This window comes from Streptomyces sp. NPDC026659 (genome assembly GCF_040638245.1).
Taxonomy (GTDB): domain Bacteria; phylum Actinomycetota; class Actinomycetes; order Streptomycetales; family Streptomycetaceae; genus Streptomyces.
The window spans coordinates 587352-645022 of record NZ_JBEZXY010000003.1; the positions used below are offsets into that span (position 1 = coordinate 587352).

General features: G+C 72.3%; 50 protein-coding genes and 1 tRNA gene (2 of these 51 cut by a window edge). 34 read left to right on the forward strand and 17 right to left on the reverse strand.

What is annotated here, in order from left to right; genetic code table 11:
• The 5 genes from AB0E91_RS11630 to AB0E91_RS11650 all read left to right on the forward strand — a co-directional run.
• A protein-coding gene (locus tag AB0E91_RS11630) for a type II secretion system F family protein (protein WP_361778783.1) crosses the window boundary here: on the forward strand, positions 1-536 show its 3' portion. 340 nt of this gene lie to the left of the window's left edge; only the last 536 of its 876 coding nucleotides appear in the window; its start codon lies off the left edge, out of view; the stop codon is at positions 534-536.
• Positions 533-1417: a type II secretion system F family protein gene (locus AB0E91_RS11635; RefSeq protein ID WP_361778786.1), complete on the forward strand. Its 885-nt coding sequence runs from the start codon at positions 533-535 to the stop codon at positions 1415-1417. The genes AB0E91_RS11630 and AB0E91_RS11635 overlap by 4 nt, the downstream gene beginning before the upstream one ends.
• A gap of 74 nt (positions 1418-1491) precedes the next feature.
• Complete coding sequence (locus AB0E91_RS11640) at positions 1492-1692, forward strand: DUF4244 domain-containing protein (protein WP_161182221.1); 201 nt, start codon at positions 1492-1494, stop codon at positions 1690-1692.
• A 40-nt stretch (positions 1693-1732) separates the two neighbouring features.
• Entirely contained in the window at positions 1733-2071 is a 339-nt protein-coding gene (locus AB0E91_RS11645) for a TadE family type IV pilus minor pilin (RefSeq protein WP_361779078.1), read from the forward strand.
• On the forward strand, positions 2068-2538 hold the full coding sequence (locus tag AB0E91_RS11650; protein ID WP_361778790.1) for an Rv3654c family TadE-like protein: 471 nt from the start codon (positions 2068-2070) through the stop codon (positions 2536-2538). The genes AB0E91_RS11645 and AB0E91_RS11650 overlap by 4 nt, the downstream gene beginning before the upstream one ends.
• On the opposite strand, the gene AB0E91_RS11655 is transcribed toward AB0E91_RS11650, so the two are convergent.
• Positions 2508-5147 (reverse strand): DEAD/DEAH box helicase, encoded by a 2640-nt coding sequence (locus AB0E91_RS11655; protein WP_361778793.1) that lies wholly within the window; start codon positions 5145-5147, stop codon positions 2508-2510. The two genes, AB0E91_RS11650 and AB0E91_RS11655, sit on opposite strands and share 31 nt — an antisense overlap.
• Positions 5148-5229: 82 nt before the next feature.
• Here AB0E91_RS11655 and bldG point away from each other — a divergent pair, with 82 nt between their 5' ends.
• The 12 genes from bldG (at position 5230) to AB0E91_RS11715 (ending at position 22432) form a co-directional block, all read left to right on the forward strand.
• Positions 5230-5571: an anti-sigma factor antagonist BldG gene (bldG, locus tag AB0E91_RS11660; protein ID WP_018547960.1), complete on the forward strand. Its 342-nt coding sequence runs from the start codon at positions 5230-5232 to the stop codon at positions 5569-5571.
• Positions 5572-5725: 154 nt separating this feature from the next.
• Positions 5726-6163 (forward strand): ATP-binding protein, encoded by a 438-nt coding sequence (locus tag AB0E91_RS11665; protein WP_361778796.1) that lies wholly within the window; start codon positions 5726-5728, stop codon positions 6161-6163.
• A gap of 296 nt (positions 6164-6459) precedes the next feature.
• Entirely contained in the window at positions 6460-8868 is a 2409-nt protein-coding gene (locus AB0E91_RS11670) for a sodium-translocating pyrophosphatase (protein WP_361778799.1), read from the forward strand.
• 236 nt (positions 8869-9104) lie between these two features.
• Positions 9105-9698, forward strand: coding sequence for a small secreted protein (locus AB0E91_RS11675; RefSeq protein WP_361778802.1), 594 nt, complete (start codon positions 9105-9107; stop codon positions 9696-9698).
• Between the two features lie 108 nt (positions 9699-9806).
• Complete coding sequence (locus tag AB0E91_RS11680) at positions 9807-11336, forward strand: class I SAM-dependent methyltransferase (RefSeq protein ID WP_361778805.1); 1530 nt, start codon at positions 9807-9809, stop codon at positions 11334-11336.
• Positions 11337-11646: 310 nt separating this feature from the next.
• Entirely contained in the window at positions 11647-11844 is a 198-nt protein-coding gene (locus AB0E91_RS11685; RefSeq protein WP_161182227.1) for a hypothetical protein, read from the forward strand.
• A gap of 237 nt (positions 11845-12081) precedes the next feature.
• On the forward strand, positions 12082-14907 hold the full coding sequence (gene topA / locus AB0E91_RS11690) for a type I DNA topoisomerase (RefSeq protein ID WP_361778808.1): 2826 nt from the start codon (positions 12082-12084) through the stop codon (positions 14905-14907).
• Between the two features lie 172 nt (positions 14908-15079).
• Positions 15080-18268, forward strand: coding sequence for a dTMP kinase (gene tmk, locus AB0E91_RS11695; protein WP_361778811.1), 3189 nt, complete (start codon positions 15080-15082; stop codon positions 18266-18268).
• A gap of 182 nt (positions 18269-18450) precedes the next feature.
• Complete coding sequence (locus tag AB0E91_RS11700; RefSeq protein ID WP_361778814.1) at positions 18451-19656, forward strand: DNA polymerase III subunit delta'; 1206 nt, start codon at positions 18451-18453, stop codon at positions 19654-19656.
• Between the two features lie 113 nt (positions 19657-19769).
• Positions 19770-21407 (forward strand): alpha/beta hydrolase, encoded by a 1638-nt coding sequence (locus tag AB0E91_RS11705; protein ID WP_361778817.1) that lies wholly within the window; start codon positions 19770-19772, stop codon positions 21405-21407.
• 101 nt (positions 21408-21508) lie between these two features.
• Positions 21509-21582, forward strand: a tRNA-Thr gene (locus AB0E91_RS11710).
• 406 nt (positions 21583-21988) lie between these two features.
• Entirely contained in the window at positions 21989-22432 is a 444-nt protein-coding gene (locus AB0E91_RS11715; RefSeq protein WP_361778820.1) for a hypothetical protein, read from the forward strand.
• Positions 22433-22564: 132 nt separating this feature from the next.
• Here AB0E91_RS11715 and AB0E91_RS11720 read toward each other — a convergent pair whose 3' ends face one another.
• A complete protein-coding gene (locus tag AB0E91_RS11720) occupies positions 22565-24229 on the reverse strand; it encodes a bifunctional 3'-5' exonuclease/DNA polymerase (protein WP_361778823.1) in 1665 nt (554 codons plus the stop codon).
• A gap of 71 nt (positions 24230-24300) precedes the next feature.
• Positions 24301-25101 carry a Clp protease N-terminal domain-containing protein gene (locus tag AB0E91_RS11725; RefSeq protein ID WP_361778826.1) on the reverse strand — a complete coding sequence of 267 codons (801 nt, stop codon included), beginning with the start codon at positions 25099-25101 and terminating at the stop codon, positions 24301-24303.
• 147 nt (positions 25102-25248) lie between these two features.
• Between AB0E91_RS11725 and AB0E91_RS11730 the strand changes: the two genes are divergently transcribed.
• Positions 25249-26364: a DUF2786 domain-containing protein gene (locus tag AB0E91_RS11730; protein ID WP_361778829.1), complete on the forward strand. Its 1116-nt coding sequence runs from the start codon at positions 25249-25251 to the stop codon at positions 26362-26364.
• Positions 26365-26449: 85 nt separating this feature from the next.
• On the opposite strand, the gene AB0E91_RS11735 is transcribed toward AB0E91_RS11730, so the two are convergent.
• Both AB0E91_RS11735 and AB0E91_RS11740 read right to left on the reverse strand, forming a co-directional pair.
• Positions 26450-26971 (reverse strand): DUF4232 domain-containing protein, encoded by a 522-nt coding sequence (locus tag AB0E91_RS11735; RefSeq protein ID WP_361778832.1) that lies wholly within the window; start codon positions 26969-26971, stop codon positions 26450-26452.
• Between the two features lie 208 nt (positions 26972-27179).
• Positions 27180-27728: a hypothetical protein gene (locus tag AB0E91_RS11740; protein ID WP_361778835.1), complete on the reverse strand. Its 549-nt coding sequence runs from the start codon at positions 27726-27728 to the stop codon at positions 27180-27182.
• A 382-nt stretch (positions 27729-28110) separates the two neighbouring features.
• Between AB0E91_RS11740 and AB0E91_RS11745 the strand changes: the two genes are divergently transcribed.
• Positions 28111-28380, forward strand: coding sequence for a DUF397 domain-containing protein (locus AB0E91_RS11745; protein ID WP_343245628.1), 270 nt, complete (start codon positions 28111-28113; stop codon positions 28378-28380).
• A 66-nt stretch (positions 28381-28446) separates the two neighbouring features.
• On the opposite strand, the gene AB0E91_RS11750 is transcribed toward AB0E91_RS11745, so the two are convergent.
• Positions 28447-28950 (reverse strand): ATP-binding protein, encoded by a 504-nt coding sequence (locus AB0E91_RS11750; RefSeq protein ID WP_361778838.1) that lies wholly within the window; start codon positions 28948-28950, stop codon positions 28447-28449.
• Between the two features lie 354 nt (positions 28951-29304).
• Between AB0E91_RS11750 and AB0E91_RS11755 the strand changes: the two genes are divergently transcribed.
• The 3 genes from AB0E91_RS11755 (at position 29305) to AB0E91_RS11765 (ending at position 32420) form a co-directional block, all read left to right on the forward strand.
• Positions 29305-30138, forward strand: a complete 834-nt coding sequence (locus tag AB0E91_RS11755) for a helix-turn-helix transcriptional regulator (protein ID WP_161179349.1) — start codon at positions 29305-29307, stop codon at positions 30136-30138.
• 115 nt (positions 30139-30253) lie between these two features.
• Positions 30254-31714 (forward strand): aldehyde dehydrogenase family protein, encoded by a 1461-nt coding sequence (locus AB0E91_RS11760; RefSeq protein ID WP_361778841.1) that lies wholly within the window; start codon positions 30254-30256, stop codon positions 31712-31714.
• 151 nt (positions 31715-31865) lie between these two features.
• Positions 31866-32420, forward strand: coding sequence for a DinB family protein (locus AB0E91_RS11765; protein ID WP_361778844.1), 555 nt, complete (start codon positions 31866-31868; stop codon positions 32418-32420).
• Positions 32421-32475: 55 nt separating this feature from the next.
• Here the strand turns inward: AB0E91_RS11765 and AB0E91_RS11770 are convergent, their stop codons facing one another.
• Complete coding sequence (locus AB0E91_RS11770; protein ID WP_361778847.1) at positions 32476-33882, reverse strand: glutamate decarboxylase; 1407 nt, start codon at positions 33880-33882, stop codon at positions 32476-32478.
• 23 nt (positions 33883-33905) lie between these two features.
• Positions 33906-35189 carry an ion channel protein gene (locus AB0E91_RS11775; RefSeq protein WP_361778850.1) on the reverse strand — a complete coding sequence of 428 codons (1284 nt, stop codon included), beginning with the start codon at positions 35187-35189 and terminating at the stop codon, positions 33906-33908.
• Between the two features lie 121 nt (positions 35190-35310).
• Here AB0E91_RS11775 and AB0E91_RS11780 point away from each other — a divergent pair, with 121 nt between their 5' ends.
• Complete coding sequence (locus AB0E91_RS11780) at positions 35311-36072, forward strand: MerR family transcriptional regulator (protein ID WP_361778853.1); 762 nt, start codon at positions 35311-35313, stop codon at positions 36070-36072.
• Positions 36073-36088: 16 nt separating this feature from the next.
• Here AB0E91_RS11780 and AB0E91_RS11785 read toward each other — a convergent pair whose 3' ends face one another.
• Positions 36089-36454 (reverse strand): YbjQ family protein, encoded by a 366-nt coding sequence (locus tag AB0E91_RS11785; RefSeq protein WP_361778856.1) that lies wholly within the window; start codon positions 36452-36454, stop codon positions 36089-36091.
• A gap of 141 nt (positions 36455-36595) precedes the next feature.
• Here AB0E91_RS11785 and AB0E91_RS11790 point away from each other — a divergent pair, with 141 nt between their 5' ends.
• Positions 36596-37621, forward strand: a complete 1026-nt coding sequence (locus AB0E91_RS11790; RefSeq protein ID WP_361778859.1) for a VTT domain-containing protein — start codon at positions 36596-36598, stop codon at positions 37619-37621.
• 27 nt (positions 37622-37648) lie between these two features.
• Here AB0E91_RS11790 and AB0E91_RS11795 read toward each other — a convergent pair whose 3' ends face one another.
• Positions 37649-39301 carry a threonine/serine exporter family protein gene (locus tag AB0E91_RS11795; protein WP_361778862.1) on the reverse strand — a complete coding sequence of 551 codons (1653 nt, stop codon included), beginning with the start codon at positions 39299-39301 and terminating at the stop codon, positions 37649-37651.
• A 120-nt stretch (positions 39302-39421) separates the two neighbouring features.
• Positions 39422-39913 carry an inorganic diphosphatase gene (locus AB0E91_RS11800; RefSeq protein ID WP_361113208.1) on the reverse strand — a complete coding sequence of 164 codons (492 nt, stop codon included), beginning with the start codon at positions 39911-39913 and terminating at the stop codon, positions 39422-39424.
• 124 nt (positions 39914-40037) lie between these two features.
• On the opposite strand from AB0E91_RS11800, the gene dacB reads away from it, so the two are divergent.
• The 7 genes from dacB (at position 40038) to AB0E91_RS11835 (ending at position 48938) form a co-directional block, all read left to right on the forward strand.
• Entirely contained in the window at positions 40038-41597 is a 1560-nt protein-coding gene (dacB, locus tag AB0E91_RS11805; RefSeq protein ID WP_361778865.1) for a D-alanyl-D-alanine carboxypeptidase/D-alanyl-D-alanine-endopeptidase, read from the forward strand.
• Between the two features lie 853 nt (positions 41598-42450).
• Positions 42451-43551 (forward strand): zinc-dependent metalloprotease, encoded by a 1101-nt coding sequence (locus AB0E91_RS11810; protein WP_361779083.1) that lies wholly within the window; start codon positions 42451-42453, stop codon positions 43549-43551.
• Positions 43552-43754: 203 nt separating this feature from the next.
• Positions 43755-44822, forward strand: coding sequence for a tRNA lysidine(34) synthetase TilS (tilS, locus tag AB0E91_RS11815; protein ID WP_361113028.1), 1068 nt, complete (start codon positions 43755-43757; stop codon positions 44820-44822).
• Between the two features lie 99 nt (positions 44823-44921).
• Positions 44922-45482, forward strand: a complete 561-nt coding sequence (hpt, locus tag AB0E91_RS11820) for a hypoxanthine phosphoribosyltransferase (RefSeq protein WP_161181598.1) — start codon at positions 44922-44924, stop codon at positions 45480-45482.
• Between the two features lie 192 nt (positions 45483-45674).
• Positions 45675-47714 (forward strand): ATP-dependent zinc metalloprotease FtsH, encoded by a 2040-nt coding sequence (gene ftsH / locus AB0E91_RS11825; protein WP_361778870.1) that lies wholly within the window; start codon positions 45675-45677, stop codon positions 47712-47714.
• 110 nt (positions 47715-47824) lie between these two features.
• Positions 47825-48430, forward strand: coding sequence for a GTP cyclohydrolase I FolE (folE, locus tag AB0E91_RS11830; protein ID WP_361778873.1), 606 nt, complete (start codon positions 47825-47827; stop codon positions 48428-48430).
• A 118-nt stretch (positions 48431-48548) separates the two neighbouring features.
• On the forward strand, positions 48549-48938 hold the full coding sequence (locus AB0E91_RS11835) for a hypothetical protein (RefSeq protein ID WP_361778876.1): 390 nt from the start codon (positions 48549-48551) through the stop codon (positions 48936-48938).
• A 3-nt stretch (positions 48939-48941) separates the two neighbouring features.
• On the opposite strand, the gene AB0E91_RS11840 is transcribed toward AB0E91_RS11835, so the two are convergent.
• The 6 genes from AB0E91_RS11840 to AB0E91_RS11865 form a co-directional block, all read right to left on the reverse strand.
• Positions 48942-49430 (reverse strand): DUF3180 domain-containing protein, encoded by a 489-nt coding sequence (locus AB0E91_RS11840; protein WP_361778879.1) that lies wholly within the window; start codon positions 49428-49430, stop codon positions 48942-48944.
• Positions 49431-49490: 60 nt separating this feature from the next.
• The gene (gene folK / locus AB0E91_RS11845) at positions 49491-50102 is read right to left on the reverse strand and encodes a 2-amino-4-hydroxy-6-hydroxymethyldihydropteridine diphosphokinase (RefSeq protein WP_361778882.1); all 612 of its coding nucleotides are present in this window, start codon (positions 50100-50102) and stop codon (positions 49491-49493) included.
• The gene (gene folB, locus AB0E91_RS11850) at positions 50099-50458 is read right to left on the reverse strand and encodes a dihydroneopterin aldolase (protein ID WP_361778885.1); all 360 of its coding nucleotides are present in this window, start codon (positions 50456-50458) and stop codon (positions 50099-50101) included. Before folB ends, folK begins: the two co-directional genes overlap by 4 nt.
• A 231-nt stretch (positions 50459-50689) precedes the next feature.
• On the reverse strand, positions 50690-51220 hold the full coding sequence (locus AB0E91_RS11855; protein WP_361778888.1) for a nuclear transport factor 2 family protein: 531 nt from the start codon (positions 51218-51220) through the stop codon (positions 50690-50692).
• On the reverse strand, positions 51217-52119 hold the full coding sequence (gene folP, locus AB0E91_RS11860) for a dihydropteroate synthase (RefSeq protein ID WP_361778891.1): 903 nt from the start codon (positions 52117-52119) through the stop codon (positions 51217-51219). The genes AB0E91_RS11855 and folP overlap by 4 nt, the downstream gene beginning before the upstream one ends.
• Before the next feature lie 127 nt (positions 52120-52246).
• The gene (locus AB0E91_RS11865; RefSeq protein ID WP_361778894.1) at positions 52247-54085 is read right to left on the reverse strand and encodes a phosphatidylglycerol lysyltransferase domain-containing protein; all 1839 of its coding nucleotides are present in this window, start codon (positions 54083-54085) and stop codon (positions 52247-52249) included.
• Positions 54086-54287: 202 nt separating this feature from the next.
• On the opposite strand from AB0E91_RS11865, the gene AB0E91_RS11870 reads away from it, so the two are divergent.
• The 3 genes from AB0E91_RS11870 to AB0E91_RS11880 form a co-directional block, all read left to right on the forward strand.
• Positions 54288-55421 (forward strand): alpha/beta hydrolase-fold protein, encoded by a 1134-nt coding sequence (locus AB0E91_RS11870; RefSeq protein WP_361778897.1) that lies wholly within the window; start codon positions 54288-54290, stop codon positions 55419-55421.
• 96 nt (positions 55422-55517) lie between these two features.
• Positions 55518-56888 (forward strand): hypothetical protein, encoded by a 1371-nt coding sequence (locus AB0E91_RS11875; RefSeq protein ID WP_361778900.1) that lies wholly within the window; start codon positions 55518-55520, stop codon positions 56886-56888.
• Between the two features lie 97 nt (positions 56889-56985).
• On the forward strand, positions 56986-57671 hold the 5' portion of the coding sequence (locus AB0E91_RS11880) for an NADH-quinone oxidoreductase subunit D (protein WP_361778903.1). The gene runs 463 nt beyond the window's last position; only the first 686 of its 1149 coding nucleotides appear in the window; its start codon is at positions 56986-56988; its stop codon lies off the right edge, out of view.

Below are 57671 nucleotides of genomic sequence, written 5' to 3' on the forward strand. Positions count from 1 at the left end.
GCCGGGCGGAGGCGGTGATCGCCCTGTGCGGGGCGCTGGCCGGGGAGGTGCGCGCGGGACGGCAGCCCGGCGAGGCGCTGCTGCGGGCCGAACGGGACTGCGGCGGCCTGGGCGAGGCACAGGCCGCGGTGGTCGCCGCCGCCCGCTTCGGCGGGGACGTGCCGGGCGCCCTCGCCCTCGCGGCACGACGTCCGGGTGCCGAGGGCCTGCTGGGACTCGCCGCGTGCTGGCGGGTCGCCGTGGACCAGGGCGCGGGGCTCGCCGACGGTCTCGACCGGCTGGACGGCGCCCTGCGCGCCGAACACGGCCAACGGGCAGACCTCCGCGCCCAGTTGTCCGGCGCCCGCGCCACCGCCCTGCTGCTGGCCGCGCTCCCCGTGCTCGGGCTGCTGCTCGGCGCCGCCATGGGCGCCCACCCGCTGCGCGTACTGCTGCACACCGGGGCCGGACTCGGATGCCTGGCGGCCGGGGCGCTGTTCGAGGCGGCCGGGGTCTGGTGGTCCAGCCGGATCGTGCGGGGAGCCGAGACGACATGAACGGGGAATTCGTCCACAGGCTGGGGGTGACGGTGCTCGTGGTGCCGGTCCTGGCGTGGATGGTGCGGCGGGTGGATTCGGCCCGGCGGGGGCGGAGGGAGAGACGTCGGGCGGCGGGCCTGCTGGGGGTGCCCGCGGGTGGCAGGCGAACGACGGCGGCCGGGCTGCCGGCTGTGCCGGTGTTCGGCCGAGGGTGCGCCGCTCCCGGTCCTCCGCCCTCCGGTCCTCCGCCCTCCGGTCCCGGAACCACCGCCGCCGGACTGGCGGGAGCCGTACGGCCGTGGCTGCCCCTCGCCGGAGCGGCCTGCGGGGCGTGGGTCCTGGTCGGCGGGGTCACGGGCCTCCTCGTGGGGCTCGGCGTCGCGGCCGGGCTGTGGCGGTGGCGCCGCGAGAGCGGTGCCCGGCAATCTGCCGAGACGGTCGACACGGCGGCCGCTGCCCGCCAACTCCCCCTCGCGGCAGAGTTGCTGGCGGCCTGCGTCGCGGCCGGAGCGGAGCCCGTGGTCGCCGCGCAGGCGGTCGGGGACGCCCTCGGCGGGCCCGTCGGGGACGCGCTGGCGCGGGGTGCGGCCGAGGTGCGGCTCGGCGGTGAACCGGCGGGCGCCTGGCGGAGGTTGACCGCGCTGCCCGGCGCGGGACCGCTGGCCCGGCTGCTGGAGCGGGCGTCCGAGTCGGGTCTGCCCGCGGCGGCCCCGGCGGCCCGGCTCGCCTCGGACGCACGGGCGGAGTCGGCCCGCGCCGCCACGACCCGGGCCCGCCGGGCGGCCGTGCTGATCTCCGCGCCCGTGGGGCTGTGCTTCCTGCCCGCCTTCATCGCCATCGGCGTGCTGCCCGTGGTGATCGGGCTGGCGGGCGGGGTGCTGGGAGGGGGTGGTCATTGAGAAGCGGTACGCCGGGAGCGGGTGACTCCCACGGCAGACAGAACTGAATCCGATGGAGACGAAAGGGACTTGAGATGCGACAGAAGGCAGGACTTGTGTGGCGGCGGCTGCGGGAGCGGTGCCGCGAGGACGCCGGAATGGTGACCTCCGAGTACGCCATGGGGATCATCGCGGCGGTCGGATTCGCGCTGCTCCTCTACGAGGTCGTCACCAGCGGGGAGGTCAAGGCGGAGCTCCAGGGCATCGTGAAACGGGCGCTCAGTGCGCACACATGAGCCGCGCGGGGACCGGGGGTTCGTGACCGCCGAGGCGGCCATGGCGCTGTCCGTGCTGGTGGCGTTCGTCATGGCACTGGTCTGGGGGCTGCTCGTGGTCGCCGCCCAGATCCGGTGCGTGGACGCCGCCCGCGCGGGCGCCCGGGCCGCCGCCCGGCAGGACCCCGAGGACGCGGTGCTGCGGGTGGCCCGCGAGACGGCGCCGGAGGGCGCCGAGGTGAGCGTCGGCCGCGAGGACGGCCGGGTCAGGGTGACCGTGGTGGCCAGACCACCGGTGCTGAGCGGGTTGCCGTTCGACGTACGGGAGGAGGCGGTGGCCGATGCGGAGGAGGGCGCCGGTGCGGGTGAGGCTCCGGCTCGGGAAGGAGGTGGGCGATGAGGTACCGGGACTCCACGGCCCGTCGGGGCCGGGGAGACCAGGGTTCCGCGACTGTCTGGAGCCTCGGGGCCGTCGCGGTGCTGTGCGTGGTGTTCGGCGCGGTGCTCGCCCTCGGGCACGCCGTCGCCGTCCGGCACCGCGCGGCCGGCGCGGCGGACCTCGCGGCGCTCGCGGCGGCGGACCACTGGGCCGAGGGCGGCGCGGCCGCGTGCGCCCGGGCCGAACGGGTGGCCACGGCACAGGGCGCGCGGCTCGTGCGGTGCGTGATCTCCGGGGAGGTCTCGGACGTGAGCGCGGGCGTGGGACGGGGACCGTTCACGGCGGAGGTCAGGTCCAGGGCGGGTCCGGCGGGTCCGGCGGGGCCGCCGGGGCCGGTGAGTCCGGCGGGTACGGCCGGTCCGGTGTCGGACCCCGAGGCTCCTGCCTCGCCACCCCTTCACTCGCCGACGCGCTCCCCTCCCGGCTGAGGGCCGGACTTCTCGGCACCGCTCGCCTCCGCACCCTCCGCCTCGGCGCCGCTCGCCCCGGTCTCCTCCACCGCGGCTCCGTTTGCCCCGCCCTCCTCCGTCCCGGCGCCTTCCGCCTCGGCCTGCTCCGGCCCGGCCCCTTCCGTCCCGGCGCCCTCCGCCTCCGCCGCCCCCCGCAGCAGAACCCCCAACAACCGCACCGCCCCCCGCTTGTGCAGTGGGTCGTTGCCGTTGCCGCACTTGGGGGACTGGATGCAGGAGGGGCAGCCCGCGTCGCACTCGCAGGAGGCGATGGCCTCGCGGGTGGCGGTGAGCCAGGAGCGGGCGGTGTGGAAGGCGCGTTCGGCGAAGCCGGCCCCGCCGGGGTGGCCGTCGTAGACGAAGACGGTCGGCAGCAGGGTGTCGGGGTGGAGCGGGACGGAGACACCGCCGATGTCCCAGCGGTCGCAGGTGGCGAAGAGGGGCAGCATGCCGATCGAGGCGTGTTCGGCGGCGTGCAGGGCGCCACCGAGGATCTCGGGGCTGATGCGGGCCTCGTCGAGCTGGTCCTCGGTGACCGTCCACCACACCGCGCGGGTGCGCAGCGTACGAGGAGGGAGGTCCAGTTTGGTCTCGCCGAGCACCTCACCGGTGATCAGGCGTCGGCGCAGGAAGGAGACGACTTGGTTGGTGACCTCGACGGAGCCGTAGCACAGGCGCCCGGCACCCCACGGGATCTCGGTGTCCGTCTCCAGGACGGAGATCGAGGTGGTGTCGCGGGCGACGGTGGAGTAGGGCGGGTCGGCCCGCTCCACCAGGGCGACGGAGTGCTTCAGGTCGAGGGAGCGCACCAGATAGGTGCGGCCCTGGTGGAGGTGGACGGCGCCCTCGTGGACGGTGGAGTGCGCGGAGCTCGCGTCCACCGTGCCGAGCAGGTGCCCGGTGCCCTCCTCCACGACCTGCACCGGGGGTCCGCCCTCGCCGCGGATGTCGGTCAGGTCGGCGGCGCGCTCGCGGCGCGTCCAGTGCCAGGCGCGGGTGCGGCGGCGCAGCAGCTTCGCGGCCTCCAGCTGGGGCAGCAGCTCGGCGGTCGCGGGGCCGAACAGGTCGAGGTCGGCCTCGGTGAGCGGGATCTCGGCGGCGGCGGCGCACAGGTGCGGGGCGAGGACGTAGGGGTTGTCGGGGTCCAGGACCGTGGATTCCACCGGACGGTCGAAGAGGGCCTCGGGATGGTGGACGAGGTAGGTGTCCAGCGGGTCGTCGCGGGCGACCAGCACCGCGAGCGCGCCCTGTCCGGCCCGGCCCGCGCGGCCCGCCTGCTGCCACAGGGAGGCCCGGGTGCCCGGGTAGCCCGCGATGACCACCGCGTCCAGCCCTGAGACGTCCACGCCCAGCTCCAGGGCGGTCGTGGCGGCGAGGCCGAGGAGTTCGCCGGAGTGCAGGGCGCGTTCCAGGGCCCGGCGTTCCTCGGGGAGGTAGCCGCCCCGGTAGGCGGCGACGCGCCGGGCCAGCGAGCGGTCGACCTCGGCCAGCCGTTCCTGGGCGATGACCGAGATCAGCTCGGCGCCGCGCCGGGAGCGTACGAAGGCGACCGAGCGCACGCCCTGGACGGCGAGGTCGGTCAGCAGGTCGGCCGTCTCGGCGGTGGCGGTGCGCCGTACGGGGGCGCCCTTCTCGCCGTGCAGTTCGGTGAGCGGGGGCTCCCAGAGGGCGAAGACGAGTTCGCCGCGTGGGGAGGCGTCGTCGGCGACCTCGACCACCGGCAGCCCGGTCAGCCGGCCGGCGGAGACGGCGGGCTCGGCGGCGGTGGCGGAGGCGAGCAGGAAGACGGGGGAGGAGCCGTAGCGGGCGCACAGCCGGCGCAGCCGTCGCAGCACCTGCGCGACGTGCGAGCCGAAGACGCCCCGGTAGGTGTGGCACTCGTCGATGACGACGTACTTGAGCGACTTCAGGAAGGAGGACCAGCGGGGGTGGGCGGGCAGGATGCCCCGGTGGAGCATGTCGGGGTTGGTCAGCACGTAGTTCGCGTGCTGGCGGACCCACTCGCGTTCCTCGAAGGGGGTGTCGCCGTCGTAGACGGCCGCGCGCACCGCCGTGCCGAGCGGACGGGCGAGTTCGCGCACCGCGCGGCACTGGTCGGCGGCCAGCGCCTTGGTGGGGGAGAGGTACAGGGCGGTCGCGCCCCGGCCGTTCGGCGCCTCGGAGCCGTCGAGGAGCGCGGAGAGCACCGGGACGAGATAGGCGAGGGACTTGCCGGAGGCGGTGCCGGTGGCGACGACCACCGAATCGCCGTCCAGCGCGTGCTCGGCGGCGAGTGCCTGGTGGGCCCACGGGTGCTCGATCCCGCACGCCTCGACGGCTGCGACGACCTCGGGGCGAATCCGGTCCGGCCAGACGGCATGGCGGCCCGCGCGCGGGGGCAAGTGCTCCGTATGAGTGATGCGCGCGGATCTGCTCGGGCCGGAGGCGAGTCGGCTGAGGACCGCCCCCGGGGACGGGTGGGACGCCGGGTCCGGCTGGGTTCGGTCGGGTCGGTGATTCTTGGCCATCGGCACCGAGTGTGTCACCGGCTTGACGGACAATGGAGCCAAGGCGTCGTGCACAACTGCCGGTAAGTGATTGAATGCCATCGCGGCTGGCGTTGCGTCCCGGGGGCCGCAGGCCGAGATGTCCCGAGGGACGACCGCTCGATAGCAAGGTGCTGGAGGTTCCGTGGACCTGTCCCTGTCGACCCGTACCGTCGGCGATCGCACGGTCGTCGAGGTCGGTGGCGAAATCGATGTGTATACCGCGCCCAAGCTGCGCGAGCAGCTGGTCGAGCTGGTGAACGACGGGAATTTCCACCTCGTCGTCGACATGGAGGGCGTGGACTTCCTCGACTCCACCGGGCTCGGCGTGCTGGTCGGCGGCCTGAAGCGGGTGCGTGCCCACGAGGGCTCGCTGCGCCTGGTGTGCAACCAGGAGCGCATCCTGAAGATCTTCCGCATCACCGGCCTCACCAAGGTGTTCCCGATTCACACCTCGGTCGAGGAAGCGGTGGAGGCCACCGACTGATTCCGGACCGTTCGCCGAGTCCGGGCCCCGCGCGGCCCGGACCCCGGCCGGTCCTGCTCCGTGCCGTGTGCCGGGGCGCAGAAGTACAGCGTGGGGTGCGGGCTTTCGGCTGCCCCGCCCCCGTATCGCACGCCCGTAGTCGCGAGGGGGATGCATGGCCACCGTCGAACTCCGCTTCAGCGCACTGCCCGAACACGTCCGTACCGCCCGTCTGGTGGCGGCGGCGGTGGCGCGCCGGGCCGGAGTGGACGAGGCCGTGCTGGACGAGGTCCGGCTCGCCGTGGGCGAGGCCTGCTCCCGCGCCGTCGGGCTGCACCAGAGCGGTGGCATCACCGCGCCGGTGAAGGTCGCGCTGATCGAGGAGGAGAAGCTGTTCTCCATCGAGGTCGGCGACGAGGCCCCGCATCCGGTCGCCGTCGAACGGGTGGCGGGCGGACCCGCGTCCGACGCGGACGTGGAGGCCGAGGAGGACGAGATGGGCCTCGCGGTCATCAGCGGACTGGTGGACGACGTCAAGGTCACCACGGGCGCGGACGGCGGTCTGATCCGCATGTCCTGGCCGACGGTGCCCCCGGTCACCCCGCTCCTCTGATCCCCCCCCCGCAGCACACGCATCACCCCTCAGGGCCCTGCCGAGCAGGGCCCTTTGTGCTGCCTCCCGTCGCCCCGGAATTCGTGAAGGACTTCACGAATAATTCCGATCAAGGAAATCATCCACCGGAACACTGGCGGAACGTCCCCGGAAATGCCTCAGCGCTATTACGCCGTTCGGGTTCTCGGTCCTTGTTCCGGTCCGGATCATTTGCTAAAGACCATGTGCCGGGCAATTCTGTTTACCGTGCCCTGTGCTGATCATTACGAGCTCAGCCCAAGCCTCAAGGAGGACGAATGGCGGGGCTTTCCCTCCCTCAGCCGGATCACTCCATACCCCTCGCGGCAGCGGTCCTGACCGACGACAACCGGATCATGGTCGCGGTGATCGCGGCCGTCGCCGTGGCCGCGCTCGTGGTCGCGGGCGTCCTGGTGCGCCAGGTGCTGGCGCACGACGAGGGCACCGACTCGATGAAAGAGATCGCGGAGGCGGTCCAGGAAGGTGCCAAGGCGTATCTCGCGCGGCAGTTGCGCACACTCGGTGTATTCGCCGTGGTCGTCTTCTTCCTGCTTCTGCTGCTGCCCGCCGACGACTGGAATCAGCGGGCCGGACGATCCGTGTTCTTCCTGATCGGCGCGGTGTTCTCGGCGGCCACCGGTTATATCGGCATGTGGCTCGCCGTCCGCAGCAATGTGCGTGTCGCCGCGGCCGCGCGGCGGGCGACTCCCGCGCGGGGCGAACCGGAAGAAGATCTCACCGTCGTGTCGCACACGGCGATGAAGATCGCATTTCGCACGGGCGGTGTCGTCGGCATGTTCACCGTCGGGCTCGGCCTGCTCGGCGCCTCCTGCGTGGTGCTGGTGTACGCGGCCGACGCGCCCAAGGTGCTGGAGGGCTTCGGCCTCGGGGCCGCGCTCATCGCCATGTTCATGCGTGTGGGCGGCGGCATCTTCACCAAGGCCGCCGACGTGGGCGCCGACCTGGTCGGCAAGGTCGAGCAGGGCATCCCGGAGGACGACCCCCGCAACGCCGCGACCATCGCGGACAACGTGGGCGACAACGTCGGCGACTGCGCGGGCATGGCGGCCGACCTGTTCGAGTCCTACGCCGTCACCCTGGTCGCCGCGCTGATCCTCGGCAAGACCGCCTTCGGCGACGCGGGCCTCGCCTTCCCGCTGCTGGTGCCCGCCATCGGCGTGGTCACCGCCATGATCGGCATCTTCGCGGTCGCCCCGCGCCGTGCCGACCGCAGCGGCATGAGCGCGATCAACCGGGGCTTCTTCATCTCGGCGGTGATCTCCCTCGCGCTCGTCGCCGTCGCCGTCTTCACCTATCTCCCCTCCCGCTACGCGGACCTGAAGGGCGTCACGGACGCCGCGATCCTCGCCAAGGACGGCGACCCGCGCGTCCTCGCGGTGGTCGCGGTGGCCATCGGCATCCTGCTCGCCGCCGTCATCCAGCAGCTCACCGGCTACTTCACCGAGACCACCCGCCGCCCGGTCCGCGACATCGGCAAGACCTCGCTCACCGGTCCGGCCACCGTCGTGCTGTCCGGCATCTCCATCGGCCTGGAATCGGCGGTGTACACCGCGTTGCTGATCGCGCTCAGCGTGTACGGCGCGTTCCTGCTCGGCGGTACGTCGATCATGCTCGCGCTGTTCGCGGTGGCGCTGGCGGGCACCGGGCTCCTCACCACGGTCGGCGTGATCGTCGCCATGGACACCTTCGGGCCGGTCTCCGACAACGCGCAGGGCATCGCCGAGATGTCCGGCGACGTCGAGGGCGCCGGCGCGCAGGTGCTCACCGACCTGGACGCGGTCGGCAACACCACCAAGGCGATCACCAAGGGCATCGCGATCGCCACCGCCGTCCTCGCGGCCGCGGCGCTCTTCGGGTCGTACCGGGACGCGATCACCACCAATGTGCGGGACGTGGGAGAGACGCTGACCGGGCCGGGGGCGCCGCTGACCCTGTCCATGGACATCTCCCAGCCCAACAACCTCGTTGGCCTGATCGCGGGCGCGGCGGTCGTCTTCCTTTTCTCCGGACTCGCCATCAGCGCCGTGTCCCGGTCTGCCGGTTCGGTGGTCTACGAGGTGCGGCGGCAGTTCCGCGAGAAGCCCGGGATCATGAACTTCACGCAGAAACCGGAGTACGGCAGGGTCGTCGACATCTGCACCAAGGACGCCCTCCGGGAACTGGCCACGCCGGGTCTCCTTGCCGTCATGGCGCCGATCTTCATCGGCTTCACCCTCGGCGTCGGCGCGCTCGGTGCCTACCTCGCGGGCGCCATCGGCGCGGGCACCCTCATGGCGGTGTTCCTCGCCAACTCCGGCGGCGCGTGGGACAACGCCAAGAAGCTCGTCGAGGACGGCCACCACGGCGGCAAGGGCAGCGAGGCCCACGCGGCCACGGTGATCGGCGACACGGTGGGCGACCCGTTCAAGGACACGGCGGGCCCGGCCATCAACCCGCTGCTGAAGGTCATGAACCTCGTCTCGCTGCTCATCGCGCCCGCGGTGATCAAGTTCTCCTACGGCGCCGACAGGAGCACGGGCGTACGGATCGTGGTCGCGGTGCTCGCGCTGGCGGTGATCGTCGTCGCGGTGTACGTGTCCAAGCGGCGCGGCATCGCGGTGGGCGACGGGGACGACGAGGACGAGGGAGAGATATCCAACTCGACGCCCCCGGCGGTCGTTTCGTAGGCGGCGTAGGGAGGGTCCGGTCAACGGACGGGCGGGCGGTGCGTGCTGACGTACCGCCCGCCCGTCGCGTGTGTGGAGGGCGCGCTCCCCTTTCCTGTGGGCATCCGCACGCCGTGAGCCTTCTCTCCTGCGGTGCGAAACATGACAAAAGACGACGTAGGGGGCGTACGCCGGGGGGAGGGTGTGGTCCGCCGTGTAGATTCCGGGGGCCGAGAGCCAGGGAAGGGACCGATCCTGTGAACAAGAAGCTCGCGGCCGCGCTGTCCGGTGGTGCGGTACTCATAGTGGCGCTGTCCGGATGCGGCGGCAAGAGCGAAGGACCCGACCCCAAGCTGGGGGTCTGGGCCAAGTCGGTGTGCGACGCCGTACCCGCTCAGGACAAGAAGATCAGCTCCGCGAACGCGGCCATCGCCAAGATCGCCTCCGACAGCGACCTCGCGCCGAAGGATGCCAAGGACACGTACTCCCAGGCATTCCAGGACATGTCCGAGGGCTACAAGGCGATCGCCGACGCCATCAGCGGCGCCGGTGCGCCCCCCGGTGTCGAGGACGGCGCCAAGCGCCAGCAGGACGCGGTCAAGAACCTCAACGACCTCTCCGCGTCGTACGCCGACCTGAAGAAGAAGGTCGACGACCTGGACACCAAGGACCAGGGCCAGTTCGCCAAGGGGCTGCACGACGTCGCCGACCGCACCAAGGCGATCGGCAAGCAGAGCGACAGCGGCACCGAGGCGCTCAAGCGTCTGGAGCAGGGCGACGTCCGCGAGGCGATCGCCGAGCAGGCCAGCTGCAAGGCCTCGGCCTCGTCGGCGCCCGCGCAGGCGGGCTGACGGCGCGCACCGCGGGCCGGGCCGGGCGACGAAGCCGCCCCGCCCGCTGCCCGGCCGCCCCGGCCGGGCATCACCGGTCACTTCGGCGCGGCGGGCCACAATGGGGACGTGACTGACACCGGTTCCGCTCCCCTGCCCGCCGCCGACCGCCCCGGCACCACCGCCCGGCTGCGCGAGGCCCTGCTCGCGGCCTCCTTCACCGCCGACGGTCTGCTCGACCTGCTCGGCGCCCCCGCGTACGCGGCGCTGGCCCGCAGCGAGACCGTGCCCGCGCTCCGTGCGACCCGCGGCGACACGCCGCTGGAGGCGCTGGTGCGGCTCTTCCTGCTCCAGCAGCCCGTGCCGTCCGCGCGCCTGGCCGGCGTCCTCCCCGTCGACGACGCGGTCGACGCGGGCTGGCTCAGCCGTGTGGGCGACGAGGTGGCCGCGACGGTGGACGTACGGCCCTACGGCGGTCCCGATGGCGAGGACTGGTTCATCGTGTCCGACCTCGGCTGCGCGGTCGGCGGCGCGGGCGGCATCGGACAGCGCGCCGAGAACGTCGTCCTCGGTGTCGGCGGTGCCTCCACGACGCTGGCCGGGATCACCGTGCGCACGCCCGTCGGCTCCGCGCTGGACCTCGGCACCGGCTCCGGCATCCAGGCGCTGCACGCCGCCCAGCACGCCACGCGCGTGACGGCCACCGACCTCAACCCGCGCGCGCTGGACATCACCGCGCTCACCCTCGCGCTCTCCGGCGCGCCCGCCGCCGAGCTGCGCGAGGGCTCGCTGTTCGAACCGGTGCGGGAGGACGAGACGTTCGACCTGATCGTCTCCAACCCGCCGTTCGTCATCTCGCCCGGCGCCCGGCTCACCTACCGGGACGGCGGGATGAGCGGGGACGATCTGTGCCGCACGCTCGTTCAGCAGGCGGGGGACCGGCTGAACGAGGGCGGGTTCGCGCAGTTCCTCGCCAACTGGCAGCACGTGGAGGGGGAGGACTGGCAGGAGCGGCTCAGGTCGTGGGTGCCGCGCGGCTGCGACGCGTGGATCGTGCAGCGCGAGACGCAGGACGTCACGCAGTACGCCGAGCTGTGGCTGCGGGACGCCGGGGACCACCGCGAGGACCCGGCGGAGTATCAGGCGCGGTACGACGCCTGGCTCGACGAGTTCGAGGCGCGCAAGGTCAAGGGGATCGGCTTCGGCTGGATCACCCTGCGCAAGACGGCGGCGGCCGAGCCGTCCATCGTCGTGGAGGAGTGGCCGCACGCGGTCGAACAGCCCCTCGGCGACGCGATCCGCGCGCACTTCGAACGCGTCGCCCATCTGCGCGAGCACGACGACGCGGCCCTGCTGGAGGGGCACTTCAGGCTGGCCGCCGAGGTGGTCCAGGAGCAGGTCGGGCTCCCCGGCGCCGAGGACCCCGAGCATGTGGTGCTCCGTCAGCACCGGGGCATGTGCCGCGCCACCAAGGTCGACACCATCGGCGCGGGCTTCGCGGGCGTCTGCGACGGCACGCTGAGCGCGGGCCGCATCCTGGACGCCATCGCCCAGCTGGTCGGCGAGGACCCGGTGGCCCTGCGCGACCGCACCCCGGCCCAGATCCGGCTGCTGGTGGAGCAGGGCTTCCTGGAGCCGGTCGGCGAACCGGTCGCCTGACCTGTCGGACGGCCGGGTGCCCTGACCTGTCGGACGGCCGGGCGCGGGGAGGGCGGGTACGGCTGCCGTACCCGCCCTCCCCGCGCCTGCGTAACCGCCACCCGATCTTCGCCGTACGCCCCGGGCACCACGCCACGCCGGAGAACTGCCGGAGAACGGTTGGAGAACGGCCGGAAAGACACGCTCCGCCACCCGGGTTCCGGCCGGGCGGAGCTTGTCGTTCACCCGGATGTCGCCCCCCTGTCGATCGCCCGTGGCACGCTCCCCGCGCCGAAGCGGGACGGGGCGGGAAGAGAGGGGCGGGCGGGGTATGGAGAGCGGTCCGGCGGTGTTCGCAGGAGTGGTGTTCGCGCTGTTCGGAGGCGGTCTGCTGGGGTGGACCGGGGTCCGGCTGCGGCAGGGGCGGCCGGTGGCGCAGGGGGTCGGGCAGACCCTGTCGGCGAGCCTCGCCGGGATCGGCGGAACCGTGGCGCTGGGGCTCGCCGCGTACTGCCTCACCCGGCTCTGAGATCCGGGGCGGAACGTCGCGCTCCGGACGCGGGCCGCGGACCGGGCGGGCACTCCGGGCGGCAGGAATACCGGTAGTCGGGTTACCGTTCGAGTGGCCGTTGTGGGCTTTTCCCGTTTGACACGGGGGCGGGATGTACCGTCACACTCCGCAGCGTCACACGTGCCAGAAGCACGCCGCGACCCCGGGACCCAGGCCCTGGGGAGGCCACAGCGTCGACCGGAGAGAAGAGCGAAGTTGTCCCCGACCAGCGAGACCGCACAGGGCGGCCGCCGACTCGTCATCGTCGAGTCGCCTGCCAAGGCGAAGACGATCAAGGGTTACCTCGGCCCCGGCTACGTAGTCGAGGCGAGCGTCGGGCACATCCGGGACCTTCCCAGCGGCGCCGCGGAGGTGCCGGAGAAGTACACCGGTGAGGTCCGCCGCCTCGGTGTGGACGTGGACCACGACTTCGCGCCGATCTATGTCATCAACGCGGACAAGAAGGCACAGGTAAAGAAGCTCCGGGACCTGATGAAGGACTCCGTCGAGCTCTTCCTCGCCACCGATGAGGACCGCGAGGGCGAGGCCATCGCCTGGCACCTCCAGGAGGTCCTCCAGCCGAAGATCCCCGTCAAGCGGATGGTCTTCCACGAGATCACCAAGGACGCGATCCGCGAGGCCGTCGCCAACCCCCGCGAGCTGAACAAGAAGCTGGTCGACGCCCAGGAGACCCGCCGCATCCTCGACCGCCTCTACGGCTACGAGGTCTCGCCGGTCCTGTGGAAGAAGGTCATGCCGAAGCTGTCGGCGGGCCGTGTCCAGTCGGTGGCCACCCGGCTCATCGTCGAGCGCGAGCGCGACCGCATCGCCTTCCGCTCCGCCGAGTACTGGGACCTGACCGGCACCTTTGCCACCGGCCGCGCCGGTGACCCCTCCGACCCGTCGTCGCTGGTCGCCCGGCTCCAGTCCGTGGACGGCCGCCGTGTCGCCCAGGGCCGCGACTTCGACTCCCTCGGGCAGATCAAGAGCCCGAACACCCTCCACCTGGACGAGGGAGGCGCCCGCGCGCTCGCCGCCGCCCTGGAGACCACCCGCTTCGCGGTGCGCTCGGTCGAGTCCAAGCCGTACCGCCGCTCGCCGTACGCCCCGTTCCGTACGACCACGCTCCAGCAGGAGGCCAGCCGCAAGCTCGGCTTCGGCGCGAAGGCGACCATGCAGGTCGCCCAGAAGCTGTACGAGAACGGCTACATCACGTACATGCGTACGGACTCCACGACGCTGAGCGAGACGGCCATCTCGGCCGCCCGCGCCCAGGTCACCCACCTCTACGGCGCCGACTACCTCCCGCCGCAGCCGCGCACCTACGCGGGCAAGGTCAAGAACGCCCAGGAGGCGCACGAGGCGATCCGCCCCTCCGGCGACCGCTTCCGCACGCCCGCCGAGACCGGTCTGACCGGCGACCAGTTCCGGCTCTACGAGCTGATCTGGAAGCGCACCGTCGCCTCCCAGATGAAGGACGCGGTCGGCAACAGCGTCACCGTCAGGATCGGCGGCACCTCCGCCGACGGCCGGGACGTGGAGTTCAGCGCCTCCGGCAAGACGATCACCTTCCACGGCTTCCTCAAGGCGTACGTCGAGGGCGCCGACGACCCGAACGCCGAGCTGGACGACCGCGAGCGCCGGCTGCCCCAGGTCTCCGAGGGCGACCCGCTGGCCGCCGACGAGATCACGGTCGACGGCCACGCCACCAAGGCCCCGGCCCGCTACACCGAGGCGTCCCTGGTCAAGGAGCTGGAGGAGCGCGAGATCGGCCGCCCGTCGACCTACGCGTCGATCATCGGCACGATCCTGGACCGCGGCTACGTCTTCAAGAAGGGCACGGCCCTGGTGCCGTCCTTCCTGTCCTTCGCCGTCGTCAACCTGCTGGAGAAGCACTTCGGCCGGCTCGTCGACTACGACTTCACCGCCCGCATGGAGGACGACCTCGACCGCATCGCGCGCGGCGAGGCCCAGTCGGTGCCGTGGCTCAAGCGCTTCTACTTCGGCGAGGGCCTGGCGGACTCCGGTGCCGCCGCCGACGCGGGCAACGGCGACGGCGACCACCTCGGCGGCCTCAAGGAACTGGTCACCGACCTCGGCGCGATCGACGCCCGCGAGGTGTCGTCCTTCCCGGTGGGCGACGGGATCGTGCTGCGCGTGGGCCGCTACGGGCCGTACATCGAGCGCGGCGAGAAGGACACCGAGCAGCACCAGCGCGCCGATGTCCCCGAGGACCTGGCGCCGGACGAGCTGACCGTCGAACTGGCCGAGGAGCTGCTGGCCAAGCCGAGCGGCGACTTCGAGCTGGGCGCCGACCCGGTCACCGGCCACCAGATCATCGCCAAGGACGGCCGCTACGGCCCCTACGTCACCGAGGTGCTCCCCGAGGGCACCCCGAAGACCGGCAAGAACGCGGTCAAGCCGCGCACGGCCTCCCTCTTCAAGTCCATGTCGCCCGACACGGTCACCCTGGAGGAGGCGCTCCGGCTGATGTCGCTGCCCCGCGTGGTCGGCACGGACGCCGAGGGCGTGGAGATCACCGCGCAGAACGGCCGCTACGGCCCGTACCTGAAGAAGGGCACGGACTCGCGCTCGCTCACCTCCGAGGACCAGATCTTCACGATCACCCTGGAGGAGGCGCTGGCGATCTACGCCCAGCCCAAGCAGCGCGGCCGGGCCGCGGCCAAGCCGCCGCTGAAGGAGCTGGGCGACGACCCGGTCTCCGGCAAGCCGGTCGTGGTCAAGGACGGCCGCTTCGGGCCGTACGTCACCGACGGGGAGACCAACGCCACCCTGCGCTCCGGCGACAGTGTGGAGGAGATCACCCCCGAGCGCGGCTTCGAGCTGCTCGCCGAGAAGCGGGCCAAGGGCCCCGCCAAGAAGACGGCGGCGAAGAAGACGACGGCGAAGAAGACCGCCCCGGCGAAGAAGACCGCCGCCAAGAAGACGACGGCGAAGAAGACGACCGCCAAGAAGACGACCCCGGCGAAGAAGACCGCCGCGGCCGCCAAGAAGACGGCCTCCTCGGGCACGGAGGACTGAGCCTCCGAAAAGTCCTCCGGGACGCTTCCCGTACGCCCCGGTACCGCCCGCCCGCGGTGCCGGGGCGTCGGCGTGTCGCCGCCGTGTGAGCACCCGGCGCACGTCCCGGGCAGAGCGGGACCGAGGGGGCAAGGAGGGCATGGGTGTCAGCGGCTGCGGATAGGCTGAACGCATGACGCGAGCCGAGCAGCCAACGGCCCCCACCCCAGCACCGGACGACGCACTGGTCGCGGATTCCCGCGAACGCGCCGTCCGTTCCCTGCTGCGCCGACCGGACCTGCGGCGCCTGTGCGGCGCACACCTCGTGAGCGGTACGGGCGACGCCCTGGCCCTGCTCGTGCTGGTCCTCCTGGTCCTCCAGGCGGCGGTCGACCAGGGCGCCTTCGGCGGCGGCTACCGGGGCGTGGCCTTCGCCGTCGCGGTCGTCTTCGCGGTGCGCGTCCTGGCCACCCTGCTCTTCGGCGCCGTCCTGCTCGGCCCGATGAGCACCCTGACCGCGCCGGGCGGCCTGCTCGACCGGCGCTGGACCATGGTCGGCGCCGACGGTCTGCGCGCCGCGCTGCTGCTCGTCGCCCCCCTGTGGATCGACTGGACGCCGGACAACGCGCTGTCCGTCCTCCTCGTCACCGCCTTCGTCACCGGTGTGGCCGAGCGGCTGTGGACGGTGTGCCGCGAGAGCGCGGCCCCCGGTCTGCTGCCCGCCCCGCCCCCCGAGGGCGCGACCGTGCGCCCGCTGCCGGACCACCTGGACGCCCTGCGCCGCCTCGCGCTGCGCATCGGCTTCCTCGCCGTCCCGCTGGCGGCCGCCACGCTGGTCGTCGCCTCGCTGTTCAACAACCTGCTGGCCACCGGGATCACCTGGTTCGACCAGCACCACGCGGCCCTCGCGTCGTACGTGGCGGCCGGACTGTTCGCCGCCTCCCTGTCCGTGCTCGGCGCCATGAAGCTGCCCGGCCTGCGCACCCCGCGCGCGCGGTCGCCGCTGGAGGGCCTGCGCCGCCCGCGCACCACCGCCGGGGTGGACAAGGGCCGTACGGGCGCGGTCCTGCCGCTCGTCATCGCCTGCGCCGCCGTGGCCGGGGCCATCGCCGCCGCCGTCTCCGTGTGCGTGCTGCACGCCACCGACCTGGGCGGCGGCCCGGTGCTCTACGGCCTGCTGGTGCTCGGCCTGACCGGCGGTGTCGGCGTCGGCATCCGCACCGCGCCCGCGCTGCTGTCCTCGCTCTCGCGCCGCCGGTTCCTCGCGCTGGCCATAGCGGTCACCGGCATCGCCCTGCTGGCCGCCGGTCTCGTCCCGGACGTCACCACGGTGCTGCTCCTGGTCACCCTGGCCGGTGTCGCCGCGGGCGTGTCCGCGAACACCGGGCACGCGCTGCTCGACCAGGAGACCGAGGAGTCCCGCCGTCCCCGTATCACCGAGCACCTGCACGCGGTGGTCCGCGTCTTCATGGCGCTCGGCGTCCTGATCGCCCCCGTGGTCGCCGGGCTCATCGGCCGCCACCGGCTGGAGAGCGGCCGCTTCGTCTTCGCGCACGGCGGTGCCTCGTTCACCCTCATGCTGGTCGGCGCGCTGCTGCTGCCGATCGCCGTGCTGGTCCTCGCCAAGGTCGACGACCGCTCCGGCATCCCGCTGCGCCAGGACCTCAAGGACGCCCTGCTCGGCGGGGACGACCCGGTCACGGCCCCCGCGACGAACGGATTCTTCATCGCCCTGGAGGGCGGCGACGGCGCGGGCAAGTCCACCCAGGCCGAGGCGCTCGCCGAGTGGATCCGCAACAAGGGCCACGAGGTCGTCCTCACCCGCGAGCCGGGCGCCACGCCCGTGGGCAAGCGGCTGCGCTCGATCCTGCTCGACGTCTCCTCGGCGGGCCTGTCCCACCGCGCGGAGGCCCTGCTCTACGCGGCCGACCGCGCCGAGCACGTCGACACCGTCGTACGGCCCGCCCTGGAGCGGGGCGCGGTCGTCATCTCGGACCGGTACATCGACTCGTCCGTCGCCTACCAGGGCGCGGGCCGCGACCTCTCCCCGACCGAGATCGCCCGCATCAACCGCTGGGCCACCCATGGTCTGGTCCCGCATCTGACCGTGCTGCTCGACGTGCCGCCGGAGACCGCCCGCGAGCGGTTCACCGAGGCGCCGGACCGCCTGGAGTCGGAGCCCGCCGAGTTCCACGCGCGCGTGCGCTCCGGCTTCCTCACCCTGGCCGCCGCCGACCCCGGCCGCTATCTGGTCGTGGACGCCGGGCAGGAGCCCGAGGCCGTCACCACCGTGATCCGGCACCGGCTCGACGTCGTCCTCCCGCTCTCCGAGGCCGAGATCAAGGCCCAGGAAGAGGCCCGGAGGAAGGCCGAGGAGGACGCGCGCCGCAAGGCCGAGGAAGAGGCCGCGCGCAAGGCCGAGGAGGAGCGCCTGGAGCGCGAGCGCCAGGAGACGCTGGCCCGGCTGCGCGCCGAGGAGGAGGAGCGCAAGCAGCGCGAGCTGGAGGAGGCCCAGCGCCGCGAGGCCGAGCGCCAGGCGGAGGAGGCCAAGCGCCGGGCCGAGGAGGCCCACCGGCGCGCCGAGGAGGAGCGGCAGCGGCTGCTCGCCGAGGAGAAGGCCCGCGCCGCCGAGGAGGCCCGCCGCAGGGCGGAGGAGGAGCGCCGCCGCCGGGAGGCCGAGGAGGAGGCCCGGCTCCGTGCCGAGGCCGAGGCCCTGCGCCTGGAGAAGCAGCGCAAGGCCGAGGAGGCCCTGCTGCGCGCCGAGGAGGCCCGCAGGCACGCCGCCGAGGCGGCCGCGGCGGCCCAGGAGGCGGCCCGCCGCCGGGGCGCCCCGCAGCCGACGGACCGGCCCGCGCCCCCGGAGGCGACGACCATGCCGACCCCCGTGATCTCGCTGAACAAGGACGACGCCCCGCGCCCCGCGCCCCGCGCCGTGGACGAGACGGTCCCGACCCCGGTCATCAGGCCGGACGCCGACCGCACGGCCCTGCTCCCGCCGGTGCGCGACGAGCACCGCGAGTCCGAGGTGACGGCCGAGGTGCCGCTGCCCCCGGCGGGCGCCGCGGACGAGACGGCCGTACTGCCCCAGGTGCCGGCCGACGAGACCGCCGTACTGCCGCCCGTGCGCGGCGACGGCCGCCCGAGCCGGGTGCCGTCCGGCTACTTCCGCGACGAGCGGACCGGTTCCGACGACAGCACCCGCGAGATGCCCCAGCTCGACGCCGACGGCCGCCCCCGCCGCCCGCGCCCCGACTGGGCCGAGGAGACCCCGCTGGACGACCTGCCGTCGCTGGCGGACGAACTGCTCGGCTCGTACGGCGACCGCGAGTACGGGGCGCGTGACGAGGACGAGGACAGGCGGGGCCGCAACCGGCGCCGCTGAGCGGCACCGGTCACCGGACAGGGGCGGCGCCCCCGGAGCACAGCTGCGGCTCCGGGGGCGCCGCCTTTCCGATGCCCGCCGGCCGCTCGTTTTCGGCGTTGTCGGTGCTCCCCCGCACAATGGAGGCCGGACAGGCGCGGTGTGACGGACAGACGCGGTGTGACGGAAGGGCGGCGTGACCCATGACCGTATGGGACGACCTCGTCGGGCAGGAGAAGGTCGGCGCGGTGCTCGAGGGCGCCGCGCGGGACGCCGACGCGCTCGTCACGGCCGCCTCCGCCGCCGGACCGCTGCCGGAGTCGTCGCGGATGACCCACGCCTGGCTGTTCACGGGCCCGCCCGGCGCCGGGCGCAACCAGGCGGCGCGCGCCTTCGCCGCCGCCCTCCAGTGCGTGAGCCCCGACCGCGCCCTCGGCGGGATGCCCGGCTGCGGCTTCTGCGACGGCTGCCACACCGCGCTGCTCGGCACCCACGCGGATGTGACCCCGGTCGCCGCCGTGGGTGCGGAGATCCTGGTCAGGGACATGCGTGACACGGTTCGCAAGTCGTTCACGTCGCCCGCGAACGGCCGCTGGCAGATCATCCTCGTGGAGGACGCCGAGCGGCTGAACGAGAAGTCGGCCAACGCCGTCCTCAAGGCCGTCGAGGAGCCCGCCCCGCGCACGGTGTGGCTGCTGTGCGCGCCCTCCATCGAGGACGTGCTGCCCACGATCCGCTCCCGCTGCCGCCACCTGAACCTGCGCACGCCCCCCGTGGACGCCGTCGCCGACATGCTCGTCCGCCGCGACGGCGTCGAGCCCGAGGTCGCCGCGGCCGCCGCCCGCGCCACCCAGGGGCACGTCGACCGGGCCCGGCGCCTGGCCACCGACCCGGCGGCCCGCGAGCGCCGCGCCGCCGTGCTCAAGCTGCCGCTGCGCCTGAGCGAGGTCGGCGCCTGTCTGAAGGCCGCCCAGGAGCTGGTCGACGCGGCCGCCGAGGACGCCAAGCAGCTGGCCGAGGAGATGGACGGCAAGGAGTCCGAGGAGCTGAAGGCGGCGCTCGGCGCGGCCCAGGGCGGCCGTATGCCGCGCGGCACGGCGGGCGTGATGAAGGACCTGGAGGACATGCAGAAGCGCCGCAGGACCCGTACGCAGCGCGACAGCCTCGACGTGGCCCTCGGCGACCTCACCGGCTTCTACCGCGACGTCCTCGCCCTCCAGCTCGGCTCGCGCATCGCGCTCGCCAACACCGACGCCGAGGACGCGCTCGACCGGATCGCCCGCTCCAGCTCCCCGGAGTCCACGCTGCGCCGCATCGAGGCGATCGCCGCGTGCCGTGCGGCCCTGGACCGCAATGTGGCTCCGCTGCTGGCGGTGGAGGCGATGACCATGGCGCTGCGGGCGGGGTGAGCGGGGGCGGGTCCTGGTGCCGGGGTCCTGGTGCCGCACCCCCGCCGTACCCCGTACGAGGCACGTATCGTGCACAACGTGTCCACTCCATCGCGCAGGGTTACGCTCGCCTGATGCAGACCGAGCCTTCTCCGCGCCGGTACTCCCGGACACTGTCCCCGGGGTCGCGCGCGCCCCGTACCGCCGGCACCCGTGCCCGTGCCACCGCGGCTCTTCTCGCGGCCGCCGCGCTGCTGCTGACCGCCTGCTCGGCCACCGGCCCGACCGACGCCTCGGCCGCCGCGACGGTCCAGGGCGCGGTGCTGCCCCCGCTGCCGAAGGCGACCCCGGCCGCGCTCGCGCCGTACTACTCCCAGCGGCTGAGCTGGCGCGCGTGCGGTGCCGCCGGTTTCCAGTGCGCGACCTTCAAGGCGCCGCTCGACTACGACAAGCCCGGCTCCGGCGACGTCAAGCTCGCCGTCGTCCGCAAGAAGGCCACCGGCAAGGCCAAGCCGCTCGGCTCCCTGCTGGTGAACCCGGGCGGCCCGGGCGGCTCGGCGATCGACTACCTCCAGCGGTACGCGGCGCTCGGCTATCCCGCCGAGGTTCGCGCCCGGTACGACATGGTCGGCATGGACCCGCGCGGGGTCGGCCGCAGCGATCCGGTCAAGTGTCTCGACGGCCGCCGGATGGACGCCTTCACCGAGACGGACCTGACCCCCGACAGCCCGAAGGAGACGGACGCGCTGGTCGCCGCGGACCGGGGGTTCGCGGAGAGCTGCGGCGCGCACTCGGCGCGGCTGCTGCGGCACGTCTCCACCGTCGAGGCGGCCCGCGACATGGACATCCTGCGCGCCCTGCTCGGCGACCGGAAGCTCAACTACGTGGGCGCCTCGTACGGCACGCTCCTCGGCGCGACCTACGCCGGGCTGTTCCCGCAGCGCGCCGGCCGCCTGGTGCTGGACGGCGCGATCGACCCCACCCTGGACGCCCGCCAGGTGAACCTGGACCAGACGACCGGCTTCGAGACGGCCTTCCAGGCGTTCTCGCGGGACTGCGTGAAGCAGACCGACTGCCCGCTGAACAGCAAGGACCACACCCCGGACCAGGTCGGACAGCGCCTGCAGGCGTTCTTCCGGGAGCTCGACGCCCACCCCATTCCGGCGGGCGACGCGGACGGCCGCGAGCTGGGCGAGCCGCTGGCGACCATCGGCGTGGTCGCGGCGATGTACGACCAGGGCCTCTGGGAGCAACTGCGCGAGGCCCTGAAGTCGGCCATGGACGAGCACGACGGCGCGGGCCTGCTGGCCCTCGCCGACATCTACTACGAGCGCGACGCCAAGGGCCACTACAGCAACCTGATGATGGCCAACGCGGCCGTGAACTGCCTGGACCTCCCGCCCGCCTTCTCCGGCCCGGACCAGGTGCGCAGCGCCCTCCCGGCGTTCCGCAAGGCGTCCCCGGTCTTCGGCACCAGCCTCGCCTGGGCCTCCCTGAACTGCACCTACTGGCCGGTCAAGGCCGTCGGCACCCCCCACCGCATCGAGGCCAAGGGCGCCGCCCCCATCGTGGTCGTGGGCACCACCCGCGACCCCGCGACCCCCTACCGCTGGGCCCAGTCCCTCTCCCGCCAGCTCACCTCGGGCCGCCTGCTGACCTACGACGGCGACGGCCACACCGCCTACGGCCGCGGCAGCACCTGCATCGACACCGCGATCGACACCTACCTCCTCAAGGGCACCCCGCCCACCCAGGGCAAGCGCTGCACCTGACCCCACCGCACCGGCCCCTCCCACCAGGGGCCGGTACGACCACTCCTCGAACCTGTGTAGACTTACCGACGTTGCCGAGCACTCCGGTGCCCACGCAGCACGCCGCTTTAGCTCAGATGGCCAGAGCAACGCACTCGTAATGCGTAGGTCTCGGGTTCGAATCCCGAAAGCGGCTCACCCTGGAACCCCGGGTCGGATGCACTCCGACCCGGGGTTTCTTCGTTCAGCGGATGCGGCGCCGTCGCCCGGCCGGGCCGTGCGGGTGCCGAGGGTCCCGGCTCCGGCTGTGTCATTCGAGCCCCACTCCAAGGTTTGGGTGTGTTTCAGTCAACGTGAAGTCAAAGGTGATCCGCTCGGGATAATGCGAGTGCTAAGCGTGCACTCATCGTGAAATAGCACGCCGCTTCAGAAGCTCGGGTGACCCGTTTCCCGGAACCTCAAATTCACCTCAGAATCTCGTGGATTTTGATTGTCCTCGCAGGGAATCCTTGACAGAGGTCACCGCTGCACTGGTAGAAATTCCCTGCGACTTGAGCCGATGTGACCAGGCTCTGGGATGACCGCAAACAAAAGGGGAAACCGTGGTAAGCAAATGGACGAGTCGAATCGCGGCCGCTCTGGCCGCCCCCGTTATCGCGATTGGCTTCAGCGGTGCGGCCTCGGCTTCCGACCATTCCGTAACGCTGACCAATTCGAAGGTCAACTGTCCTGGGTCCATCGGCGGGCCGCACGACGTCGCGTATCTCTACTTCGTCGACAGCAGCGACACCTTCCGTCTCTGGGACTCGTGCGCTGACGGACACGGCGTCCGGTCCCAGATCCAAGGGGCCGACATCATCGATGGCTCCTGGGTCACCATGAAGCCCGGAACGCATTACGTGGGTGGAGACGGCGTCTCCACCCAGTTCAATATCCCGGGCGGCGTGCCCCTCGGGTCCGCATTTCGCATGCGGGTGTGCACGGTCGACGGAGCGAGCGACCCGACGCCGGTCGCGTGCTCGGGCTGGAAGAGCCTGGCCGGCTGAGAAGGAAAACTCACAGTTTCAGGGGGAACAGGTCGAAGCTCCGTTGAGGCGACAGGGCGGCAAGCCCATTCGCGAACAACGGGGCTTCGGCTCTCTTCAGGAATTCTCCGCAGGGATATTTTTCAGGCCCGCTCATTTCGCGTCCGCGTAGCACTCCACCACCGCCGTCGTGAACGAGAAGCGGACCGGGGTGTCTCCGAAGGTGAGCCGGGCCGCGAGGGCCGAGGCGTCGTGGATGGCCTGGATCACCTGGTCCGTTTCCTCCGCCGGGCAGTGGACGATCACTTCGTCGTGCTGGAAGAAGACCAGTTCGGCGGAGAGGGCGGCGCAGGTTCGACGGAGGGCGGCCAGGAGGAGAAGGGTCCAGTCGGCCGCGCTGCCCTGGACGACGAAGTTGCGGGTGAAGCGGCCCCGGGCGCGGGCGCCGCCGCCGTCCGGGGCGGGGGAGTCGTCCAGGGCCAGCGGGATGCCCGCTTCCTCCGCCGCGTCCGGGGTCGCGGTGGCGGGCGGGCAGGTGCGGCCGAGCCAGGTGCGGACCAGGCGGCCCTCCTCGCCCGCGCGGGCGGCCTCATCCACGTAGGCCACGGCCGCCGGAAAGCGGCGGCGCAGGGCGGCGAGGTTCTTCAGGCCGTCGCCCGAGGTCTGGCCGTACATCGCGCCGAGCACCGCGAGCTTGGCCTGTTCACGGTCGCCGGAGAAGGCGCGCTCGGACACGGACTGGTAGAGGTCGCTCTCACGGGAGGCCACCTCCATGAGGGCCGGGTCGCGGGAGATCGCCGCCAGGACGCGGGGTTCCATCTGGTCCGCGTCGGCCACCACCAGCCGCCAGCCCGGGTCGGCCACCGCCGCGCGCCGGATCACCTTGGGGATCTGCAGCGCGCCCCCGCCGTTCGTCACCCAGCGGCCGGTGACCGTGCCTCCGGCCTGGAACTCGGGCCGGAAGCGGCCGTCGTGCACCCAGTCGCGCAGCCAGGACCAGCCGTGCGCGACCCAGATGCGGTACAGCCGCTTGTACTCGAGGAGGGGTGCCACCGCCGGGTGGTCCACGGAGCGCAGCTCCCAGCGGCGGGTGGAGGTGACCTTGACGCCCGCCTTCGCGAACGCCTTGACCACCTCGGCGGGCAGGTCGGGGCGCACCCGGTGGCCGAATGCCGTCGAGATCTCGTCCGCCAGCTCCGCGAGCCGGCGCGGTTCGCCCCCGCCCGCGTACCGCTCGCCGAGCAGGCCGTGCAGCACCTCGCGGTGGACCTCGGCGCTCCAGGGCAGGCCCGCACGGTTCATCTCGGCGGCCACCAGCATCCCGGCCGACTCGGCCGTGGTCAGCAGGCGCATCCGGTCGGGGTGGGCGGTGCGGTCGTGTCTTCGGTGCTGGTCGGCGTAGACCTCCAGGAGGTCCTGGAGCGGCATGCGCGCGGCCGCCGGTTCGAAGAGGGGCGACTGCGAGCCCCGGTCCGCCGGGCGCTGCGGCGGGTCGGGCGGCACGGGGCCGCCCCGGAGGCGGGCCAGGGCGGCGGCGGCCGAGCGCGGCTCGCCGTACCGGCCCTCGTGGCCCAGCAGGAGTGTCTCGGCGTCCTCGATGTCGTAGCACCGCTCGACTCGCACCCCCGTGGCGAGCAGTCGCGGGTAGACCTCGGCGGTCGACCGCCACACCCAGCGCGTCACCTCCGGGCGGCTCCGCACCGCCTCCGCGAGATCGCTCTCGCGACGCACCGGACCGGCGGGCAGCCCGTCCGGACCGAGGGGGGCGACGTCCACGCCACCGTCCTCGGCCGGAGCGAGCGCCCACCGGTCGGCCATGTACGTGAGTGTGTCAGGGGGGTCTGACAACCGGGTCGACCTGCGGATTCAGGGCAGGTGCGGGACCGGGATCAGCCCCGCGCCGCGTCTCCCGCCGCGTCCCCCTCCACGTCGTCCGGATGCACCGGCGGCGCCCCGGCCGCCCCCTGCTTCCGCTGCTCCAGGAGCGCCGCGAGCACCCCGTTCACGTACCGCTCGCTCGCGTCCTTGGTGATGCCGAGCCCGCTGAGGACGCCCGTGCCGTTCTCGTGCTCCAGCAGGGCGAGCAGGATGTGCTCGGTGCCGATGTAGTTGTGGCCGAGGCGGAGTGCCTCGCGGAAGGTCAGCTCCAGGACCTTCTTGGCGTCGGGGCCGTAGGGGACGAGGTCGGGGACGTCATCGGCTTCCGGGGGGAGCGCGGCGGTCGCGGCCTGGCGTACGGCGTCCAGCGGGACGCCCTGCTCGGCGATCGCCTTCGCGGCCAGACCCTCGGGCTCGGCCAGCAGGCCGAGGACCAGGTGCTCGGGGCGGCCCTCCGCGTTGCGGGCCGCGACGGACTCGTTGTGCGCGGCCATGACCACCGCCCGCGCGCGCGGGGTGTAGCGGCTGAAGCCCTGGCTCGGGTCGAGGTCCGCCGACTCCTTCGCGACGAACCGCTTCTGTGCCGCCTGCCGGGTCACGCCCATGCTCTTGCCGATGTCGGTCCAGGACGCGCCCGAGCGGCGGGCCTGGTCGACGAAGTGGCCGATGAGGTGGTCGGCCACGTCTCCGAGGTGATCGGCGGCGATCACCGCGTCCTGGAGCTGGTCGAGGGGTTCGGGGTGCACCTTCTTGATGGCCGCGATGAGGTCGTCGAGGCGCACGGATGACGTGATGTTGGGGTTGGTCGCCATGTGTCAACCGTAAGTTGACACTCTTTCACTGTCAACCGGTGGTTGACAGTGTTCGGGGGTGCGGGACTCCTCGGGCGGGGCGCGCTTGTCCACAGGTTGTGGACAAGTTTTGGCGGGTTGTCGGTCCGTCGTGGCACGATCGACGGCGTGACCAGCACTGCCAGCACCGTCGAGCGCGCTTTCCGGGCCGCCCTCTACGACGACACCGACTCCGGCCTCGACACCGGCGCGTCCCTGCTCGCCGCCGACCCCGCCGCCGACGCGGAACTCGGCCGGCGCGGCGCGGAGTTCGTCGCCACGGCCTGGCGGCGCGGCTGGCAGCCGGCCGACGTCGTACGACTCGTACGGCGCGAGCTGGACGACCTCCACATACGGCTCGCGGCCACGCTGATCCGGGCCCAGGCGGCCGACGACCGGGCGCGCGGGCACCGCTGGGCCGCGCAGCTGGACGCCCTCCGCGAGCAAGTGGCCGAGCCCGGGCGCGGAAGCGACCGGTTCTCGCACGCCACCGCCGTCCTGGAGCTGTACCGCCTGCTGCTGCGGCTGCCCGCCCTGGAGCCGCTGGAGGAACCCCGCCGGGCCACGAGCCCGGAGGCGTCCCGCACCCTCGGCCGTATCCGCGCGCTGCTCGCCAAGGCCGAGGCCACCACCTACCCGGAGGAGGCGGAGGCCCTGACCGCCAAGGCGCAGGAGCTGACGGCCCGGTACAGCGTGGACGAGGCGCTGCTCGCCGCCGCCGCACCCGCGCCGGACGCGCCCGGCGCCTGCCGCATAGGGGTCGAGCCGCCGTACGAGCAGGCCAAGGCCGTGCTGCTGGACGCGGTCGCCCGCGCCAACCGCTGCCGCGCGGTGTGGAACGAACCGCTCGCCTTCTCCACCGTCGTCGGTTTCGAGGCGGACCTGGAGGCGGTCGAGCTGCTGTACACCTCACTGCTGGTGCAGGCCACGCACGCGATGGCGAAGGCCGAGGCGGCGCAGCGGGCGGGCGGACGCAAGCGGACCAAGACCTTCCGCCAGTCGTTCCTCGCGGCCTACGCCCATCGCGTCGGCGACCGGCTCGCGGCGGCCGCCGAGACCCAGGTCACCCAGGACCTGCTGCCGGTGCTGGCCACCCGGGACATAGCCGTCACCGACCGGATGGAGCGCATGTTCCCGGAGACCACCACGACCCGGCTGCGCGGCGTCAGCGACGAGGCCGGGTGGACGGAGGGCGCCCGCGCGGCGGACGAGGCCCAGGTACGGGCCCGGCGCCGACTGGACTGACGGACGGCGGACCGACCGAGGGCGGACCAACGGCGGTTCAACGGCGGACCGAGGCCCACCGAGGAGCGGCGGGCCGTGCGGATTCTCAGTCGCCGGCCTGCTGGAAGGCGCTGACGGACGCGTCCGGGGTGGACTTGCCCGCCTTCGCCGCGACCGTGCCGTACTTCCACGGGAAGCTCTGCGGCTCGCCGCCGCCCGGCAGCGTGATCTCCATGGTGGCCGCCTTCGCGCCCTTCGCGTCCGCGCCGCGCACGTAGTCGATGGTGAAGGTGGCCGAGTCGCCCTTGGCGAGCTTCAGCTTCTGCGCCGTCGCGCCCTCCTGGACGGGCAGCTTCTCCGTGCGGCCGTCCTGGTGGAGGGTCACGCCGGGGAAGTGGTCCAGGGTGCAGGGCGCGCTCTGGTTGGTGATGCTCACCGGCACCTGGCCGCTGTCCCCGGTGGCGGGCGCGACGCTCGCGGAGCCGACCTGCAGCGAGACCGAGCCGGCCGCGCACGACGTGCCGGCCTTGCTCTCGGCGCCGCTCGCCCCGCTTGTGCCGCCGTTGTCGCAGGCGGTCAGGGCGAGAGCGGCGGCGAGGGCGGTGAGGGTGAGCGGAATGACGCGCATGAACTGGTCCCATCGAGGGTCGTGACGGTATCCCCGCATCATCGCCCCTGTGCGCGCCGCCCGAGCACGCGCCCCGGCGGATTCACCGCTTCAGGCAGGATTCCGGGCGGCGCCGGGCGCGGGGCGTCCGGACCACGTATGGACTGCCCCGGCTGTCCCGACGCCGAGGGAATCTCCCGGCCATCCGCGCGCCGAGGGGCTCTCCCGGCTATCCCAGCGCCGAGGGCAGCCCCGAAGGAAGCGTCCCGCCCTCCGCCTTCGTGTACGTCTCCTTCCCCGGCCCCCCGGACCAGGTGATCTTCAGCGCGTCCTTCGTCGCCGAGTCGACCATCCCCGTGCTCCGGTGGCCGGAGTCGCCCTTGCAGGTGAGGTGGATCATCCGCATGCCCGACTCCTCGCCCGCCGTGCCGCTGCACACCGCGCCGCCGGTTGCGAAGAGCCCCGCCTGCCTGCCGGTGATCACCAGGGCCACGACCTTGCCGCCGCTGGTCGTGATCCAGCTGCCCTGGAGCTCCGCGACACCCCCCTTGGCGGCGTCCCCGGCGTCCCCGATGCCGCCGGTCTCCGCCCCGGTCGGGGAGCCGGATGCCGAGGGCGCCGCGCTCGCCGTGGGGGAGCTGTCCGAGGAGTCGTCCCCGCCGCCCCCGCCGCACCCGGTCAGCACCAGCACGCCGATCACCCCGGCCGCCGCAGCGCCGATCCGCACCCGCGCCGTACCCGTTCCCCTGCCGCTCGCCGTAGCCGTAGCCCCAGTCACGTCACGCTCCCAAGCCGTAGCGGGTCGCCCGGGGCGGGAGCCCGCGGACCGCGCAGCAAGTTACCAGCCGTTACCCCTGAGCAGGCGGCCGGAATCGGTCGCTCGGACGGGGAACAGGAACGGCCCCGCGCGCGTCTCTTCCTGGTGCGTGAACAGGGCGGCATGTGCCGTCGTATCCCGGGCAGGCGGGGAAGGGCTTCGGTAAAGCGGTCGTCAAAGCTGTAATCGCGGGAACACCCCGCGTGCACGTGCATCTGCTCATTCATCTGCATGTGAACAGGGTTATGATCCGGGTCGGTTGACCGCAGCATCTACTGACCACAGCACCAATGACCACGGCCTTTGCGGCCTCATCGGACAGTGCACCACCGGGGAGCGACCTGTGGACCACTACGTTGACAGCGTGTACGGGGGGTACGACGTGTACAACGGCATGGCTGCCACGCAGCTGGTCGGCGTGGCCTGGCAGAAGAGCAGGCACAGCAACTCCCAGGGCTCCTGCGTGGAGTTCGCGCGGCTGCCCGGCGGCGAGGTGGCCGTCCGCAACTCCCGCTTCCCGGACGGCCCCGCGCTCGTCTATACGCGTGCCGAGATCGAGGCCATGCTCCTCGGCATCAAGGACGGCGAGTTCGACCACCTGATCGCGAGCTGACAACCCGCCCGTGCGGTACGGGCGTTGGCAACGATGTCGGGAGACAGTGAGCGCCCTGGGCGCGGCTCAGTCCGCCGGCTCCGTCGGCGGCAGCAGGAACAGCGCCCACACCATCTTGCCGCTCGGCGCGCCCGCCAGCGGATGCCAGCCCCAGCCGTCCGCGAAGGAATCCACGAGGAACAGCCCCCGGCCCGACTCGGCGGAGAAGTCGTCGGACTCGCGGGGCACCGGAGTGCCGTGGCTGGGATCGCGCACCGCGCACACCAGCCGTCCCGTCCAGTGCATCAGATGCAGCCGCACCGGGGAGGAGCCGGGGCCCGTGTCGCCGTCCGCACCCGCGTCCGCGGTCTCGCCGGGCAGGGCGTGCCGCAGCGCGTTGGTGACGAGTTCGGAGACGACGAGCGCGATGTCCTCGGAGCGCTCGCCCACGTCCCAGCGCTCCAGGGTGGCCCGGGTGAAGCGCCGGGCCTCGCGCACCGCTTCGTAGCGGGCGGGCAGCGCGCAGGAGGCGGCCTCGGAGACGGCGGTGGGGTCCAGTGGCGGAAGGCCCTGCCGTAACGGCTTGAGCATGGTCGATCCATTCGTTCCCATGCGAGGCACTCCCGGGAATTCGCGGTCGTTGCGATGCAGCGGTGGCGCGGCCCCATGGTTTCGGATGCGCACAGCAGATGCAAGGGCAGATGCACGTGCACGCGGCCGAATTGCGCCCGCGCGTACCGCTTCTTGGCCATTTTTTCCGCCATCTTGGCACCAACTTCGGTCCAGGACCGTGACCCTGGCATAGGAGAAACGGTTGACCTCTTTCCGTTTCTGTAACCGGACGAGTACTGCTCGAAGTGTTTTAGTGGCAGACTGCGGCATCTGAAGACGGTTGGGGAGGCTGGCGAAGTGAGCGCGGGAGAGCCCGGATCGGTGGTGCGGCGGATGCTGCTCGGCTCGCAACTCAGGCGGCTGCGTGAGGCGCGGGGCATCACGCGCGAGGCGGCGGGGTACTCGATCCGCGCCTCCGAGTCCAAGATCAGTCGGATGGAGCTCGGCCGCGTGAGCTTCAAGACCAGGGACGTCGAAGACCTGTTGACGCTCTACGGCGTCGACGCGGAGGCGGAGCGCGAGTCGCTGCTCTCCCTCGCCCGGGAGGCCAACGTGGCGGGCTGGTGGCACAGTTACACCGACGTCCTGCCCAGCTGGTTCCCCACCTACGTCGGCCTGGAGGGCGCCGCCCACCTCATCAGGGTCTACGAGGTCCAGTTCGTGCACGGCCTGCTCCAGACCGAGGAGTACGCGCGCGCGGTGGTCCGGCGCGGCATGAAGGGCGCGAGCACCGCCGACGTGGAGCGCCGGGTCGCGCTGCGCCTGGAGCGGCAGAAGCATCTGCTGGCCGACGACCCGGAGGGCGCCCCCGAGTTCCACATCGTCCTGGACGAGGCCGCGCTGCGCCGTCCGTACGGCGACCGCGAGGTGATGCGCGGCCAGCTCAGGCACCTGATCGAGGTCTCCGAGCGGCCCAACGTGCGGCTCCAGGTCATGCCCTTCGGCCTCGGCGGGCACTCCGGGGAGAGCGGCGCCTTCACCCTGCTCAGCTTCCCCGAGTCCGACCTGTCCGACGTGGTCTACGTCGAGCAGCTGACCAGTGCGCTCTATCTCGACAAGCGCGAGGACGTCATCCAGTACGAGCAGGCGCTCAAGGAGCTCCAGCAGGACAGCCCGGGACCGGCGGAGAGCCGTGACATCCTCCGGGGCATCCTTCAACTCACCTGACGCAAAGCGGTTGTTGAGGGGTCCGCGTGTCCCCGGGCCCCTTGGCGCGTCAGTACGATTGCCTGTGATCGGAACCCGGCGTGGCAGTGTCGTCCGCTAGCGAGTGAGGGATCACATGGCGTCCAATTTCAAGGAACTGGCCCAGCAGTACATCGACGGTGAATGGCGTACGGGGAGCGGTTCCTGGGACGTCATCGACTTCAACCCCTACGACGACGAGAAGCTGGCCGCGATCACCGTCGCCACCGTCGAGGAGGTCGACGACGCCTACCGTGCCGCCGAGCGCGCGCAGAAGAAGTGGGCCGCCACCAACGCCTATGCCCGCCGTGCGGTGTTCGAGCGGGCGCTCGCGCTGATCGAGGAGCGCGAGGAGGAGATCGCCGAGCTGATCGTCGCGGAACTCGGCGGCACCCGGGTGAAGGCGGGCTTCGAGCTGCACCTCGCCAAGGAGTTCCTGCGCGAGTCGATCCACCTGGCGCTGCGCCCCGAGGGCAAGATCCTGCCCTCCCCGGCCGACGGCAAGGAGAACCGCGTCTACCGGGTGCCGGTGGGCGTCGTGGGCGTGATCAGCCCGTTCAACTTCCCCTTCCTGCTGTCGATCAAGTCGGTCGCCCCGGCCCTCGCGCTCGGCAACGGCGTCGTCCTCAAGCCACACCAGAACACCCCGGTCACGGGCGGCACGCTGATCGCGAAGCTCTTCGAGGACGCGGGGCTGCCCGGCGGCCTGCTCAACGTCGTCGTCACCGACATCGCGGAGATCGGGGACGCCTTCATCGAGCACCCGGTGCCCCGGGTCATCTCCTTCACCGGCTCCGACAAGACCGGCCGCCACGTGGCGACCGTCTGCGCCGCCCACTTCAAGCGCGCGGTGCTCGAACTCGGCGGCAACAGCGCCCTGGTGGTCCTGGACGACGCCGACCTCGACTACGCGGTCGACGCGGCGGTCTTCAGCCGGTTCGTGCACCAGGGCCAGGTGTGCATGGCGGCCAACCGGGTGCTCGTGGACCGCTCGGTGGCCGACGAGTTCACCGAGAAGTTCGTCGCCAAGGTCCGCTCGCTGCCGGTGGGCGACCCGCGCGACCCCGGCACCGTCATCGGCCCGGTCATCAACTCCGCCCAGGCCAAAGCCCTTTCTGGGGTCGTCGAGCAGGCCGTCGCCGAGGGCGGCACCGCCCTGGTGCGCGGCACCGTCGAGGGCAACCTGGTCGCGCCCAGCGTGCTCACCGGCCTGCCCGAGAGCTCGCCCCTGCTGCGCCAGGAGGTCTTCGGCCCCGTCGTCTTCCTGGTGCCGTTCGACGGCGAGGAGGAGGCGGTACGGATCGTCAACGACACGCCGTACGGGCTCAGCGGCGCAGTCCACACCGGGGACGTCGAGCGCGGCGTGGCCTTCGCGCTGCGGATCGACACCGGCATGTTCCACGTGAACGACGGCACCGTGCACGACGAGCCGCTGGTGCCGTTCGGCGGCGAGAAGCACTCGGGCATCGGCCGGCTGAACGGCGAGACGACCGTGGAGGCGTTCACCACCACCAAGTGGATCTCGGTCCAGCACGGGCGCAGCGGCTTCCCCTTCTGAGTCCGCCGGCTCCCTCCGGCCCATACGACACGGCCGATACGACACGGCTGATACGACACCACGCGACGGACCATCGAGGACAGGATCCGACCTCGATGGTCCGTAGCGTCGTCCTTGTCAGGGCAACGGACCCGGAGAAGGGCGGACGGCCATGGTCACGCACGTACGAGCCGAGGCGCGGGGCGACGAGCGCGGGGCACTCCTCGCGTTCCTGGAGGAACAGCGCGGCGGCATCCGCCGGGCGGTGCTGGGCCTGACCGAGGAACAGGCCCGCTCCCGGCCCAGCGCGAGCGAGCTGTCGCTCGGCGGACTGCTCAAGCACGTCGTGGAGATGGAGCGGACCTGGATCGCCCGCGCCCGCCAGCAGCCGCCCGCGATCCACCGGGACGAGTCCAACTGGCACGAGTGCTTCCGGCTGGTGGGGGACGAGACGGTCGCCTCCCAGCTCGCCCTGTGGGAGGAGGCCGCCGCCGACACGGAGAAGCTGATCCGCTCCGCGCCGAGCCTGGACGACACCTTCCCGCTGCCCGAGGCCCCCTGGTTCCCGCCGGACGAGCGGGTCTCGCTGCGCTGGGTGTGTCTGCACCTGATCCGCGAGACGGCCCGGCACGCCGGCCACGCCGACGTCATCCGCGAGTCGCTCGACGGAAAGACGGCCTTCGAGCTGGTGGCGCTGGAGCGGCAGCGGAGCGAACAGACCGGGTGACCGCCGGACGGCACCCGGCCCGCGCCGCCCCGCCGTCAGTGGTGGAACCCCTCCGTCAGTGGTGGAACCCCGTCACCGCCCCCTTGTCCGCCGACGACGGCCGCTCCTGCCGCCGCAGCGCGGGCAGCACGCGGGCCAGGTCGGCCAGGAACAGGTCCGCCAGGTCGTGGGAGAAGCCGTTGCGGCAGACCACCCGCAGCACCGCCAGGTCCTCCCGGTCGGGCGGGAAGGTGTACGCCGGGACCAGCCAGCCGTGCTCGCGCATCCGCCGGGAGACGTCGAACACGTCGTACGACGTGACGTGGTCGGCGGTGGTGAACGCGAACGCGGGCAGCTGGTCGCCCCGGGTGAGGAGGCGGAAGTCGCCCAGCGCCTCGACGCGGTCGGCCAGATGGCGGGCCACGTCGCGGGTGGACTGCTGGACGGCGCGGTAACCCTCGCGGCCCAGGCGCAGGAACATGTAGTACTGCGCGACCACCTGCGCGCCGGGCCGGGAGAAGTTGAGGGCGAAGGTGGGCATCTCGCCGCCGAGGTAGTTCACCCGGAAGACCAGCTCCTCCGGCAGCGCCTCGGTGTCGCGCCACAGGGCCCAGCCGACGCCGGGGTAGACCAGGCCGTACTTGTGGCCCGAGGTGTTGATGGAGGCCACGCGCGGCAGACGGAAGTCCCAGACCAGGCCGGGGTCGAGGAAGGGGGCGATCATGCCGCCGGAGGCGCCGTCGACATGGACCGGGATGTCGAGTCCGGTGCGTTCCTGGAGGGCGTCGAGTTCGGCGCACAGCTCGGCTATCGGCTCGTAGGAGCCGTCGAAGGTGGAGCCGAGGATGCCCACGACCCCGATGGTGTTCTCGTCGCACAGCTCGGCCGCCTCGCGCGGGTCGAGGTGGAAGCGGTCGCCCCTCATGGGCACCGTGCGCGGCTCGACCTCCCAGAAGTCGCAGAACTTCTCCCAGCACACCTGGACGTTGACGCCCATCACGAGATTGGGCCGCGCCCCCGGGTAGCGGTCGGCGTTCTTCTTGGACCAGCGGCGCTTGAGCGCCATGCCCGCGAGCATCCCGGCCTCGCTGGAGCCGGTGGTCGAACAGCCCACGACCGCCGAGGGATCGGGCGCGTTCCACAGCTCGGCCAGCATCGCCACACAGCGCCGCTCCAGCTCGGCGGTGCGCGGGTACTCGTCCTTGTCGACCATGTTCTTGTCGGCGCACTCCGCCATCAGCACCCCGGCCTGCGGCTCCATCCAGGTGGTGACGAAGGTGGCGAGGTTCAGGCGCGCGTTGCCGTCGAGCATCAGCTCGTCGTGCACCAGCTGGTAGGCGGTGGTGGGCGGCAGCGGGGAGTCCGGCAGGCGGTGCGTGGGCGGCGCCTCGGTCATGCCGCTGACGGGGTTGGCCTCGCCGAAGAACGGGTTGACCGACACCTTCCGCTCGTCGCGTGTGCCGGAACCTTTGTGCAGAGCCATCGTCATGCCTCCATACGGGGGATTCAGCGGGCCGGGGTGCCGTCCGCCTGGAGCTGCATCTGCGGCCGCCCGGTCACCAGCAGCCAGGCCGGCAGCGAGGCGACGCACAGCAGGGCGAGGATGGCCGGCGAGGCCACCAGGACGGCGGCCGTGAACAGGCTCACCCAGCCCTGCCGGGTGATGGCCAGGAGCATTCCCAGCACGCCGGCGGCCACGCCGAGCGAGGGCTGCACCGCCGGGACGAGCGCGTGCGCGCACAGACCGAGCGCGGCTCCCACGAACACGGCCGGGAAGATCCGCCCGCCCCGGAAGCCGGACGACGCGGCGACGACCAGCGCGGCCACCTTCACCACCGCCAGCACGGCGTACTGCCCGGCCGTGCGGCCGTCCGGGTCACGGGCCAGCTCGCCGACCTCGGTCAGCCCCTTGAACAGCGTCAGATGACCGCCCGCCGCCGCGAGCCCGCCGAGCACCACACCGCCCGCCGGGAGCATCAGCATCGGGTGCCGCAGCCGCTGGAAGGCCCGGTGGACGTACGGGAAGGCGTACACGGCGCACAGGCCGAGCAGCGCCGCCGCCGAGGCCACCGCCATCGCGGCCGGTACGTCGGCCCAGCCGGGGCGGCCGAAGGGCGGCAGGCCGAGGTCGAAGCTCGGCTGGGCCACCAGGGTCGTCGTCATGGCGCCGAACGCCCCGGCGGTCAGCGGCGCGAAGAGGTTGTCCCAGAGCCGTCCGGGCAGCGGGCGCGTGGTCAGCGCCTCGGAGATGACCAGCGCGGCCGCCACCGGCGTACCGAACAGCGCGCCGATCGTGCCCGCCTCGGCGAGCGTCGGCCACAGCGCGCCGGGCAGCCTCGGCAGGAAGCGGCTGCCCAGCCACATGCTGAGGCCGACGTTCACGGCGATGATCGGGTTCTCCGGGCCGAGGCTCGGGCCGCCCGCCAGCATCAGCGCGGCCGCCACCACCAGGCCGGGCAGCACCACCGGGGGCAGCACGGGGGCGTCGAGGCCGACGGTGGCCGGGTCCGGTCCGGCATGACCGGGGGCCAGCCAGACCACGAGCCCCACCGCGATGCCCGTCGCGACCAGCATGACGAACATCCACGCCACCGAGTACCGGCCGATGCCCAGCGCGTCCGGCAGCGGCCCCCACAGCACGTGCTGGAGCCGCTCCGCCGCCGTGCTCACCCCGACGAAAATCAGGCTCGCGACCACCCCCACCAGCACGGCGGGCAGGATCAGCGGGAGCAGGGCACGCGCCGGGGCCGGGGAGGTCGGGCGCGGCTGCCGCGCGGTGTCCTGGGCCACGGGCACACCATAAGCGGATCAAGTGGACACAACATCCCGAACGGAAACGGGCTTGCACCTCACGCGGCGTGAGGCACGAGCGTGGTCCCCGGGCGGAGACGTACGACGACGGGAGCGGGACGTGGGGTACTCCGTGGGACAGGTCTCGGGGTTCGCCGGGGTCACGGTGCGGGCCCTGCACCACTGGGACGAGATCGGACTGCTGGTCCCCGGCGAGCGCACCCACGCGGGGCACCGGCGCTACACCGACGCCGACCTCGACCGGCTCCAGCGCATCCTCTTCTACCGGGAACTCGGCTTCCCCCTCGACGAGGTCGCCGTCCTGCTCGACGACCCCGACGCGGACCCGCGTACGCATCTGCGCCGGCAGCACGAGCTGCTCACCGCCCGGATCGAGAAGCTGCGGCAGATGGCCGCGGCCGTGGAACACGCCATGGAGGCACGCAGGATGGGCATCGACCTCACCCCGGAGGAACGTTTCGAGGTGTTCGGGGACAAGGACCCCGAGCAGTACGCCGAGGAGGCGGAACAGCGCTGGGGCGGCACCGAGGCGTACGCCGAGTCGCAGCGCCGCGCCGCCCGTTACACCAAGGACGACTGGAAGCGGATGCGAGCGGAGTCGGAGGACTGGAACCACCGTTACGCCGCCCTGGTGGCCGACGGCGTCCCGCCGTCCGACGCGGCGGCGATGGACCTGGCAGAGGAACATCGCAACCACATCGGCCACTGGTTCTACGACTGTCCGTACCCGATGCACCGCTGTCTGGGCGAGATGTATGTTGCCGACGACCGCTTCACCGCGTACTACGACGCCTTCGGCCCCGGTGTCGCCGCGCATCTGAACGCAGCCATCGCTGCCAACGCCGACCGGCACTCCGCCTAGCCGCACAGGTCCTGGCTCACTCCCGGGCCAGGACCACCGCCGTGCCGTAGGCGCACACCTCGGTACCGAGGTCGGCGGCCTCCGTGACGTCGAAGCGGAACGCCACGACCGCGTTGGCACCCCGCGAGCGTGCCTGCTCCACCAGCCGCTCCATGGCCTGGTTGCGGGTCTGGACCAGCGTCTTGGTGAGCCCCTTGAGCTCGCCGCCGATCATCGACTTCAGCCCGGCGCCGATCTGGCTGCCCAGATGCCGCGACCTGACGGTGAGGCCGAAGACCTCGCCGAGCACGCGCTCCACCCGGCGTCCGGGCACGTCGTTCGCCGTCACGACCAGTACGTCCGGCTCGGGCCCCTGGCCGCCGCCGTAGTCATCGAGTCCCATGACCCACAGCTTTGCCCCAGTCGCCCCACAGTGCATTCTGGGACCACCGGTGGAACCTGAGCCGGTCACGACGCGTTGATAGCTTTGTGCGGCCGCACATGACGCCACAGCCGCCCTCACCCCTCAGGAGCCCGGACCGTTATGACTCTCGCACTGGGCCCGAGCTGGCTCGACCCCGGAAACCTGCTCGACACGTACGGCATCTGGGGCCTGCTGCTCATCGTCTTCGCGGAGTCGGGTCTGCTCATCGGGTTCTTCCTGCCCGGTGACTCGCTGCTGTTCACCTGCGGTCTGCTGATCACCTCCGGGGACATGGACTTCTCGCTGTGGGGTGCCATCGCGCTGATCTGCCTCGCCGCGATCCTGGGCGACCAGGCGGGCTACATGTTCGGCAAGAAGGTCGGCCCGTCCCTCTTCAGCCGCCCGGACTCACGCCTGTTCAAGCAGGAGAACGTCCTCAAGGCGCACGAGTTCTTCGAGAAGCACGGCCCCAAGTCCCTGGTCCTGGCCCGCTTCGTGCCCGTGGTGCGCACGTTCACGCCGATCATCGCGGGCGTCAGCGGGATGAAGTACCGCTCCTTCCTGGTCTTCAACGTCATCGGCGGCGTCCTGTGGGGCGCGGGCGTGACGCTGCTGGGCTCCTGGCTCGGCAACATCCCGGTCGTCAAGAACAACATCGAGGCGATGCTCATCCTCATCGTCCTCATCTCGGTCGTCCCGATCATCATCGAGTTCCTGCGCGCCCGCTCCAAGGACAAGAAGGCCCGCGCCGAGGAGCCCGAGGGACCTGAGCAGGTCCAGGACGCGCGGCAGCAGCCGTACCCGCAGCCCCCGGCCATGGACGACGCCACCACCCAGCTGCGCCGCATCGAGCCCGAGCCGCACGAGCAGCCCTACGAGCAGCCCCGCCACCCGGAGCAGCAGTACTGGCCGCAGGAGTACGGCCAGCAGCCGCAGCAGCCCCAGCCCGCGTACGGCAACCAGCCCAACCATCCCTACGGCAACGGCGGTTACGACCACGGTCAGGGCGGTAACGGCCCCTACTACGGCCAGCCGCAGCAGCCGCAGCACCCCCAGCAGCAGCCGCAGTACGACGGCCAGGGCTATGGCGACCACCAGCAGCAGTACCCCTACGGCTACGACCAGGGCGGCCACCGCGCCCCCTGACCGGTGACGCGCGGCGGGCCGGGGGTCTCAGAAGCCCCGGGTCCGCTTCGCCGCCCGGCGCTTGCCCGCCGAGCCGACCCGCAGGAACAGCCGGAACAGCTCCGAGCCGAGGTTGACCCCGATCGCGATGGCCATGGCGAGCGAGACCGCCTTGGCCAGCGACACGAGTCCCTTGTCGATCTCGTTCTGCGCGATGGACAGCAGCCCGAAGTAGGTCGCCGAACCGGGCAGCAGCGGACCGATCGCCGCCGTCGTGAACGGCAGCGCGGACGCGAACTGATAGCGCGACATCAGCTGGCCGAACAGCCCCACCAGGCCCGCCGCCACGGCCGTCGACGCCACCGGCGAGAAGCCGCCGGTGATGTGCATCGCGCCGTACACCGACCAGGCCACACCGCCGTTGAGCGTCACCCACAGGACCGTCGCGCGCTCCTGCTGGAGCAGGACCGCGAAGGTCAGCGAGAGCACCATGGAGGCCGCGATCTGCAGCAGCGGCCGCTGCGAGATGTGCAGCGCCGTGTCCGGGTTCAGCCGGCCGCCGATCTGCACGCCGAAGTACAGGACCGTCAGCACGCCGATGACGATGCCGACGAAGAAGTACATGACCTCGAGGAGGCGGGCGGCCGCGGTGATGTAGAAGCCCGTCAGACCGTCCTGCACGCCCGCCACGAGCGCCCGCCCGGGCAGCAGCGCGAACAGTCCACCGGTGACCACCGCCGACGCCTTCAGGTCCACGTGCGCCAGCGCGAACGCCACACCGATCGCGGCGGGCGGCATCGCGGCCACCGTGAACTGGTAGAACTCCGGCAGCCCGCGCCCCGCGCACAGCCACGCCAGCCGGTCGCCGAGCATCGCGCCGACCGCCGCCGCGACGAACACGATGACGTCACCGCCGACCAGCACGGAGGCCGCGCCCGCGAGCAGACCGCTCGCCAGGGTCAGTGCCCAGCCGGGGTAGGGGTGCCGGTTGCGCCGTATCTCCGCGAGACGGCCGTACGCCTCCTCCAGGGAGACGTGCGCCTCGGCGTCCGTCAGGTCGTCCACCAGGCGGAACACGGCCGCGAGCCGGGTGTAGTCGGTGCCGCGCCTGCGGACCGTGCGCGAGGCGGTGACCGGGTCCTCGACCAGGGACGGCTGGTAGGAGATCGACAGCAGCGTGAAGGTGACGGTCGGCTCGCAGCGGTCGAGGCCGTAGGAGCGGCACACCGCGAACATCGCGGCCTCCACGTCCTCGGCGCCCTCGCCGCCCGCGAGCAGCAACTCGCCGATGCGCAGGGTCAGGTCGAGCACGCGCGGGACCGCCGGGCCGCCCTCCTCGGCGCGCGCCATCGGCTCCAGCGCGGGGCGGTCGGCCACCGGCATCCGGAGCATGGTGCGCATCCGGTCCTGCCACGGGGCGTCCGTGATCAGGGTGAGCATCGGGACGCCGGTCGCCGGGGTGAAGGCGGGCGGGGCGTGCTTCGCGCTGTAGGTGTGCGGCGTGTTGAACGCCGAGCCCTCCGGCTCCGGCGCGGGCGTCTGCGGGGTCTCCAGGCCCTTCGGGAGCGAGAACTCCGAGGTCGTCTCGGACTCGCTGCCCTTGGCTACGTCGAGCCCCTCCGGAATGGCGAACTCGGACGTGATCTCCGGGTCGTACCGCGCCTCGTCCGACCGGGGCTTGCGGTCCTCCGCCTCCGACACCTCACACCGCTTCCTGAACGACGCATTCCGTTAGGTTCAGTATGCGCATGATCACGCGAGCGGGCCGCGTCGCCCCCTGCCGGGGTGACGCGGCCCGCTCGTGAGAAAAGACAGCCGGGGTCAGTGGCCGCCCTGCTCCTTCAGGCGCTTGTACGACCGCTCGATCTCGGCCTCGGCCTCCGTGCGGCCCACCCAGTTGGCGCCCTCGACCGACTTGCCGGGCTCCAGGTCCTTGTAGACCTCGAAGAAGTGCTGGATCTCCAGGCGGTCGAACTCCGACACGTGGTGGATGTCGCGCAGGTGCTCCACCCGCGGGTCGGTCGCCGGGACGCACAGCAGCTTGTCGTCGCCGCCGGCCTCGTCCGTCATCCGGAACATGCCGATCGCGCGGCACTTGATGAGGCAGCCCGGGAAGGTGGGCTCGTCCAGGATGACCAGCGCGTCCAGCGGGTCACCGTCCTCGCCGAGAGTGTTCTCGACGAAGCCGTAGTCGGTCGGGTAAGCGGTCGAGGTGAAGAGGCGACGGTCCAGGCGGATCCGACCGGTCTCGTGGTCCACCTCGTACTTGTTCCGCGAACCCTTCGGGATCTCGATCGTGACGTCGAACTCCACCGGTGGCTCCTCCATGATCAGGACATAGTTCTGGTGGTTAAGTGTCCCTCACGCAGGAGTGTGATCGCGAAAGGGGCTGGTGGTCGTGCCGGAGCTGAGACCTTGGCGAGCCGTAGGACCGCAGGTGGCACGGCTCGCGAACACGCTGCGGGCCCCTCTGGCGCGCGCCACGGCGGCCGTACGACCGCGGCTCGCGCGGTTGACGGACGCCGTACGGACCGCGGCACCCCGGCAGGGCCGGACGCCGCACGCCCGGACCCTGCGGTACACCGCGGGCGCCGCCACCGCGGGACTCGCGCTGGCCGCCGGAGCGGTGGCCCTCGCCGGTCCCTGGGACGCCACCGGCCAGCGTACGGCCGAGCGGGACCGGGCCGTCGCCCTGGAGCTGCCGGGTGGCGCAGATCACGGCGGTACGGCCGTCTCCGCGGGCGGTCCGAAGCCCGCGCCGAGCGCCCCGCCCGTGCTGAGGGCGCTGGGCGGCGCCGCGACGGCCGCCCGGACCGACCAGGACCCCGCGAAGGGCGGCAAGCCGCTCGCGGAGGTCCTGGACCCCCTCCTGGACGCCCCGGCGCTCTCCGCCGGGCACGCGGCGGCCGTAGTCGACCTGAGCACCGGCGAGCGGCTCTACGGCGCCGACAGCGACAAGTCCCTCACGCCCGCCTCCACCACGAAGATCGCCACCGCCGTGGCCGTACTCTCCGCGCTCGGCCCCGACCACCGCCTCACCACCCGCACCGCGCTCGAACCCGACACCCGGGAACTGGTCCTGGTCGGCGGCGGCGACCCCACCCTCACCGCGCACAAGACGCCCGGCGAGTGGGCGAGCCTGCGCACCCTGGCCCGGGACACCGCCGTCGCCCTGGGCAAGCGCGGCATCCACAAGATCACGCTCTCCTACGACACGACGCTCTTCTCCGGGCCCGCCCTGCACCCCATCGGCGTCAACGACAACCTCGCCCCCGTCACCGCGCTCACCGCCGACGAGGGCCGCACCGACGGCTCCGACCACGGCCCCGTGACCCGGGTGGCCGACCCGGCGGCCGAGGCGGCCCATGCCTTCGCCGGGTTCCTGAAGGACGCCGGGATCACCGCGACCCCGCCCGGCCCCTCCAAGGCCACCGGGCGCGCGCAGACCCTCGCCACCGTCGCCTCGCCGCCGCTGTCCGACCTGGTCGAGCGGATGCTCACCAACAGCGACAACGACATCGCCGAGGCCCTGGCCCGCCAGACCGCCCTCGCCTCCGGGCGTCCGGGCAGCTTCGCGGGCGGCGCACAGGCCATCGCCGCCCGGCTGACCAAGCTCGGGCTGCCCATGAAGGGCGCCGCCTTCCACGACGGCAGCGGCCTCAACCGCGACGACCGCCTGACGGCCGACCTCCTGACCTCGCTCCTGGCCAAGGCCGCCGACCCGGCCCGCCCCGGCCTGCGCCCCGTCCTCACCGGCCTCCCCGTCGGCGGCTTCACCGGCACCCTCGCCGAGCGCTACACCGACGGCGCCGCCGGAGTGGTCCGCGCCAAGACCGGCACCCTCACCGGCGTCAACACCCTCGCCGGCACCGTCGTGGACGCGCGCGGCCGCCTCCTCTCCTTCGCCTTCCTCGCCTCCGACACCACCAACCCGGAAGCGGCCCAGTCCGCCCTGGACCGGACGGCTTCGGCCCTGTCGGCCTGCGGCTGCGGGTAGCGCTCCGCGCGGACGGGGGCGGCCTGGGCCGCAGTGCCGACGGCGGCCCCCACTCGGTGGGTCAGGTCGTCAGGTCGAGCGGGGCTTTTGGACGGGACGCCGGTCGAGGGGCGACGGGTGCCGGTCGGCGGCTCCGGGCTGTGGGCATGGGGGCGGTGCCGGTGCGGCCTGGGCGGGGCTCCGTGGCCGACGGGGACGGTCGGTCGCCGACAGACGCGGTCTCCTGGCCCGGCACCGGGCCTTGGGCCGGGCAGCGTGCTTACCGGCCCTGGCCGACCCTGTGGCGGTGGCCTGCCCCGTCGGCCTGTGAACGCGCCGAGCGGGCCCGGTGACCAAGCCCGGTCGCCGCCTGCCGTCCGGACCGGGTTGCCGGGCAGCGGGTCCTCCCGAGCAGGGCGCTCCCGAAGCGGCGGTCGGTCCCGGCGGCCCGCAGGCGTGCGGAGCGGGTGGCGGCGGCTCCTCGCTGTGCCGACGTCGGGTGCCACGGGCTCCGGGCAGCCCACTGGCCCAGGCCCCGCCCGGAGCAGGGGTCGCGCCTCACGGACCTTTGCCGCGACCGGCGTTGCCCGCTACCCACACTGCCCCCGCCGCGCCCGGCTCGGGCGGTGATCCTGCTACCGGCCCGCCGGGTACGGACCCGTACCGGCCCGCCGCCCTGCTCACCGGCCCCCGCCCACCGCCCGCTCCGCCCACCGCGCGCCCCCGCGCCAAGGTGCCCCAGGACGCGCGCCCCGCGCACCTGCCCCGGCACCCCCACGCACCCCGCGAAGAGCCCCCGTACAGCCTGCCCGGAGGGCCCCCGCTCACGTACCGTTGACGCATGACGAGCTTCGGTGGGACCGCATCTTCCGGGATGGTCGACTGGAACCTCGCGGTGGCGACCGCGACTCGGCTCGTGCGGCCCGGGCCGGAGGTGAGCCGGGACGAGGCGCGGGCCGTGGTCGCGGAGTTGCGGCGGCACGCGAAGGCCTCGGAGGCGCATGTCCGGGGCTTCACTCGTATGGGGACCGAGAACGTGCACGACACTCCGGTGCTCGTGGTCGACCGGCCCGGCTGGGTACGGGCCAACGTCGCCGGGTTCCGGGAGATCCTGCGGCCCCTGCTGGAGAAGATGCAGGAGCGGCGGGGCGGCAACCCGGGCAACGCCGTACTCGGCGCCGTCGGCGGCAAGGTGACCGGTGTCGAGCTGGGGATGCTGCTGTCGTTCCTGTCCTCGCGCGTCCTCGGGCAGTACGAGACCTTCGCCCCCGCCACCACCGACCTGCCCGCGTCCGGCGCCCCCGGCGGGGGCCGGCTGCTGCTCGTCGCGCCGAACATCGTCCACGTCGAGCGCGAACTCGACGTGGAGCCCCACGACTTCAGGCTGTGGGTGTGCCTGCACGAGGAGACCCACCGCACCCAGTTCACGGCGGTGCCCTGGCTCCGCGACCACCTGGAGGGCGAGATCCAGTCCTTCCTCGCGGAGACCGACGTCGACCCGGTGACCTTCCTCGAACGCGTCCGCGACGCCGCCCAGTCCCTCGCGGGCGGCCGCCCCGAGGGCGAGGAGGACGACGGCGGCCGCTCCCTGGTGGACCTCGTCCAGACCCCCGCCCAGCGCGAGATCCTCGCCCGCCTCACCGCCGTGATGTCCCTCCTGGAGGGCCACGCCGACTTCGTCATGGACGGCGTCGGCCCCGACGTCGTGCCGTCCGTCGCCGAGATCCGCGAGAAGTTCCAGCAGCGCCGCGCCAAGGGCGCCTCCCACCTCGACCTCGCCCTGCGCAAACTCCTCGGCCTGGACGCCAAGCTGCGCCAGTACCGCGACGGCGAACGCTTCGTACGCGCCGTCGTCGGCGAGGTCGGCATGGACGGCTTCAACCGCGTGTGGACCTCGCCCAACACGCTGCCCACCAAGGCCGAGATCGCCAAACCGGCCGACTGGGTCGCCCGCGTGCACGGCAGGACCGCCTAGCAGGCCGCGCACACCACCATGAACTCCCTCGAACGGACGGCAGGACGACGGCAGGCGGACGCCGTTCGTATCACCCGTCCGAGGGACCGTCAGCCATGCGTAGGCGTGCGATGCTCGGGGAAGGGCCCGCTTCTGTCACCATCGACGCACTCTGAGTGACCGAACCCGGGCTCACTCCCGAAACTCCATGAAGGGAACCGGACATGGGGCCCCACCCCGCGGTCGCGGCGATACGCCTGGCGGTCCGCCGCGTACTGCACGACGTCATCACCGAACACAGCCGCCGCCCCGAGGCGGCCACCGCCCTCGCGCCGGCCGGCCGGACCGCCCGCGAAACGGGCCCGCCCGCCGACCCGGCCGCCCCCCTCGTGCTCGTCGCCTGCTCCGGCGGCGCCGACTCCATGGCCCTCGCCTCCGCCCTCGCCTTCGAGGCCCCCCGCCTCGGCGTGCGCGCCGGCGGCGTCACCGTGGACCACGGACTCCAGGAGGGCTCCGGGCTGCGCGCCGACGAGGTCGTCCTGCGCCTGCGCGAGCTGGGCCTCGATCCCGTCGAGTCCGTCGCCGTCTCCGTCGGCCGCGAGGGCGGGCCCGAGGCCGCCGCCCGCGACGCCCGGTACGCCGCGCTGGACGCCGTCGCCGAACGCCACGGCGCCGCCGCCGTCCTGCTCGGCCACACCCGCGACGACCAGGCCGAGACCGTCCTGCTCGGCCTCGCCCGCGGCTCCGGCATCCGCTCCCTGTCCGGGATGGCCGCGGTCTCGGGGGCCGGCGGCCGTTACCGGCGTCCCTTCCTCCAGCTCGACCGGCAGACCGCCCGCAAGGCCTGCCTGGTCCAGTCGCTGCCGGTCTGGGACGACCCGCACAACACCGACCCGGCCTACACCCGCTCTCGGCTGCGCCACGAGGGCCTGCCCGCCCTGGAGAAGGCGCTCGGCAAGGGCGTCGTCGAAGCCCTCGCCCGCACCGCCCAGCTCTCCCGCGACGACGCCGACGCCCTCGACGCCTGGGCCGGGCAGGCCGAGTCCTCCGTGCGCGACGCGGCGGGCCGTCTGGAGTGCGCCAAGCTCTACGCGCTGCCCCCCGCCGTGCGCCGCCGGGTGCTGCGCCGGGCGGCCATCGAGGCGGGCGCTCCGGCCGGTTCCCTCTTCGCCCGGCACATCGAGGAAGTCGACCGTCTGATCACCGGATGGCGCGGTCAGGGGGCCATCAACCTGCCCGGCAAGGTAGTCGCCCAGCGTCAGGGTGGCAGACTGGTGATTCGGCAAGGCTGAAGGTCCGGCCCCGGGGAGCGATCCTCCGACGGGCCGGCGCCACCGGCCGCCGGCGGCGCCGCCGACAGTGCGGCCGTAAGTGCGGGACGACCGAAAGTGATGCGGGTGGACGCGAAAGACATGGGTGCGGACCTCAAGTCGGTGCTCATCACCAAGGAAGAGATCGACGCGAAGCTGGCGGAGCTGGCCGCGAAGGTCGACGCGGAGTACGCGGGCAAGGACCTGCTCATCGTCGGTGTCCTCAAGGGCGCGGTGATGGTGATGGCGGACCTCGCCCGGGCGCTGTCCACCCCCGTCACCATGGACTGGATGGCCGTGTCCTCCTACGGAGCGGGCACCCAGTCCTCCGGTGTGGTCCGCATCCTCAAGGACCTCGACACCGACATCAAGGGCCGTCACGTCCTGATCGTCGAGGACATCATCGACTCCGGCCTGACCCTGTCCTGGCTGATCTCGAACCTCGGCTCGCGCGAGCCCGCCTCCCTCAAGGTGTGCACGCTGCTGCGCAAGCCCGAGGCGGCCAAGGTCGCGATCGACGTCGAGTGGGTCGGCTTCGACATCCCCAACGAGTTCGTCGTGGGCTACGGCCTCGACTACGCCGAGAAGTACCGCAACCTGCCGTTCGTCGGTACGCTCGCGCCCCACGTCTACGGCGGCTGATCCGAGCGGATCAGCTCGGCCGGAGATCGGGAACCCCGGCGGGCCTCGCGCCGTTGGAGCAAGGAGAGGCGGACCACAGTCCGTCCGCACCGCTCCGTGCGGCTGCGGGCGTCCATGCTGGGGTACCGTCAGAAGAACTGTCTTATCAAACTCACTATGGCAGGAGGGACGGGGCGACACCGCTCCGTATGGATGGACGTGAAGCGATACTTCCGTGGGCCGGTCATGTGGATCGTGCTGGCCGTCCTTGCCGTGGTCGTGTTGATGACGGTCGTCGGCCAGTCCGGCGGCTACAAGACGGTGGACACAGGCCAGGTCGTCGCCGCGATCAACGACAACAAGGTCGAGTCGGCCAAGGTCACCACCGGTGACGAGCAGACCATCAAGGTCAACCTCAAGCCCGGCGTCAAGATCGAGGGCAGCTCGAAGATCCAGGCGAGCTACATCGGCGACCAGGGCGTGGCCATCGCCCAGACGCTGCAGAACAAGTACCAGGACAAGCAGATCGCGAAGGGCTACACGGTCTCGCCCTCGAAGCAGAACCCGTTCGTCGGTGTCCTGCTCTCGCTGCTGCCCTTCGTCCTGATCGTGGTCGTCTTCCTGTTCCTGATGAATCAGATGCAGGGCGGCGGCTCCCGGGTCATGAACTTCGGCAAGTCCAAGGCGAAGCTCATCACCAAGGACACGCCGAAGACCACGTTCGCCGACGTCGCGGGCTGCGACGAGGCGGTCGAGGAGCTCCAGGAGATCAAGGAGTTCCTCCAGGAGCCGGCCAAGTTCCAGGCCGTCGGCGCCAAGATCCCCAAGGGCGTGCTGCTCTACGGCCGTCCCGGTACCGGCAAGACGCTCCTCGCGCGCGCCGTCGCCGGTGAGGCCGGGGTGCCGTTCTACTCGATCTCCGGCTCCGACTTCGTCGAGATGTTCGTCGGTGTGGGCGCCTCCCGCGTCCGCGACCTGTTCGAGCAGGCCAAGGCGAACGCCCCGGCGATCGTCTTCGTCGACGAGATCGACGCGGTCGGCCGCCACCGCGGCGCCGGCCTCGGCGGTGGTCACGACGAGCGCGAGCAGACGCTGAACCAGCTCCTGGTCGAGATGGACGGCTTCGACGTGAAGGGCGGCGTCATCCTGATCGCCGCCACGAACCGGCCCGACATCCTGGACCCGGCGCTGCTGCGTCCCGGTCGCTTCGACCGGCAGATCGCGGTCGACCCGCCGGACCTCCAGGGCCGCCTGGAGATCCTCAAGGTCCACCAGAAGGGCAAGCCGGTCGCGCCCGACGTCGACCTGGCCGCCGTCGCCCGCCGTACGCCGGGCATGACCGGTGCCGACCTCGCGAACGTGCTGAACGAGGCCGCGCTGCTCACCGCCCGCAGCGACCAGCGTCTGATCGACAACAAGGCGCTGGACGAGGCGATCGACCGTGTGGTCGCGGGCCCGCAGAAGCGGACCCGGATCATGTCGGACAAGGAGAAGAAGATCACCGCGTACCACGAGGGCGGTCACGCCCTGGTCGCGGCGGCCTCGCCGAACTCCGACCCCGTCCACAAGATCACGATCCTGTCCCGGGGCCGCGCCCTGGGCTACACGATGGTGCTCCCGGACGAGGACAAGTACTCGACCACGCGCAACGAGATGCTCGACCAGCTCGCCTACATGCTGGGCGGCCGGGCGGCGGAGGAACTGGTCTTCCACGACCCGACCACCGGCGCCGCGAACGACATCGAGAAGGCCACCAACGTGGCCCGCGCGATGGTCACCCAGTACGGCATGACCGAGCGGCTCGGCGCCATCAAGTTCGGCGGCGACAACAGCGAGCCGTTCCTGGGCCGTGAGATGGCTCACCAGCGCGACTACTCGGAAGAGGTCGCCGCGCTGGTGGACGAAGAGGTCAAGAAGCTCATCGAGACCGCGCACAACGAGGCGTGGGAGATCCTGGTCGAGAACCGCGACGTGCTCGACAACCTCGTCCTGGCCCTCCTGGAGAAGGAGACCCTGGGCAAGGAGGAGATCGCCGAGATCTTCGCCTCGATCCACAAGCGCCCGCCGCGGCCCGCGTGGACCGGCTCCTCGCGCCGTACGCCCTCCACCCGCCCGCCGGTGCTCTCCCCCAAGGAGCTGGCACTGACCAACGGTGCGAACGGCGCCACGGCCGCGATCAGCACGATCAAGTCCACGGCCGCCGAGTCGGCCCCGGTCACGGAGCAGTCCCCCGAGGACCGCACCGACAGCTGACCCTTCGGCCACCTGGCCGGAATGTATGCCGCGCCCCCCGGGTTCTAGCCTGGGGGGCGCGGCATTTCGCCATGTCCGCGCGGGCGAGACGTACAGGAACGAGGCAACACATGACCGACCCCGTGACGCTGGCCGGAGACGGCACCGTCGGCGAGTTCGACGAGAAGCGCGCCGAGAACGCGGTCCGCGAGCTACTGATCGCCGTCGGCGAGGACCCGGAGCGCGAGGGGCTGAGGGAGACTCCGGCGCGAGTCGCGCGGGCCTACCGGGAATTGCTGGCGGGGTTGTGGCAGAAGCCGGAGGAAGTGCTGACGACGACGTTCGACCTGGGGCATGACGAGATGGTCCTGGTGAAGGACATTGAGATCGTTTCCCTCTGTGAACATCATTTGCTGCCATTCCATGGCGTAGCTCACATTGGGTACATTCCGGCGGAAACAGGCAAGATCACCGGCCTGTCGAAGCTGGCGCGTCTGGTCGAGGTCTTCGCCCGCCGTCCGCAGGTGCAGGAACGACTCACCACGCAGATCGCCGACTCCCTCATGGGCATCCTGGAGGCGCGTGGCGCGATCGTCGTCATCGAGGCCGAGCACATGTGCATGTCGGTCCGGGGAATTCGCAAGCCCGGCGCCAAGACGACCACCTCGGCGGTGCGGGGGCAGCTCCGTGACGCGACGACCCGCGCCGAGGCCATGAGCCTGATACTGGCGCGCTGACCCGATTGTCAGTGGTGCCCGATAGCGTCCTTGATCAGTCCGGGGCCATGTTCGTCCGGGTATCTCAAGCGGGATCTCCCGGGCTTCCGGGTACGGGTCGTTTCGTCCTACCTGGCGTGTGGTCCTCCGTGACATCGACACCTTCGAGGGCTTCCTGGACGGATACATCGAGGGAGACGGCTTCCGTCACAAGAAGTGGGACGGGCGCACCGTGGTCAGTGCCAATGTGCCCTTCCTCGCCGAACTGGCTCGAATCATCGGCGCGAGGTTCACGCCACAGCCAAGGGGGCGTACGTCTGCATTGGTCGTCACTGACCGCTGGCAGCGGCGAGGCACCTTCCAACCCGAGCACCACCCGCTGGAACCGGACGAGATCACCTGGGCGCACGTACGGGATGTGCGTCCGCGCAGGGCCGAGGGGGCCAAGCCCTTCACCCTCTACAGCTATCGGCTGGACCCCTACCCAGGCTTCCTCGTCAATGGGTACCTGGTGCGTCAGGGCGGGTAACCGTCAGGCCGCCGGGTGGGGGCGGCCGTTGTGGTTGTCGTCGTCTTCCGGGAGGCGGCAGACGCGCTCCAGGAAGACGGCCGCCGCTATGACGGCGATGCCGGCGAGGACCGCGAAACCGGCGTAGATGGCCTGGTCGCGGCGGGCCGGGAGGTCGAGGAGTTCCAGGAGGAAGACGCCGGTGCCGCCGTAGATGCCGGAGACGAGGGCGGCGACCAGGGCGCTGGCGTGGCCGAAGACGACCGCGCGGGCGGCCATCATCGGGTCGACGCCCTTGGCGTCGGGGCGGCGTTCGCGCTGGGCCTTGAAACGGCCGCGCAGGGAGATCGCCGTGGCGAACAGCACCACGGCGATCAGCGCGAGGACGATGGGGGCGGCCAGCGGCACGCCGGGCAGCGTCCCGAGCGAGTTCCACAGGCGGGCGCCCGCCCAGGACAGGACGCCGGCCACGACGAACACGCCGGCCAGCACCCTGATGCGCAGCTGTTTCACGGTGTCCCTTCAGCTCCCCCCGGACCGGTCCCGGGCCGTGGTCGTCCCCGACCTTAACGACTACTCGGGCAGTCGGAGTTCCAGATCCGCGCGGGGAGCGACGCCCTCGCGGGTGACGGCCGACAGCAGCGCGGCCACCGTGCCCCGGCCCGGCAGTTCGGCCGCCGGGTCCACGTCGTACCAGGGGGCGAGGACGAAGGCCCGCTCGTGGGCGCGCGGGTGGGGAAGCGTCAGCTCGGGGTCGTCGGAGGTGACACCGGCGTAGGCGACGATGTCCACGTCCAGGGTGCGCGGGCCCCAGCGCTCGTCGCGCACCCGGTGGAAGGCGTCCTCCACGGCGTGCGCCCGCTCCAGCAGGGAGGACGGGGGCAGGGTGGTCTTCAGCAGGACGACCGCGTTGAGGTACGCGGGCTGGCTGCCGGGCTCGACGCCCCACGGCTCCGTCTCGTACACCGGGGAGACGGCCTTCACCCGTACGCCCGGGGTGTCCTCGAAGGCGTCCACGGCGGCCTGGAGCGTCTCCAGGCGGTTGCCCAGGTTGGCGCCGAGGGAGAGCACGGCCCACTGGGGGTTGTGCAGGGTCGAGTCCGCGTCGTCCACCTTCTTGACGACGGACGCGGGGACCGGCTGGACGGTCGGGTCGTTCTGACCCTTGGCGAAAGGTCGGGTCATGCTCGGCTCCGGAGGATGGTGACGGTCACGTCGTCGAAGGGCACGGTGATCGGCGCGTCCGGCTTGTGGACGCACACCTCGACCTCCTGTACCGCGTCGTGCTTCAGGCAGGTCTGGGCGATCCGCTCGGCGAGGGTCTCGATGAGGTTCACCGGCTCGCCCTCGACGGCGGCCACGACCTCCTCGGCCACGAGGCCGTAGTGCACGGTCTTCGCCAGGTCGTCGTCGGCCGCGGCCGGCCGGGTGTCCAGGCCGAGGACGAGGTCCACGATGAAGGTCTGGCCCTCCTCGCGCTCCCTGGGGAACACGCCGTGGTGCCCGCGGGCCTTCAGGCCGCGCAGCGCGACACGATCCACGCGAATCACTCCTGCAATCGTCGGGAACGGCCGGTCGGTGCCGCGAGCGGGCGGCGCACCGGCCTTGGACGAATCTACCTGCGGGCACCGGCATGACCGGGCCACGGGGTGTCGGCCGGTGCCCGGCCGGGACCGTTCACAGGGAGGGAACCCGGTGAATTCCGGCCGCGCCGCCGACTGGTGACCGCACCTACCCGGGCGAGGGTGATTCCAACCACTCCCGCCCGGTGTTCAGGCCAGGGTGCCGTCGTCGTCCGGGTTCGAGTCGTTGTCCTCGTCCTCGTCGTCGTCGGCGCCGGCGAGCACCGGGGAGGCGTGGTGCGACCAGAGCTTCCAGCCGGCCGGGGTGCGCCGGAAGGCGTTGGTGGCGACGACCAGCTGGCCGACCAGCGGTCCCAGCTCCTCGCCCTCCTCCGGGGCCGGGCCCCCGCTGAGGATGTTCTCGGTGCAGGTGACCAGCGCCGTGTCGCCGGTGACGGAGACGTGCACGTCGGTCAGGAAGAACTGGATGTAGTCGGTGTTCGCCATGATCAGCGCGTACGACCTGAGGACCTCGCCGCGTCCGGTCAGCACCGGCCAGCCGGGGTGCACGCAGGAGATCACGCCCGCGTCGGCGGGGTCGTGGTACTCCTCGTCCACGCCGAGGTCGGCGGGGGTGAGCCAGAGACCGGCCAGTTCCTCGAAGTCGCCGCGCTCCAGCGCCTCGTAGAAGGCGGTGTTGGCGGCGGAGACCTGTTCGACGTCCAGATGCGGCGCGCTCACCGCGCTCCTTCCGACGGCGTACCGGCCGCGGGGTCGTGTTCCCGGGCCGCCTCGACCGCCCGGGCCACGCGCACGGCGTCGGCCGTGGCGCGCACCTCGTGCACCCGTACCGCCCAGGCGCCCGCCTGGGCGGCCAGCGCGGAGACGGCGGCGGTGGCCGCGTCGCGCTCGCGGGCGGGCGGGGTGACGCCGTCGGGCCCGGCCAGCACATGGCCGAGGAAGCGCTTGCGGGAGGCGGCGACGAGCAGCGGGTGGCCGAGCGCGCGCAGCCGGTCCAGGCGGGCGAGGAGGGCGAGGTCGTCGTCGGCGTCCTTGGAGAAGCCGAGGCCCGGGTCGACGACGATCCGGTCCGGGGCGACACCGGACGCGAGGACGGCGTCCACCCGCGCGCGCAGCTCGTCCACGACCTCGGTGACGACGGCGTCGTACTGCCCCCGGACGTTGCCGCCCTCCAGCAGGCCGCGCCAGTGCATCACCACGAAGGGGGCTCCGGCGGCGGCGACCACGGGGAGCATCGCGGGGTCGGCGAGGCCGCCGCTGACGTCGTTGACGAGGGCGGCGCCCGCCGCGAGGGACTGCTCGGCGACCGAGGCGCGCATGGTGTCCACGGAGACGACGACGCCCTCGGCGGCCAGGCCGCGCACCACGGGGATGACCCGGCGCAGCTCCTCCGCCTCGTCGACACGCGTGGCGCCGGGGCGGGTGGACTCGCCGCCCACGTCGACCAGGTCGGCGCCCTCGGCCACCAGGTCGAGGCCGTGCTTGACGGCGGTGGTGGTGTCGAACCAGCGGCCGCCGTCGGAGAAGGAGTCGGGGGTCACGTTGACGACCCCCATGACGGCGCACCGGTCCCATTCCGGCAGGCCCGCCACCCGGCCGCGTCCGCTGTGGTTGTTCATACGTTCAGCGTAGGCCCCTGAGGGGGCCCGGCTCGCGCGACGGCCCGGACCGGGCGGCCCTGTGAAAAAGGAGCCGTGTCCCGGTCCGGGCCGTCGTACGGGCTCGGAAGGGCGTGCGCGGTGCCGGTCAGGCGGCGCGTACGTCGTGTTCGGCGGCCGCGTGCCCGCAGGGCCGGGGGGTGGTGGCCCGGCGGCCGCGCAGAAAGCGCGGCAGGGGCAGCGCGAGGTTGACGAAGCCCTCCGCCTGCATGGCGGCGAAGCCGATGCGGGGCAGGTCGGCGGAGGCGCGGTAGACGAGGAAGCGGGGCTCCCAGCGCGGCTGGAACTTGGCGTTGAACTTGTACAGCGACTCGATCTGGAACCAGCGCGAGAGGAACACGAGGAGGCCGCGCCAGGCGCGCAGCACCGGGCCCGCGCCGATCTTCTCGCCGCGCGCGAGGGCGGAGCGGAACATCGCGAAGTTGAGCGAGACCCGGGTGATGCCGAAGCGGGGCGCGGCCTGGAGGGCGGCGACGATGAGGAGTTCGTTCATGCCGGGGTCGGCGGAGCGGTCGCGGCGCATCAGGTCGAGCGAGGCGCCGTCGGTGCCCCAGGGCACGAAGTGCAGGATCGCCTTGAGGTCGCCGTAGGGTCCGGGCACCTCGTCCTGCTTGTGGGCGGTGGCGATCAGGCAGTCGCCGTCGGCCGGGTCGCCGATGCGGCCGAGCGCCATGGAGAAGCCGCGCTCGGTGTCGGTGCCGCGCCAGTCCTCCGCCGCGCGGCGGAGGCGCTCCAGCTCGGCGTCGCCCAGGTCACGCACCCGCCGTACCCGGGTCTCGTAGCCGGCCCGCTCGATGCGCTTGACCATCTGGCGCACGTTGCGCATCGCGCGTCCGGCGAGCGAGAAATCCGCCACGTCGACCACCGCCTCGTCGCCCAGCTCCAGGGCGTCGAGGCCGGTCTCGCGCGTCCACACCTCGCCGCCCGTCTCCGAGCAGCCCATGACGGCCGGGGCCCAGGAGTGGGCCTTGGCGACGTCCATGAAGCGCTCGATGGCGCCGGGCCACGCCTCCACGTCGCCGATCGGGTCGCCGCTGGCCAGCATCACGCCGGAGACGACGCGGTAGGTGACGGCGGCCTTGCCGCTCGGGGAGAAGACGACGGCCTTGTCGCGGCGCAGCGCGAAGTGGCCGAGGGAGTCGCGGCGGCCGTGCCGCTCCAGGAGGGCGCGCAGCCGGGTCTCGTCCTCCTCGGTGAGGCGGGCGGCCGGGTGTTCCGGGCGGAAGGCGAGATAGCTGGTGGTGGCGGCGGTCAGCCAGCCGAGCGCGCCGAGCGAGAAGGCGACCGTCCAGGAGGTGCTGCCCTGGTAGCTCACCGGGCCCTCGAAGCCGAACAGGCCGTAGACGACGTGCGTCAGCCGGTCGGCCACGCTCGGGTCGCCGATCGTGCGGCCGGGGTGGACGCTGACGATGACCAGTCCGAGGGCGACGGAACCGGCGCTCATGAGCACGAAGTTGGCCAGCGCCCACCAGCGGCTGCGCGGGTCGGGCAGCGCGGCGAACTCGCGGCGGTAGCAGAGCAGCACCGTGAACAGCACGAGCGAGATGAACATGCCGATGAGCGAGTGCCGGTACAGGAACTGGGCGACGGCGCCCGCGGGCAGCAGCGCGACGGCGGCCCGCCAGGCGCGCCGCTTGCGCCGTTTGAGCCCGTGTCCGAGCAGCAGCAGAAGCACACCCGCGCTGAGCGAGAGCGCCGCCGCGAACGGCCCGAAGGAGCCGGGCAGCACCTCGGCGAGGGCGTGCATACGGCTGTGACGGAAGCGCGGGAACACCCCCGCGGCGATGTCCACGACGCCCACGAGGGCGCACGCCCGGCCCGTCAGGACGGGAACGGCCTCCGGGCGCGGACCGCGCGGAAGCCGCGGTACCCGCCTCGGTCGGGCCGGAACCTGACCTGACTTTTCCCCATCTATCCTGACAGACATCGCATCCCGTAGTTCTGCGAGAGACCTTGAATCCCGGTGCCGATCGGGGCATCCGGCCACATTGCGCCTTCTAGGACGGTGTGCCGGTCTCAGAGGTTCACTCCTCTTCGGAAAGCCGGGTCAAAGGTCAAGGAAAGCCCTGGGCAAGACCACTCGACGAAGCGTGGTGGCCGGGGCCAGGACGCAGACAGGAAAACAGCCCATGGGTCTCACGAGTAACAAACTGCTGCTGCTGGCGATCGTGTTCGCCGTCGCGTTCTTCGGCGCGACGCTGTGGCTGTGGCCCCGGCTCGCCCGGTCGAACTGGCGTACCCTCGCGGGCCGCGCCGGGCTCCTTCTCGCCACCCAGTTCGTGCTCCTCTGCTCCCTGGGCCTCGCCGCCAACCAGGCGTTCGGCTTCTACGCGGGCTGGGCCGACCTGTTCGGCACGGAGACCAACCAGGGCATCGTCATCGACCAGTCCACCAACAGCGGTACGGGCGGCCCGCTCCAGGTCGTCTCCACCGCGCAGGTGAAGGGCGGTCCGGGACCGAGCGCCAATCCGCGGACGGCGGGTCAGATCCAGAAGGTGAACATCGTCGGCCGCTCCTCGCACCTGGTGACCCCGGCGTACGTCTATCTGCCGCCCGAGTACTTCCAGCCGCAGTACCGTTCCCGCACCTTCCCCGCGGCCGTGGTGCTGACCGGCTATCCGGGTACGGCCCAGGCGCTGATCTCCAATCTGCACTATCCGCGCACCGCGCGGGAGCTGGCGAAGAACGGCCGGATGCAGCCGATGATCCTGGTGATGATGCGGCCGACCCTCGCCCCGCCGCGCGACACCGAGTGCGTGGACGTGCCGAAGGGCCCGCAGACCGAGACCTTCTTCGCCAAGGACCTGCCCGAGGCCGTGCTCACGCACTACCGCGTGGGCAGGCACGCGGACAGCTGGGGCATCGTCGGGGACTCCACCGGCGGCTACTGCGCGCTGAAACTGGCGATGCGTCACCCGGGCACCTACGCGGCCGGCGCCGGGCTCTCCGCGTACTACACCGCGCCGGTCGACCCGACCACGGGCGACCTCTTCCACGGCGACCGGAACCTGCGCGATCACGCCGACCTGCACTGGCTGCTGAAGCACGAACCGGCGCCCGACACCTCGCTGCTCGTCACCAGCAGCCGGGTCGGCGAGCACAACTACAAGGAGACCCTGAACTTCATCAACGAGGTACGGGCCACGGACCGGACCAGGATCTCCTCCATCATCCTGGAGAGCGGCGGCCACAACTTCAACACCTGGCGGCGGGAGATCCCGCCGACCCTCCAGTGGCTCAGCCAGCAGCTCGCCGACCACTGAAACCGGACAACCTGACACTGTGTGACGCGTGCCGGGTGGCCGGATTTTTAGGCCACCCGGGTCCATGGGCCGCCTACGCGCGGTAAGTTTCTGGCCATGCCACGTGGACGCCACCGTCATTCCCCGCCTCTGCACCGGCTGCTGCCCTCCACGGCCATCGCCGGAATCGCCGTTGTTTGCGCGCTGGGCCCCTGGGTGTTCACCGGTGCCGCGGTGCCGCGGGCGCTGGCCGCCGTCGTCGCGCTGACCGCCGTCGCCGGTGCCGTCGTGATGCACCGCTGGGACGCGCAGGCGGGCAAGCAGGTCGCCGACCTCACGCGCGCGCGGGCCAGCGACGAGTGGCGCTTCGAGGAACGCGTCGCCGAACTGGAGACCGACCTCGAGGAGGCCCGCGAGCTGCGCGCCAAGCTGGAGCGGCGGCTGCGTGCCAAGCGCGCCGAGCTGGCCGGGCTGCGCAACGAGCACGCCTCGCTGCTGCGCCGGTACGCCACGGCCGAGACCGAGCGCGCGAGCGCCCTGGAGGGACGCCGGCTCCTTGAGCTGGAGGCGGGCGACTCCGCCGACACGCTCGCGCTGCCGCCCGGGACGGGCGCGGAGGCCGAAGTGACGGCGCCTGTCGCGGAGTCGACGGAGTCGGCGGAGCCGGACGAGGTGACGGAGCCGACGGAGCCGACGGAGCCTCAGCCTTCGGCGGAGAGCGAGGACGTGGAATCGTCCCGCCCGGAGTCCGCCGTGGTGGCCGCTTCGGTGTTCTCCGCCGAGGGCGCGGAGCTGTACCGGCGCGCCGGGGTGGCACTGGCGCGGCTCGACCGGGACCGGGAGGCGTCCAAGGCCGAGGCCGAGGCCAAGGAGGCCAAGGCCGAAACCGCGAAGGCCGAGTCCATACGGGCCGAGGCGGCGACGTCCGAGCCCGTGGAGCCCGAGCCCGTCGACGCGGAACCCGACGCGGACACCGCCCCGCAGGCGGACGGCGCGGCCGACACCGAGGCCGAGACCGGCACCGGCACCGGCACCGGCACCGGCACCACGGTCGTGACGGCTACGGGGACCGCCCCCGACGCCGAGCCCGACACCCACACCCGCGCCGAAGCCACGTCTGAAGCCACGCCCGAGCCCGAGGCCGTCGTCGAGGCGCACACCTCCGCGCGTCACGCTCGCCGGGACGGCCACTTCACCGTGCCGACCGCCGTGGCCGTCGTATCGCCCCAGCCCACCCGGCGTCCGGGTGTCGAGGGCGGGTTCGACTTCTTCGGCACCCAGAAGCAGACCGCGACGCCCGCCCTGGGCGGCGTGCAGAACGAGGACCTGGCGGATGTCGTCGGCCAGGAGGCGCTCGCGCTGCACAAGGCGGACGCGGAGTCCGGCTACAAGCCCGCCACCGGCACGGCCGGCCAGGTCATCGACCTGACCGCGCACGACGAGACGGAGCACATCGACGTACAGGGGCTGCGCAGCGTGGTCTCCTGACCGGCGCCGCAGCGCCCGCGAGCCCGGCCCTCCCGACCAGGGAGCGCCGGGCTCGCCCGTTTCCGCCACCCGCGCGCGCGTAGGGGAGACTGGGACCATGACAGCGACCCAGACCACGGTCGGGATCGGCGGCGCCGCCGAGAGCACCGACATGGTGCTCAACATCGGCCCCCAGCACCCCTCCACGCACGGCGTGCTCCGGCTGCGGCTCGTGCTGGACGGCGAGCGCATCCAGCGCGCCGAGCCGGTGATCGGCTACATGCACCGCGGCGCCGAGAAGCTCTTCGAGGCCCGCGACTACCGCCAGATCATCATGCTCGCCAACCGCCACGACTGGCTGTCGGCGTTCTCCAACGAACTGGGCGTCGTCCTCGGGGTGGAGCGGATGCTCGGCATGGAGGTGCCCGAGCGCGCGGTGTGGACGCGCACGCTGCTCGCCGAGCTGAACCGGGTGCTCAACCATCTGATGTTCCTCGGCTCGTACCCGCTGGAGCTGGGCGGGATCACGCCCGTCTTCTACGCGTTCCGGGAGCGCGAGGTGCTCCAGAACGTCATGGAGGAGGTCTCCGGCGGCCGGATGCACTACATGTTCAACCGGGTCGGCGGTCTCAAGGAGGACCTGACCGACGGCTGGACCGGCCGCGCGCGCGAGGCCGTCGCCGCCGTGCGCTCCCGCATGGACGTCTTCGACGACCTGGTGCTCGGCAACGAGATCTTCCGGGGGCGTACGCGGGGCGTGGGCGCGCTGGCGCCCGAGGCCGTGCACGCCTACGGCGTGAGCGG

Excerpts from the sequence above, each read along its gene's own strand:
- AB0E91_RS11810 (WP_361779083.1), top strand. The coding sequence starts at position 42,451 with ATGGTCGACTGGAACCTCGCGGTGGCGACCGCGACTCGGCTCGTGCGG.
- AB0E91_RS11700 (WP_361778814.1), top strand. The coding sequence starts at position 18,451 with ATGACCGTATGGGACGACCTCGTCGGGCAGGAGAAGGTCGGCGCGGTG.
- AB0E91_RS11650 (WP_361778790.1), top strand. The coding sequence starts at position 2,068 with ATGAGGTACCGGGACTCCACGGCCCGTCGGGGCCGGGGAGACCAGGGT.
- AB0E91_RS11635 (WP_361778786.1), top strand. The coding sequence starts at position 533 with ATGAACGGGGAATTCGTCCACAGGCTGGGGGTGACGGTGCTCGTGGTG.
- AB0E91_RS11655 (WP_361778793.1), bottom strand. The coding sequence starts at position 5,147 with ATGGCATTCAATCACTTACCGGCAGTTGTGCACGACGCCTTGGCTCCA.
- folE (WP_361778873.1), top strand. The coding sequence starts at position 47,825 with ATGACCGACCCCGTGACGCTGGCCGGAGACGGCACCGTCGGCGAGTTC.
- AB0E91_RS11665 (WP_361778796.1), top strand. The coding sequence starts at position 5,726 with ATGGCCACCGTCGAACTCCGCTTCAGCGCACTGCCCGAACACGTCCGT.
- AB0E91_RS11770 (WP_361778847.1), bottom strand. The coding sequence starts at position 33,882 with ATGGCTCTGCACAAAGGTTCCGGCACACGCGACGAGCGGAAGGTGTCG.
- tmk (WP_361778811.1), top strand. The coding sequence starts at position 15,080 with ATGACGCGAGCCGAGCAGCCAACGGCCCCCACCCCAGCACCGGACGAC.
- AB0E91_RS11705 (WP_361778817.1), top strand. The coding sequence starts at position 19,770 with ATGCAGACCGAGCCTTCTCCGCGCCGGTACTCCCGGACACTGTCCCCG.
- AB0E91_RS11790 (WP_361778859.1), top strand. The coding sequence starts at position 36,596 with ATGACTCTCGCACTGGGCCCGAGCTGGCTCGACCCCGGAAACCTGCTC.
- AB0E91_RS11685 (WP_161182227.1), top strand. The coding sequence starts at position 11,647 with ATGGAGAGCGGTCCGGCGGTGTTCGCAGGAGTGGTGTTCGCGCTGTTC.
- AB0E91_RS11875 (WP_361778900.1), top strand. The coding sequence starts at position 55,518 with ATGCCACGTGGACGCCACCGTCATTCCCCGCCTCTGCACCGGCTGCTG.
- folP (WP_361778891.1), bottom strand. The coding sequence starts at position 52,119 with ATGAACAACCACAGCGGACGCGGCCGGGTGGCGGGCCTGCCGGAATGG.
- AB0E91_RS11670 (WP_361778799.1), top strand. The coding sequence starts at position 6,460 with ATGGCGGGGCTTTCCCTCCCTCAGCCGGATCACTCCATACCCCTCGCG.
- AB0E91_RS11870 (WP_361778897.1), top strand. The coding sequence starts at position 54,288 with ATGGGTCTCACGAGTAACAAACTGCTGCTGCTGGCGATCGTGTTCGCC.
- AB0E91_RS11750 (WP_361778838.1), bottom strand. The coding sequence starts at position 28,950 with ATGCTCAAGCCGTTACGGCAGGGCCTTCCGCCACTGGACCCCACCGCC.
- folK (WP_361778882.1), bottom strand. The coding sequence starts at position 50,102 with ATGACCCGACCTTTCGCCAAGGGTCAGAACGACCCGACCGTCCAGCCG.
- AB0E91_RS11645 (WP_361779078.1), top strand. The coding sequence starts at position 1,733 with ATGGCGCTGTCCGTGCTGGTGGCGTTCGTCATGGCACTGGTCTGGGGG.
- AB0E91_RS11760 (WP_361778841.1), top strand. The coding sequence starts at position 30,254 with ATGGCGTCCAATTTCAAGGAACTGGCCCAGCAGTACATCGACGGTGAA.
- AB0E91_RS11720 (WP_361778823.1), bottom strand. The coding sequence starts at position 24,229 with ATGGCCGACCGGTGGGCGCTCGCTCCGGCCGAGGACGGTGGCGTGGAC.
- AB0E91_RS11725 (WP_361778826.1), bottom strand. The coding sequence starts at position 25,101 with ATGGCGACCAACCCCAACATCACGTCATCCGTGCGCCTCGACGACCTC.
- ftsH (WP_361778870.1), top strand. The coding sequence starts at position 45,675 with ATGGACGTGAAGCGATACTTCCGTGGGCCGGTCATGTGGATCGTGCTG.
- hpt (WP_161181598.1), top strand. The coding sequence starts at position 44,922 with ATGCGGGTGGACGCGAAAGACATGGGTGCGGACCTCAAGTCGGTGCTC.
- AB0E91_RS11785 (WP_361778856.1), bottom strand. The coding sequence starts at position 36,454 with ATGGGACTCGATGACTACGGCGGCGGCCAGGGGCCCGAGCCGGACGTA.
- AB0E91_RS11865 (WP_361778894.1), bottom strand. The coding sequence starts at position 54,085 with ATGTCTGTCAGGATAGATGGGGAAAAGTCAGGTCAGGTTCCGGCCCGA.
- tilS (WP_361113028.1), top strand. The coding sequence starts at position 43,755 with ATGGGGCCCCACCCCGCGGTCGCGGCGATACGCCTGGCGGTCCGCCGC.
- AB0E91_RS11735 (WP_361778832.1), bottom strand. The coding sequence starts at position 26,971 with ATGCGCGTCATTCCGCTCACCCTCACCGCCCTCGCCGCCGCTCTCGCC.
- AB0E91_RS11755 (WP_161179349.1), top strand. The coding sequence starts at position 29,305 with ATGCTGCTCGGCTCGCAACTCAGGCGGCTGCGTGAGGCGCGGGGCATC.
- AB0E91_RS11765 (WP_361778844.1), top strand. The coding sequence starts at position 31,866 with ATGGTCACGCACGTACGAGCCGAGGCGCGGGGCGACGAGCGCGGGGCA.
- AB0E91_RS11640 (WP_161182221.1), top strand. The coding sequence starts at position 1,492 with ATGCGACAGAAGGCAGGACTTGTGTGGCGGCGGCTGCGGGAGCGGTGC.